This window comes from Azoarcus sp. Soil_N_20 (assembly GCF_057656155.1).
The window spans coordinates 56,191-112,893 of record NZ_JBDGKX010000008.1 but is presented as its reverse complement, the minus strand read 5'-3'; the positions used below and the strand labels follow the sequence as shown (position 1 = coordinate 112,893).

Sequence of the window (56,703 nt, the reverse complement as noted above, 5' to 3'; positions counted from 1 at the left end):
CGGCATCCTCGACAACCTGCTCGACCGGATTGCGACCTACAAGGAAAAGATCCTCGCGATCAAGAGCAAGATCAAGTCGGCGCTGTTCTACCCGATTGCGGTGGTGGTGGTCGCCACCCTGGTGGTCGCGGTGATGATGCTGTTCGTGATCCCCGAGTTCAAGAACGTGTTCACCAGCTTCGGTGCCGATCTGCCGGCGCCGACACTGATCGTGATCGCGATGTCCGACTTCTTCGTGACTTACTGGTACCTGATGTTCGGTATCGTGATCGGCACCGTAGTGGGCATCAGCTTCCTGTACAAACGCTCGCCCGCCATGCAGATCGCGGTGGACCGCGCGGTGCTGAGGCTGCCGGTGGTGGGCGACATCATCCGCAAGGCGACCGTGGCGCGCTGGGCGCGAACGCTATCGACCATGTTCGCGGCTGGCGTCCCATTGGTCGAGGCGCTCGACTCGGTGGGCGGCGCCGCGGGCAACTATGTCTATCTGACCGCGACCAAATCGATCCAGAACGAGGTCAGCAGCGGCACCAGCCTGACCGTGGCGATGCAGAACACCGATGTGTTCCCCACCATGGTGGTGCAGATGGTGTCGATCGGCGAGGAGTCCGGCCAGCTCGACGGCATGCTCTCCAAGGTCGCAGACTTCTTCGAACAGGAGGTCGACGATTCGGTCGCCGGCCTGTCCACGCTGCTCGAGCCGATCATCATGGTCTTCCTCGGCGTCGTCATCGGCGGCCTGGTCGTGGCCATGTACCTGCCGATCTTCAAGCTCGGCGCCGTCGTCTGACTTCGTTGCGGCCCGGTTTCAGCCGGGCCGCAACCACCTCGCTCACATCCCATGCACGATCTGCTGCGCGACCCGGTCGCATTCATTCCCCTCGCCACGCTGATCGGATTGTTCGTCGGCAGCTTCCTCAATGTCGTGATTCATCGCCTGCCCAAGATGATGGAACGCGAATGGATCAGCCAGGCCGCAGAATTGCGCGGCGAACCGGCACCGGCTGCCGAACGCTTCGACCTTGCGGCCCCGCGTTCGCGCTGCCCGCATTGCGGCCATCTGATCTCGGCGCTCGAGAACATTCCGGTGGTGAGCTACCTGATCCTGCGCGGGCGCTGCCGTCATTGCAGCGCACCGATCAGCCGGCGCTATCCGGTCGTCGAGGTGCTCACCGCCGCCCTGTCCGGATACGCAGCCTGGCATTTCGGATTCGGCGTCGCTGCCGCTGGCGCGCTGCTGTTCCTGTGGGCGATGATCGCGCTCGCCTTCATCGATCTGGACACCCAGCTTCTTCCCGACGACCTGACCCTGCCCCTGCTGTGGCTGGGTCTCGCCTTCAACCTGGCCGGGATCTACACCGATCTGCCTGGCGCGGTGGCAGGCGCGATGGCCGGCTATCTGGCGTTGTGGTCGGTATTCTGGCTGTTCAAGCTGGCGACCGGGAAGGAAGGCATGGGCTATGGCGACTTCAAGCTGCTCGCGGCGATCGGCGCCTGGCTCGGGTGGCAGACCCTGCCGCTGACGATTCTGCTGTCGTCACTGGTGGGCGCGACAATCGGGATCGGTCTGATCGTCTTCGCCCGCCACGGACGCAACGTGCCGATTCCGTTCGGCCCTTACCTCGCTGCAGCCGGTGTGATCGCGCTATTCTGGGGCGAAGCGATCACTCAGCGCTATCTCGGCGCATTCTGATCATATCGGCAAGGTGACCAACACCGCGCGGCGACCCCACGCGCTGATTCGAAGTGTCCCCGCGCCACTGGGCGCTTGAAATTCCGCTCCACCACCCCCATATCGCCCTCGACCGCGAACTCTGCGGGACTTTGCTTTTTCCTTATGCTGCATTGCGTTAGACTTGCGCACCTGCCTTTCCGGAGCCTGTCATGCCCATTTACGAATATCGCTGTGAAAGCTGCGGGTTCCAGAAGGAACACCTGCAAAAGATGAGTGACGCCACCCTCACCACTTGTCCCACCTGCGGTAGCGAAAGCTACATCAAGCTGCTGTCGGCCGCCGGCTTCCAGCTCAAGGGCAACGGCTGGTACGCGACCGATTTCAAGGGCGGTGGAAAGACAGCGGCGGCCCCGTCGCCCTCGGCGGACTCGGCCAGCGCAGCCCCGGCGGCCGGTTGCGGCGGCAGCTGCGCCTGTCATCCGTGACTGCACGCACCCTTCGGACCACTGAGTGAAAAAATACTTCATTACCGGCCTGCTGATCTGGATCCCGCTCGCCATCACCTTCATGGTGCTGGCCTGGATCGTGAACACGCTCGACCAGATTCTGCTGTGGCTGCCCAATGGCGCCCAGCCACGGGACCTGATCGGCTTCGATCTTCCCGGCGTCGGCGTGGTGGCGACCCTGCTGATCGTATTTGTCACCGGCCTGGTGGCCGCCAACGTACTGGGCCAGAAGGTGGTGCAGCTGTGGGAGGGGATCCTCTCGCGCATCCCGGTGGTGAAGTCGATCTACTACAGCGTGAAGCAGGTGTCCGACACGCTGTTCTCCAGCAGCGGCCAGGCCTTCCGCAAGGCGCTGCTGGTGCAGTATCCGCGCCAGGGTTCGTGGACCATCGCCTTCCTGACCGGAAAGCCGGGGGGCGATGCGGCGAATCACCTGGCCGGCGAGTATGTCAGCGTGTATGTACCGACCACGCCCAACCCGACTTCAGGCTTTTTCCTGATGATGCCCAGGGCAGATGTCATCGAGCTCGAGATGAGCGTCGACGAAGCGCTGAAATACATCATCTCGATGGGCGTCGTGGCACCGCCGGTACGCAAGCCCGTCGAGCGCCCCGCGCTGCTCAACGAATGATCCACCCCTGAATCCCGGTCGTCCCTCGGGACGGCGTCTGAATTTCCGGAAACAACACCATGCGAACTCAATACTGTGGCCAGGTAACGGCCGCCGACCTCGATCAGATCGTCACCCTGTGCGGCTGGGTGCATCGCCGGCGCGACCACGGCGGGGTGATCTTCATCGATCTGCGCGATCGCGAGGGCCTGGTCCAGGTCGTATGCGACCCGGACCGTGCCGCGATGTTCGGCATTGCCGAATCGGTACGCAACGAGTTCGTGCTGAAAATGACCGGCAAGGTGCGTCGCCGTCCGGCCGGTACCGAAAACGCGAACCTGACTTCGGGTGAAATCGAGGTGCTGTGCCACGACATCGAGGTGCTCAACGCCTCGGTCACGCCGCCGTTCCAGCTCGACGACGAAAATCTCTCCGAGACCGTGCGCCTGACCAACCGCGTGATCGACCTGCGCCGCCCACAGATGCAGAAGAATCTGATGCTGCGCTACAAGACCGCGATGGCCTTCCGCCGCTTCCTCGACAGTGCCGGTTTCATCGACATCGAGACCCCGATGCTGACCAAGAGCACACCGGAAGGCGCGCGCGACTACCTGGTGCCGTCACGCGTCCATCCGGGTCAATTCTTCGCATTGCCGCAATCGCCGCAACTGTTCAAGCAGTTGCTGATGGTCGCCGGCTTCGACCGCTATTACCAGATCACCAAGTGCTTCCGCGACGAGGACCTGCGCGCCGACCGCCAGCCCGAATTCACCCAGGTCGATATCGAGACCTCGTTCCTGACCGAGACCGAGATCACCGCGTTGATGGAAGAGATGATCCGCTTCGTGTTCAAGGAGGCGCTCGCGGTCGAACTGCCCAACCCCTTCCCGCGCATGAGCTTTGCCGAAGCCATGCGCCGCTTCGGCTCGGACAAGCCCGATCTGCGTGTCACCCTCGAACTCACCGAAGTCACCGATGCGGTCAGGGACGTCGCCTTCAAGGTATTCTCCGGCCCCGCCACTTCGGGCGGTCGCGTCGCCGCGATGCGCGTACCGGGTGGCGCCAGCCTCAGTCGCGGCGAAATCGACGAATATACAAAATTCGTCGGCATCTACGGTGCCCGCGGTCTTGCCTACATCAAGGTCAATGACGCCACACAGCCCAACGAAACCGGCCTGCAATCGCCGATCGTCAAGAACCTGCACGAATCCGCGCTGCGTACCATTCTGGAGCGCACCGGTGCGCAGTCGGGCGACCTGATCTTCTTCGGCGCCGACAAGACCAAGGTGGTCAATGACGCGCTCGGCGCGCTGCGCACCAAGCTCGGCCACGAGAAGGGGTTCGTCACCGGCGAGGCCTGGTGCCCGTTGTGGGTGGTCGACTTCCCGATGTTCGAGTACGACGACGACAGCAAGCGCTGGACGGCCTGCCATCATCCGTTCACCAGCCCCAAGGACGAGCACCTCGAACTGCTCACCACCAGCCCCGGCGAATGTCTGGCCAAGGCCTACGACCTCGCGCTCAACGGCTGGGAAATCGGCGGTGGCTCGGTGCGTATCCACCGCGCCGACGTCCAGGCCAGGGTGTTCGATGCGCTCAACATCGGCCCCGAGGAGCAGCAGCTCAAATTCGGCTTCCTGCTCGATGCGCTCAAGTACGGCGCGCCGCCGCACGGTGGCCTGGCCTTCGGCCTCGACCGCGTGGTCACCATGATGGCCGGCGCCGAGTCGATCCGCGACGTGATCGCCTTCCCCAAGACCCAGCGCGCACAATGCCTGCTGACCAACGCCCCGGGCGACGTGGACGAGAAGCAGTTGCGCGAACTCCACATCCGCCTGCGCCAGAAGGTGGAAACCCAGGTCGAGGTCGGCAAGGCCTGACCGGCTGCACCGCCGAAGACAAAAGGCCGCAATCATCGATTGCGGCCTTTTTTGCGCCCATGGCGCCGTGGCCGCGGATTTCGCCCGGCATCGATCGAACGCCATTCCGGGAGCCTGCGCCCGGCGTCCGGCCAGCCTCGGCATCGCGGCAATCGCTGACAAATGCATCAGGCGCGGACCCGGCGTACCCGCGCAGCTCGTCAATGTCGGCTTTTCTTACAGCTGCCGGGGCGAAAACCGGTCGATTGCGGACGTCCATCGCCCTGCAGATGCCACCACGCCGCATCAGGCCGCCGCCCCTGGACAACATAAGCATTGAACGTGATCAAAATCACCAAAAATCACACCAATATGTCGACGCAGATGCGTAAGATCCCGTCACGACTAGGAGCGTGTCGGATTATCTTACACAACCTCCTGCAAAAACAATAAATACGACTAAATTATCTACAAACCTCTGATCTATAAAGCGCAAGACGGGCAATCAATAACTGGCACGATTCACGCTTTACATTCCACAACTCGCCTTATTTAACTTTTGCGTTTAATTCAGTACATCCATCAAGAAAACTGAGACTCGGAGTCGTCGCCATGAAAAACACCTTGTTCCGCATCCCGGCAGCCGCGCGCATCGCGGCCATCGGCCTGTTCGCCAGTCTTGCCAGCGTCGGCGCCAATGCAGCCCTGATGACGGCCTCGAATACCATCGGGGGGGCGGCCGACGCGTCCTTCATCGACCGCACCATCACGTTCGACACTCACGCGCAGATCGCGGATGTCAATCTCACGGTAGATTGGAGCAAGTGTGGCAATGGCTTCAACCCTTCCTTCCGCTGCAGCGGAGGCAGCGATTTCCCCTATCCCGGCGAGGCCTACATGACCCTTACCGGATCGACCGGCATCGTTGTGACCCTGTTCCCCGCCAGTTACTTCAGCGGCCCGAACGGCAGCATCAATGTCTCCAACGTATTCGACGACGAAGCCGCCTCCGCCCTTCCGGGCACCATCCAGGGCGGCACCTTCAGGCCGACCGAGTTGTTGTCGGCCTTCGACGACACCGATCTGTTCGGCACCTGGACGCTGCGCATCGGCGACACCGTCGGTGCAGACCCCATCCTGTTCCGGTCCTTCACGCTGGACATCTCCACGGTGGACCAGATTGAAGCCGTGACCGCAGTGCCGGAACCCGCCACCGTCGCCCTCCTCGGGCTCGGTCTCGTAGGGATGGGAGTGCTGCGCCGGCGCACATCTGCCTGATCGGAGCCCGGGTTTCGACTACCTGACGGCGACCGCGAGGTCGCCGTTGTCATTTGGTGCTTGCGCCGAGGGGCCCGTTCAGCGCCGGAAACGCTCCTCGGCAATCGCATCGGCCACTTCATTGGTGGGCCGCTCTTCCTTGCGGGCACGCTCGAACACTTCCATCAGATTGTCATGGATGCCCTCGACGTGCTTCAGCAACGCCCTCCGGTCGAAACCGGTGCGCTCGTGGTACACATCGATGATGCCACCGGCATTGATTACATAATCGGGGGCATAGAGGATGCCGCGCTTCATCAGCTCGAGGCCATGGCGGGCTTCGGCGAGTTGATTGTTCGAGGCGCCGGCGACAATCTGTGCCTTGAGCAGCGGAATGGTCTGGTCGTTGAGGATCGCGCCGAGCGCGCACGGCGCGAACACGTCGACCTCGAGGCCGAAGATCTCGTCGGGTGCGACCACGGTGGCGCCGAGCTCCGCCCCCGCGCGGACGAGCGGCTCACGGTGGATGTCGGTAACCCACAGGCTGGCTCCGGCCGCCTTCAACTGGCGGGCAAGGTCGAAGCCGACATTGCCCACGCCTTGCACCGCGACCCGCAAGCCTTCGAGCGAGTCGCGGCCCAGCCTTTCCTTCACCGCGGCCTTGATGCCGACGAAGGTACCGTAGGCGGTGGCGGGCGACGGGTCGCCGCTACGCGTGCCGTCTTCGGTGGGCTTGTCCACGATGCCGGCCACATGGCGGGTGAATTGGGCCATGTACTTCATGTCGGCCACGCTGGTACCCGAATCTTCGGCGGCAATATAGCGGCCGTTGAGATTCTCGAGCGCGCGGGCAAAGGCGACGAGCAGCTCGGGGGTCTTGTGCGTACGCGGGTTGCCGATGATCACCGACTTGCCGCCGCCGAGCTTCAGATTGGCCATCGCCGACTTGTAGGTCATGCCGCGCGACAGGCGCAGCACGTCGCGCACCGCTTCTTCCTCGGTGGCATAAGGCCACATGCGGCAACCGCCGAGCGCAGGGCCGAGGTTCGAATTGTGGACGGCGATGATCGCCTTCAGTCCGCTCTTGTCGTCGCTGCAGAACACGACCTGTTCGTGATCGGCAAAGTCGCTCAGTGAAAATACAGCCATGACAGTCTCCTTCCTGGGTTTGGATGTGTGCCGGGCAGCGGGCTCGATCGCTCGTGGCAACCGCAACGCCGCACGACGTGGTGGTAAAAGCGGAGTGTGCCGGATCCAGCCGGGGCGGCCATGCGCGCCGGCTGAACCTCGTGCACGCTGATCTTCAGCCGGCAAGCACCGCGATCGTCTTGCGCACCTTCGCGCCGGTCGGCCCGGCCAGCGGCTGCTTGCGCCGGAACGCATCGAGCATTGCCGTCTGGCGCTTGCGCGCATTGGCCAGATAGCGCTCACGGACGTGGCCGAAGCCGCGAATCTGCTCGGGCAGCGCGGCGAGTTCTACCGCCGACTCATGATTGGACAGCGTCAGGCCGGCGAGGATCTCTTCGATCACGCGCTCGTAGTCCGCGATCAGTTCGCGGTCGAGCTTGCGGTCGTGGCTGCGGGCGAAGGGGTCGAGCATGCTGCCGCGCAGATGGCGGAACTTCGCCAGCATCCGCATCGCCTTCAGCATCCACGAACCGTAGCTCTTCTTCTGCAGCTCGCCGGTGCGCGGATCCTTGTCGGCCAGCGTCGGCGGGGCGAGATGGAAGACGAGCTTGTAGTCGCCTTCGAACTGCTCCTCGACCCGCTTGAGGAAATCGCTGTCGGTGTAGAGACGCGCCACCTCGTACTCGTCCTTGTAGGCCAGCAGCTTGTGGTAGCCGCGTGCCACCGCCTCGGTCAGCAGGTTGACCCCGGGGGCCACACGCGCCTCGGCGGCACGCACGCGCTCGACCAGCTTCGCGTAACGCTCCGCATAGGCCGCATTCTGGTAGTCGGTGAGCTGGGCCTTGCGCCGTGCAATGACTTCATCGACGCTGGTCGACAGTTTATGATGCTCCGGCGTGCCGTGCTGCGGCTTCGCCGCCGCGGCTACGGCCTGCGGGTCCACCGCTGCGCGCCGGCCCCACTGGAACGCGGCCTTGTTGGCCTCGACCGCGGCGCCGTTGATCTCGATCGCGCGCAGGATGGCCTCGCCGGTCAGCGGCACCAGGCCCTTCTGCCAGGCATAGCCGAGCATGAACAGATTGGTCGCGATCGAATCGCCGAGCAGGGCCGTGGCCAGCCGCGTGGCATCGACGAACTCGGCCCGCTCGGCACCGACCGCCTCGACGATCTGGTGCTCCATCGACCCGGCCGGGAACTGCGGATCGGGGTTGGCGCCGACGTCGCCGCTGCGCGCCTGGGCGGCAAAGCCGCGGACGAACTCGCTGGTCATGGTCTGGTCGCGATTGATCACGACGCGGGTGTGGCCGTTGCGCATCTTGGCCAGCGACTCGTCGCTCGCCGCGACCACCAGGTCGCAGCCGATCACCGCATTGGCCTCGCCGGCCGCCACACGGGCGGCAAACAGCTGTTCCGGGGTGTCGGCGATGCGCACATGCGACCATACCGCGCCGCCCTTCTGTGCCAGGCCGGCCATGTCGAGCACCGAGATGCCCTTGCCTTCGAGATGCGCGGCCATGCCCAGCAGCGCGCCGATGGTGACCACACCGGTGCCGCCGACACCGGTCACCAGGATGCCCCAGGGCGCTGCGGTGGACGGCAGCTGCGGCTGCGGCAGGGCAGCGAAGGTGTCGGTCGTGCTGCCGACCGCCTTGCCCTTGCGCAGGCTGCCGCCCTCGATGGTGACGAAGCTGGGGCAGAAGCCTTTCACACAGGAGAAATCCTTGTTGCACGAGGACTGGTCGATGGTGCGCTTGCGCCCGAACTCGGTCTCGACGGAGGCGACCGACATGCAGTTCGACTTGTCGCTGCAGTCGCCGCAACCCTCGCACACGAGATCGTTGATCACCACGCGTTTGGCCGGATCGGGGAAGGTGCCGCGCTTCCTGCGCCGGCGCTTCTCCGCGGCGCAGGTCTGGTCGTAGATCAGCGCGGTCACGCCCGGCACCGCGCGCAGTTCGCGCTGCACCGCGTCGAGTTCGTCGCGATGACGGATCGGTACCCCGTGCGGCAGATCGGACGGGCCATAGGCGCGCCCGGTGCCGTCATTCATCACGATGATGTTGTTCACGCCTTCGGCCGCGAGCTGGCGCGCGATGATCGGCACCGACAGGGTGCCGTCGTGCGGCTGGCCGCCGGTCATCGCCACCGCATCGTTGTACAGGAGCTTGTAGGTGATGTTCACCTTCGCCGCCACCGCCGCGCGGATCGCCAGGATGCCGGAGTGCATGTAGGTGCCGTCACCGAGGTTGGCGAACACATGGGGCGTGGTGGTGAACGGCGATTGGCCGACCCAGGGCACCCCCTCGCCGCCCATCTGGCAGAAAGTCTGGGTGGACTCTGGCGACAGCCAGGTGGCCATGTAGTGGCAGCCGATGCCGGCGATTGCGCGCGAGCCTTCCGGCACCTTGGTCGAGGTGTTGTGCGGGCAGCCCGAACAGTAGTGCGGCACGCGCGCGATCGACAGCCGCGGGCGGGCGAGCGCCGCCTCCTTTGCTTCAAGGAAGGCGAGCCGTGCCTTGATCCGGTCCGAGGTATGGAAGCGTGCGATGCGCGCGGCGATCGCGCGCGCCACCATCGCCGGGGTCAGCTCGCCGGCCGCCGGCAGCAGCCAGTCGGCGTGCGGCAGGCTCCACTCCCCCTTTTCGTCGAACTTGCCGATCACCCGCGGGCGGACATGTTCGTTCCAGTTGTAGAGCTCTTCCTTCAGCTGATACTCGAGGAACTGGCGTTTCTCCTCGACCACGAGGATTTCCTCCAGCCCGCAGGCGAAGCGGCGCACACCCTCGGCTTCCAGCGGCCACACCATGCCGACCTTGTACACGCGCAGCCCGATCTCGGCCGCCACGGTGTCGTCGATGCCCAGGTCCTCGAGCGCCTGGCGCACGTCGAGATAGCTCTTGCCGCTGGTGATGATGCCGAGCCGGGCATCGGGGCTGTCGATCACGGTCCTGTTGAGTCCGTTGGCGCGGCAGTAGGCCAGCGCGGCATACAGCTTGTGGTGCAGCAGGCGCTCCTCCTGCACCAGCGGCGGATCGGGCCAACGCAGGTTGAGACCGTCGGCGGGCAGCGGAAAATCGGTCGGGATCACGGTCTGCACCTTGAACGGATCGACGTCGACCGAGGCCGAGGTTTCCACCGTATCGGTCAGCGCCTTGAACGCCACCCAGCACCCCGAGTAGCGCGACAGTGCGAAGCCGTGCAGGCCGTACTCGAGGTACTCCTGGATGCCGGCCGGTGCCAGCACCGGCATCATCAGCGCCTTGAACACATGCTCGGTCTGGTGCGGCAGCGTCGAGGACTTCGCAGCATGATCGTCACCGGCGATCACCAGCACCCCGCCGTGCTTCGAACTGCCGGCCGCATTCGCATGGCGGAACACATCGCCGGTACGATCCACCCCCGGCCCCTTGCCGTACCAGATCGAGAACACGCCGTCGTACTTCGCATTGGGGTCGAGGGTGACCTGCTGCGTGCCCCACACCGCGGTTGCCGCCAGGTCTTCGTTGAGCCCGGGATGAAAGCGGATGTGCATCGGCTCGAGGAATTTCTGCGCCTTCCAGAATTCCTGGTCGACGTTGCCCAGCGGCGAGCCCCGATAGCCGGTGACGTAACCGGCGGTATTGAGTCCGGCGGCCTGATCGCGCACGCGCTGCATCATCGGCAGCCGCACCAGGGCCTGGATTCCGGTCATCCAGGCGCGGCCGGTTTCGAGGGTGTATTTGTCGTTGAGAGTGACGGCAGGCAAGGTGTTCGACATGGTGGTGTGAACGGTCGCAGGCCCGACGCTTCCGCGCTGATGGCGCGAACATCCGGCCTGCCGACGTTGTCTCCTTTGGTGGTTGGGGTTGGCGCGTCCGCAGGAACGAACGCCGAGACCGCATGGTAAGGAGACCGGGGAGGAAAGATTTTTCTCACTACGTACCAAAGCACCGGCGATAAGAAAAATTATTCCAAGCATTACTTATTACTATTCGCTGCGTTCGCATCGCTCGACCCGCGATTGCAAACACAACAAGTCGGACACCCACGGCGGGATCGCGCGCTTCGCGCATCGACGCAGACTACAATCCCGCCTCTTGGGTCCACAGCGCCATGAGCGCCGCCAAAAAAGAGGAGACTTCCGTGATTCATCCTGCTGCCCTGTGCTACCGAACGCCCATGAGCGTCGGCCCGCGTCGCCCATCCAAGCCGATCGAGGTGCGATGAGATGGCAACGACACACTTGCACGCTCAATGGTCGTCGCGGATGGGCTTCGTGCTTGCCGCCACGGGTTCCGCCGTCGGACTCGGCAATATCTGGAAGTTTCCCTACATGATCGGCCAGAGCGGCGGTGCCGCCTTCGTGCTGGTCTATCTCGCATGCATCGCGATGATCGGCCTGCCGATCCTGGTCGCGGAATGGATGATCGGTCGCCGCGGACAGAAGAACCCGATCAACACCATGGCCGAAGTCGCGGCCAGGAATGGCCGCAGCCGCAACTGGGCGGTGATCGGCTTCACCGGCGTGCTCGGCGCCTTCCTGATCCTGTCGTTTTACAGCGTGATCGGCGGCTGGGCCCTGTCCTACATGGCCGATGTCGCCAGCGGCACCTTCACCGGCATGGGCAAGGATGCGGTGGGCGAGGCCTTCACCGGCTTCCTCGCCGATGCCGGCAGCCTGCTCACCTGGCACACCGTGTTCATGCTGCTGACCGTGGGCGTGGTGGCGATGGGCGTGGCAGGCGGTCTCGAGCGCGCATCCAAACTGCTGATGCCGGCGCTGGGCGTGCTGCTGCTGGTCCTGGTGGGTTATGGTGCCACCACCGACGGCTTCGGCGCCGCGGCGGACTACCTGTTCAATCCCGACTGGAGCAAGCTCAACGGCCAGGTGGTTCTCGCCGCCCTCGGCCACGCCTTCTTCACGCTGTCACTGGGCATGGGCATCATGATGGCCTATGGCTCCTACCTCGGCCAGGACGTCAATCTGCTGGGCACCGCGCGTACCGTGGTGATCATGGACACCGTGATCGCGATCGCCGCGGGGATGGCGATCTTCCCGCTCGTGTTCGCCAACGGCCTCGATCCTGCAGCCGGTCCCGGCCTGATCTTCGTCACCCTGCCGATCGCTTTCGGCAGCATTCCGGGCGGCGCCGTGCTGGGCACGATCTTCTTCCTGCTGCTGACCTTCGCCGCGCTGACCTCGGCAATCTCGCTGCTGGAGCCGGTGGTGGAGCTGGTCGAGGAGCGCACACCGCTGAACCGGGTCGGCGCCACCGCTGTGGCGGGCGTGCTGACCTGGGCGCTGGGCATCGCCGCACTGCTGTCGTTCAATGTATGGAGCGACATGCTGATCTTCGGCCTCAACGTGTTCGACCTGCTCGACCAGCTCACCAGCAAGTTCCTGCTGCCGCTGACCGGCCTGGGGGCGATCGTGTTCGCCGCCTGGTGTCTCGATCAGGACAGCGTGCGTCGCGAACTCGGGCTGGGCGAGACCGGCTTCGGCCTGTGGAAGATCGTCACCCGCTTTGTCGCGCCGATCGGCGTGCTGGTGGTGTTCGTCAGCAACCTGTAACGGTGGTGGCGCGCACGCCGTCGCGCCGTGTCGCACGGGGGAAATCCGGACGGCCTTGCCGCATCACAGCGGCAGGGCCGTTTCGTTCTTGATCTCGCGCAGCGCCACGCTCGAATGGGTGACGTCGACCTCGGGAATCTTGAGCAGGAAGTTGTGCATGAAGGCGGACAGGGCCTCGAGGCTCGGCAGGTAGAGCTTGAGCAGGCAATCGGTCTCGCCCAGCAGTTCGTAGCACTCCACCACCTCGTCGTAACCCTTCACCACTTGTTCGAAGCGGTCGAGCACTTCCGCACTGTGCTGTTTGAGCTTGACCCGCACCCACACGCAAGTACCGAGACCGACCTTGCTGCGGTCGAGCAGCGCCACGTACCCGCGGATCAAGCCGGCCTCTTCCATCTCCTTCACCCGTCGCCAGCACGGCGAAGGCGACATGCCGACCTTGTCGGCCAGCGCCTGGGTGCTGAGCGTGGAGTCCTTCTGCAGCAGCGCGAGGATTCGGCGCTGGGTCTGGTCGAGCTTCATGTCTGCCACCCTTGCGGATACCGGTCGTTCCGCCTGTTGTTATCGACGCAGGCGGGCGTCGCAATGGCGGCGACGCGTGCGCCAGGCTCAGAGCTCGTGAATAAATCTACGGCGCGGATCGATTGCTGCGTTGCTCACTCGCTCATCGGCAAACTGAGGCCTGGCACTCGACCCGCTCGCTACGATTTCTTCACAAGCTCTCAGAGCACCTTGAGCAGTTCGACCTCGAACACCAAGGTCGCATTGGGCGGAATCACACCCCCCGCGCCGCGCGCGCCGTAGCCCAGTGCCGGCGGGATGGTCAGCTTGCGCTTGCCACCGACCTGCATGCCCTGCACGCCTTCGTCCCAGCCCTTGATCACGTGGCCGGCCCCGAGCGGGAAGTTGAAGGGGTCGTTGCGGTCCTTGCTCGAATCGAACTTGGTGCCATCGGTCAGCCAGCCGGTGTAGTGCACCGAAACCATCTGCCCCTTGGTCGCGACGTCGCCGCTGCCGGTTTCGATCTCTTCGACGATCAGGCCGCTGGCGGTGGTGGTCTGGGTCATGCGTCTCTCCTGCCTCGGGTAAAAAGCGCGATTCTACCCGCCCTGGCGGCGACGACCGGCAAACTTCTCGCGGAATTTGGACACTTTCGGCGCGACCACGTACTGGCAATAGGGTTGGTCGCTGTGATTGGCGTAGTACTCGTGATGCTCGACCTCGGCAGGCCAGAACGGCACCGCCCGTTCGACCCGGGTCACGATGCCGTGTGAGTAGACACGTGCCTCACCCAGTTCCTCGATCATCGACAACGCGGTATGCAGTTGCTCATCGCTATCGACGAAGATCACCGAACGGTACTGCGTGCCGATGTCGTTGCCCTGGCGATTGAGCGTGGTCGGATCGTGGATGACGAAAAAGATCTCGAGCAGTTCACGGTAAGTCACCCGCGCGGGATCAAATTGAAGCTTCACCACTTCTGCATGACCCGTCGTTCCCTCACACACCTGACGGTAAGTCGGTGCATCCACATGCCCCCCCGCGTACCCGGAAATAACCGAGATCACGCCTTCAACTTCGCGATACACCGCCTCCAGACACCAGAAGCAACCACCCCCGAGGATGGCGGTTTCGGTTACGGGGGTTTCGATCGTCTTCGTCATCGTTTTTCCTCATGAAGTACAGCCGGAACTGTTCCCTTGCGATGAATCCATCAAGCATCGAATTGCGTTCGCGATTCGATCGATCCACCGCTGTGACAGCGGCAAGCCGGTTTCATTCACACCGTTCGAGCCCAGCCGGCGACGATTAATGGAAAGAAAATGTGTAGTAGATGTCCATTGCATTGTCGGTGCCGCCGCGGGCGACCACCGACACTCTGCGGCCGAGCTGATAGGTCAGCTTGACCAGCGATTCTGCGCCTCCCAGGCTCTGCTCGAAGGACAGGAAGAGGTCGGTGGATATGCGCTTGCCCACACTCAGCACCTGCCCCGCCACGGTCGGTCCGCTGCTGATCCGCGAGCCGCCGCCGACCACCCGGCTGGTGGCGGTGCGCGAACTGCTGTTCAACTCGCCCTGGCCGATCGAAAAGCTGTCGAAACCGAGGCTGCGCGAAAGTTCCTCGGTCATGCCCCCGCCCGGCCCGCCGAGCAGCGCCTGCGCCGCTGGCAGCAGCATAGCGAGATCGGCGCCGCCACCCGCATCGGGCGCCCGCCCGAGCACGATCCACGACAGCTTTTCGGGATCCGGCACGGCCGGTTCGGACACCAGGCGCACCTGCGGCCGTCGTGCGCTGCCGGTAATTGCCACTCCGGCCTCGACCTCCAGCCCCTTGCGCAGGGTAACGATATTAAGCCCCGGGTTGTCGAGTTCGCCCTGGAAGTTGATCAGCCCCCGCTCGATCGCCAGGCGCTGGCCATAGCCCAGATAGGTGCCGCCCACGGTGGAGACCGATCCGACCGCATAGAGCGGCACACCGGGCGCCAGCCGTATTTCGAGGGATCCGGCCAGGCGCGTATCGACCCCCATGGCCGACAGATAGAGTGCATTGCCCAGATCGACCGCGAGCCGTCCGCCGACCCCGAAGCCGTCGGACGGCTTCACCTCCTTGCCGAGTACCACCACATCGTCCGACAGGCTGGGCGGCAGCGTGTCGTCGATCGCGAAAAAGCCCGCATCGGCACGCAAACTCGCCTCCAGGTCGAGCGTGGTCCAGGTCGAGCGCGCGGAGCCCTTGCCGGAAAGGATCAACCAGCGGTCCGCGCGCTGCAACAGGGGCAGGCGATCGGCGACGAACTCGAAGGCACCGACACCGGAGTCCAGCGCGATGTCGCCGGACGCGGTGAGCTGGCCCGGCGTCGCCGTGAGCGCGGCGAACGGCACCCGACTGTCGCGCGGCCGCACCCGGTTGGGAGAGTCGAAATGCAGGCGCGACAGGCGTACGCGGTCCCGATCGAAATCCGCCACCAGTTCGCCACCCGACAGAATCAGGCCCTGATCCACCAAGGCAAGCTGCAAGCTGCTGCCGGTGATCTGGCCGCTCGCCAGCGGATCCGCCGGCGTGCCGGAAATCGAGAAACTCCCCTCCAGACGGCCTCCGGTCTCGACGTTCTCCCGCATCAGCCGTCCGACCCAGGCAATCGACGGCATCGCCAACCGGGCGGAACCGAGCAAGGGTGCATCCGGCGCCAGCCGCCAGGCGCCACCGGGCACGCGCTCGGCCATCGCGGTGAGTGCCCCTGACAGCTCGCCGAGTTCGCTGCCACGGGCGGCCAGCGACAGCGCCAGCCGATTGTCGCGAGCCACCACACGCGACTCGAAATGCTCCAGCCCAAGTCGGGTGCTGATCTCACCGCTGATAGTCACGTCCCCGGCCTCGCGAAACAGCCTTGCCTCGCCGTCGAGCGTCTCGGTCATGCGCAAGTCCCATTCCGCCCCCAGTACCAGCGGTCCCGGGCCGCGCCTTGGCCGACCGTCGCGGCGCGTGACCAGGCCCAGCGCCAGCCCGCTGAGCGAGCCGCGCAGCACGCTGCGATCCGGGGTCCACCAGGTTTCCAGCAAGCGAATCCGCCCCTGTTCGCCGGCGCGCAGTTCTGCCGCACCAAGTCGGACCTCCTCGGCGGCGAGCTGGAGATCGACCGGCGACTGCAGGCGGACCGCAAACTGGCCGGCCGTTTCAAGACTCGCAAGCCTCCCCTGCCAGCGCGGTCCACCGGCGCCGTCCGTGTCCAGACCGCCGTCGAGCGTGAGCTGCAGACGATCGGGCTCGGCCCCGATCACGCTCAAGTCCACTCGATGGCCGTTACGCCGGCCCTCGGCAACCAGCCGGGCCGATTCGACCCAATCGTCCTTCCTGCCTGCGCCACCGAGGCCCGAAAGCCCGATCGAAAGCGTGAACGGCCCATCGACACCGGCCGCCAGCCGGCCCTCGCCATTGAGCCCCTCGATGCGCAGATCTCCCGGCAGGCGCAGCCTTTCACCGAAAAACTGCAGCGATCCCGCCGGCGCAACCCGACCGCCACTGATCTCGCCGTTCAATCCGGCACGACCCGCCAGGCCAAGACCGATCGCCGCCAATGCGGGAGCATCGACCACCAGCCGAAGGCGATCCTCCACCCGCCCCCAGTCGCCGTCGGCGCGCACTTGGTTGCCGGCGAGATCGAGCCTCACCGCGATCTCGCTGAGGCGCTCGCCGAGCAGCTTCAGCCCGCCCGTTCCCGACAGGGCCCGGCCCTCGACCTGGCTGTCGGCGAGCTTGAACTGCACCGCCATCGACGGCGTCTGCGACAGCACCCCCTGTGCGTTCAGATCCAGGTTCAGCCGCGCCCGCGGCGCCGCCGGGTGGAAATCACGCGGGTCGAGCCGTTTCAGCAGCGCGGTCAGGGTGAAGTTCGATTCCGGATCCAGCGCGGACGATTCGACCGCCAACAGCTCGCCCCGGGCCTCGAGCCGGGCTGCGCCGGCACGCAGCGTGATCGAGGCGCTCTGCCGCATCGCATCGCCATCCGCCTCGATATGTCCGCCCATCGTCTGGCGCGGCAAACGGGCATCGAGCAGGCCGGGGTCGATGGCATCGAGGTCCAGGTTCAGCCTCAGCCGGCCGAAGCCGGCGGGCAGGCCGAGCCATCCCGGCGGCGGCGGTGCCTGTTCGCCGGGGGCCACGGTGAGCGCAGTCTCCACTGCCGGCTCCCAGGCCAGCTTACCGCGAATCCTTCCGTCGCCGGGCAGGTTGATGTCGAGCGCGTCGACCCGCAGCTCCTTGTCCGACCAGCTCAACGCTCCTGTCAGGCGCTCCACCGGCAGTCCGCCGGCGTCGACGGTCGTGGGACGGCTGTTGACGAGCTGGAACGGGCCGGTGAGCGCCAGCCCGTCGGCACCGGATGCGACCAGCCTGGCCTCCAGCAGCAACGCCGCGCGCGGTGCCGAGGCGACGAACAGCGAGGGGTCGAGATCGCCCACGGCCAGCTCGAGCGCCTTCAAGGGCACCGCGGCAAATGGCGTTGCCACGATGCGGCCCGCGCCCGTCAGTCCACCACCGCTGGCCCGCAGGGCCAGATCGGGCTCGGCGAGAACGCCGCCGCCGTCGAGTTCGATCAGATAGTTCAGCGCATCGGGTTCGAGCGTCGCGGCCCCCGCGACCCGCGCAGGATCGATCTCGCCGGCCAGCGTGCCCTTGAGCGTCAGCGCGAACGGCGCCGCCGTGTCGAGGCCGCCGCTCAGACTCAGGCGACCGAACGGCAAAACCGCCGCGAGTTCGTGCACCTGATGACGCGCGTGATCGCTATCGAACACGAGCGTGCCATCACGCACCTCGAACACGCTGCCGGCGACCGACGACATCGGCTCCCCGGCAGGCAGGGAGCGGATCGTCACCAGCGCGACATCGAATCGGTGCAGGCGCAGTCCTCCCGGCAACCGCAGATGTTCCGGAAGTGCCAGTGGCGCCGGGTTCTCACCCGTCGCCCGGGTGGTGACCGTGGCCTCGCCCACCGCCAGGCGGTCGACCACGAGCAGGCCCGTCAAGACGGATGAGGGTCGCCAGTCGAGCACCAGCCCGCGCAGTTCGACCTTCAGGTTTTCTGCGTCGACACGGAGTTCGTCGATCTCCAGCGGGCCGATCAGGCGGCCGCGGACCTCGCTCACATGAACACTGCCGGCGCTGGCCGATGCGGCCAGCCGGACCAATGTGCGCAGACCGGACTCGGTTGCCAGCGCCCAGGCGAGCACGCCGCCGAGCACGAGCAGAAACGCACAGGCCAGCGCGAACAGCGTCCGCCAGCGGCGACCGGGCGCGGGGGCTGCTGGTGCGCCCGGCCCGCTCATGGCATCAGCCGAACAGGGCGCGCAGCCCTTCGCCCGGATCCGGAACACGCATGAAGGCTTCGCCGACGAGGAAGGCATTGACCCCCTGGTCCCGCATCAGACGCACATCCTCAGGCTGCAAAATGCCCGACTCGGTCACCACGATACGCTCCGCCGGAATCGCAGGCAGCAGATCGAGCGTGGTCTGCAGCGACACCTCGAAGGTACGCAGATTGCGATTGTTGATGCCGATCAGCGGGGTCTGCAGGTGCAAGGCCTGTTCGAGTTCGGCCCGATCATGGACTTCCACCAGCACCGCCATGCCGAGCGCGCCCGCGATTGCCTCCATCTCGCGCATCTGCGCCAGTTCGAGGCAGGCCGCGATCAGCAGGATTGCATCGGCACCCATCGCGCGCGCCTCGTACACCTGATAGGGATCGACCAGGAAATCCTTGCGCAGCACCGGCAGCGCACACGCCGCGCGCGCCGCCTGCAGGTATTCGGGTGCGCCCTGGAAGAACTGGCGGTCGGTCAGCACCGACAGACAGGCCGCGCCCGCCCGTTCGTAGGCCGCGGCAATCCCGGCGGGACGAAAATCCTCGCGGATCACCCCTTTCGACGGGCTGGCTTTCTTGATCTCCGAAATCACCGCGGCGCGACCGTCAGCGAGCGTGCGCCGGATCGCGCCGATGAAATCGCGCGCCGCCGGCGCCACCTCGGCCGCAGCGCGAATCGCGGCAAGCGGCGTCGCAAGCTGCGCCGCAGCGACCTCCTCGACTTTCACCGCGCAGATCTTGCGGAGAATGTCGCTCATCAGGCAGCTCCGAAACGGCGGGTGTACTGCACGAACTCGTCGAGCTTGCTGCGCGCCGCACCGCTGGCGACGACCTCGCGCGCGCGCGCAATGCCGGCGCCGATCGAATCGACCAGATTGGCGGTGTAAAGCGCCACCCCGGAATTGAATACGACGATCTCGCGCGCCGGGCCTTCGAGGTTGTCGAGCGCGCCGAGTAGAGTCCGGCGCGACTCGTCCGCATCCTCCACCCGCAGGTTGCGGCTGCCGACCATCGCCAGGCCGAAGTCCTCGGGATGAATCTCGTACTCCGTGACCTGCCCGTCTTTCAGTTCGCCCACCAGCGTGCCCGAGCCGAGGCTGACCTCGTCCATGCCGTCCAGGCCATGCACGACCAATACGTGGTTGGCGCCGAGGCGCTCCATGACCCGCGCCTGGATCCCGACCAGATCGGGATGGAACACCCCCATCAGGGTATTCGGCGCGCCGGCGGGATTGGTCAGCGGACCGAGGATGTTGAAAATCGTCCGCACCCCCATCTCGCGCCGCACGGGCGCAACGTTCTTCATCGCACTGTGGTGATTGGGCGCGAACATGAAGCCGATACCGGTCGCCGCGATGCACTCGGCCACCTGCTCCGCGCTCAGCGCCAGGTTCACCCCCAAGGCCTCGAGCACGTCGGCACTGCCGGACTTGGACGACACCCCGCGGTTGCCATGCTTGGCGACCCGCGCACCGGCTGCGGCTGCGACGAACATGGTGGCGGTGGAGATGTTGAAGGTGTGGGTGCCATCGCCACCGGTACCGACCACGTCGAGGAAATGATCGTGCGGCGGACCGACCGCCACCTTGGTGGCCAGTTCGCGCATCACGGTTGCCGCGGCGGTGATCTCGCCGATGGTCTCCTTCTTGACCCGCAGGCCGGTCAGGATGGCGGCGGTCATCACCGGCGAGATCTCGCCGGCCATGATCTGGCGCATCAGCGAGAGCATCTCGTCGAAGAAGATCTCGCGGTGTTCGATCGTACGTTGCAGCGCCTGTTGGGCAGTAATCATGATGTAGGACCTATCAGTATTCGTCAGGCTGCAGCCGGCAGGCGCTCGCTGCGATCGAGGAAATTGCGCAGCAGATCGTGCCCGCGCTCGGTGAGGATGGACTCCGGATGAAACTGAACGCCCTCCACGTCCAGCGTCTTGTGGCGTACGCCCATGATCTCGCCGTCGTCGGTCCACGCAGTGATCTCGAGGCAGTCGGGCAGACTCGCGCGCTCGATCGCAAGCGAATGATAACGGGTGCAGATCAGCGGATTGGGCAGTCCGCGGAACACGCCGACATTGTCGTGATGTACCGGCGAGGTCTTGCCGTGCATCAGCTTCTGGGCGTGCACGATGCGTCCGCCGAAGGCCGCACCGATGCTCTGGTGGCCGAGACACACCCCGAGGATGGGCAGCTTGCCGGCAAACTCGCGGATCGCCGCGACCGAGATGCCAGCCTCGGCGGGCGAGCATGGCCCGGGCGAGATCACCAGCTGCTCAGGCTCGAGCGCAGCGATCTGCTCCAGGGTGATCTCGTCGTTGCGGAACACCTTCACCCTGGCGCCGAGCTCGCCGAAGTACTGCACCAGGTTGTAGGTGAAGCTGTCGTAGTTGTCGATCATCAGCAGCATGTCGGCTCTCCTTGTCAGACCTGTGTGTCCAGGCCGCCCTCGGCCATCTCCGCCGCGCGCAGCATCGCTCTCGCCTTGCTCTGCGTTTCCTGCCATTCGGCATCGGGGTCGGAGTCGGCGACGATTCCGGCGCCTGCCTGCACATGAATCTGACCGTCCTTGAGCACCGCGGTGCGGATCGCGATCGCCAGGTCCATGTCGCCATGGAAGCCGACGTAACCCGCCGCTCCGGCGTAGATGCCGCGCTTGACCGGCTCGAGTTCGTCGATGATCTCCATCGCCCGCACCTTGGGCGCGCCCGACACCGTGCCCGCGGGGAAGGTGGCGCGCAGTACCGCCAGCGCGTTGAGCCCTTCCTTCAGCTTGCCTTCGACGTTGGACACGATGTGCATCACGTGCGAGTAGCGCTCGACGGTGAATTGCTCGGTCACCCGCACGGTGCCGGTTTCCGACACCCGGCCGGCGTCGTTGCGGCCGAGGTCGAGCAACTGCAGGTGCTCGGCACATTCCTTCTGGTCGGCGAGCAGATCCTGCTCGAGCGCCTGGTCCTCGGCCATGGTCGCACCGCGCTTGCGGGTACCGGCGATCGGGCGCACGGTGACGTTGTCGTCCTCGAGCCGGACCAGGATCTCGGGGGAGGCTCCGACCACATGGAAATCCTCGAGGTTGAAATAGAACATGTAGGGCGACGGGTTGAGCGAGCGGATCGCGCGGTAGAGCGCCATCGGATGGGCGGCAAAGGGCTTGCTCATGCGCTGCGACAGCACCACCTGCATGACATCGCCATCGACGATGTACTGTTTTGCGCGGCGTACCGCATCCTTGAATGCCTCTTCGCCAAAACTCGAGACCGCCGGCGCCGACGCCGCGCGCGACTCCGCCGGGATCTGCACCGGCTCGCGCAGGCGGACGAGCAACTCCTGCAGGCGTCTCTTCGCGCGTTTGAACGCGCCCGGCACCTCCGGTTCGGCATACACCACCAGGGTGAGTTTGCCGGTGAGGTTGTCGACGATCGCGATCTCTTCGGACAGCAGCAGCAGGATGTCGGGCGTGCCCAGGGTATCTGCCTTCTCGGTCTTCGCCAGCCTCGGCTCGATATAGCGCACCGTGTCATACCCGAAGCAGCCGACCAGGCCACCCGCAAAACGCGGCAGATGCTCGCGCGGCGGCACCTTGATCCGGTTCATGAACTCGGCGACGAAATTGAGCGGGTCACCGTAGTCGCGGCGTTCGACCAGACGGTTGCCGGTCAGCAGCAACGCCGAGCGCCCATAGACCTCGATGCGGGTCGGTGAGGCCAGGCCGATGAAGGAGTAGCGACCAAAGCGCTCGCCGCCCTGCACCGACTCGAGCAGATAGGTGTAGGGCTCGTTGGCGAGCTTGAGGTAGATCGACAGCGGGGTGTCGAGGTCGGCAAAGGTCTCGAGCGTGACCGGAATGCGGTTATAGCCCTCTGCGGCGAGGGCATTGAAGTCTTGTTCGAGCATGAGTGCTCCACATTAAGCAACTTGATTCGGACGGTGTGCAGCAGGCGGGCCGGTTTGGTGTCCCCGTACGACGGGGTGCAGCCGGCGACCCGCAAGGGGTTCGCGTATTAGTGGCCCACAGGCCAACGCCAGCCGGCCCGCCAGCAGGACTGGCGATGTCGGGCGAGGGCAGGAGCACGGGGCGAAACCCTGGATGCGAGCGTCACGATTCGGTCTGTAGTGGAGTGATCTGACGGAACGGTTGTGTTCATGCCCGGACGATATGATCCAGCGCATGGAGTGCGTTCGATAGTAGCCCATCGCATTCGATGGTGTCCACCGGCACGCCCTCGCTGTACCCGTAGGTCACCAGCAGCACCGGCATGCCGGCGTCACGGGCGGCACGCGCATCGTTCTCGGAGTCGCCGATCATCAGCGCCTCGGTCGCGCTGACGCCGAGCAGGGTGCAGGCGAGATGAAGCACCGCGGGATCGGGCTTCTTCACCGCCAGCGTGTCGCCGCTGACCACGGCGCCAAAATAGCCGGCCAGGCCCATGCGATCGAGCAGCGGCAAGGTGAAGGCTTCGGCCTTGTTGGTCACCACCGCCAGCTTCAGGCCCTGTTCGCGCATCGTGTCGAGCGTGTCGACCACGCCGGGATAGATGCGGGTGGTCTGACCATTGACCTCGCCGTAGTGGCGGCGGAACACGCCGATCGCCGCGTCGACTTCGTCCTCGGTCGCCAGCGCATTCTCCGTCATGCAACGCCGCACCAGATTGGGGATGCCTTTGCCGACAAAACTGTGGATCTCGTCCAGGGTACGCGGAGGACGACCGAGTTCGGCCAGCATGCGATTTGCCCCCGCGGCGAGGTCACCGACGGTGTCGAGCAAGGTGCCGTCGAGGTCGAACAGCACCGCGCGCGGCGCAAAACGGGGGCCACTCATGCCGCCACCTTGGCGAGTTCGGCGCGCAGGCTGCCGATGATCGAGTCGTAGCGATTGGGGTCGCTGTCCCTGCCGGCGCCGAACACCGCCGACCCGGCGACGAAGGTGTCGGCACCGGCGCGGGCGATCTCGGCGATGTTGTCGGTCTTCACCCCGCCATCGATCTCGAGCAGGATGTGACGGCCGCTCTGCGCCTCGTAGGCGTCGAGCTTCGCGCGCGCCGCGCGCAGCTTGTTCAGCGTCTCCGCAATGAACTTCTGCCCGCCGAATCCGGGGTTCACGCTCATCAGCAGAACCACATCGATCTTGTCCATGACATGGTCCAGGTAGTGCAGTGGCGTCGCCGGATTGAACACCAGCCCGGCCTGACAGCCGGAGTCGCGGATCAGGCCGAGGCTGCGGTCGATGTGCTCCGAGGCCTCGGGATGAAAGGTGATGATGTTGGCGCCGGCCTTGGCAAAGTCGGGAATGATGCGATCGACCGGCTTCACCATCAGGTGCACGTCGATCGGCGCACTGGTCACCGGCCGGATTGCTTCGCACACCAGCGGGCCGATGGTCAGGTTGGGGACGTAGTGGTTGTCCATCACGTCGAAGTGGATCCAGTCGGCGCCCGCCGCGACCACGTTGCTCACTTCGTCGCCGAGCTTGGCGAAATTGGCTGACAGCAGGCTGGGGGCAATGCGGAACATGGGCGGACTCCGGAAGGGATCGAAGGCCGGATTCTAACCGCCACAGTCCCGCCTGTCCCGGGCTACCGGAGATTCGCCGCAGCACTGACTCCTCGAATCCGGTGCGTCCGCCCTGCAGCGCCGGAAAATTACGTCGAGCGACAATGCCGCCTTCAATCACGAGCCGGTGAACGCGAACACCCCGTCTTGCTCAGCGCACGCAGACCTTGCGCACCTGCTGGAGGTCGGTGATCCCCGCCAGCACCTTCTCGATCCCGTCCTGACGCAGGGTACGCATGCCGGCCGAGAGCGCATTGCCGAGCAACTCGCTAACCCGTGCACGCTCCTGAATCAGCTGCTTGACCCGGTCGGAGCCGAGCATCAGCTCGTGCAAGCCGACCCGCCCCTTGTAGCCCTTGGTACATTCCGGGCAACCCACGGCCCGATAGAGGGTGAATCTACCCTGGGCATCGGCATAGCTGGCACGCCAGTGCGCCAGCACCTTCTCGCGCGCGCCGGCGGGATCGGCGACGAATTCGGGCGTCGAGTACATGTCAACGCAGTATTCGTCCAGCAGCAGGCCGATCTCGCCCTCGTCCGGCTGGTAGGCGATCTTGCAATGCGCGCACAGGCGCTTGGTCAGCCGCTGGGCGAGTACGCCGAGCAGGGCGTCGGCAAAGTTGAACGGATCCATGCCCATGTCCAGCAGCCGCACCACCGACTCGGGCGCACTGTTGGTGTGCAGGGTGGAAAACACCAGATGGCCGGTGAGCGAAGCCTCGATACCGACCGAAACCGTTTCCTTGTCGCGCATTTCGCCGACCATGATCACATCCGGGTCGGCGCGCAGGAAGGCTCGCATCATGACCGCGAAGTCCAGCCCGGCCTTGCGGTTGACCTGCACCTGGCGCAAACCCTTCTGGGTGATTTCGACCGGGTCCTCGGCGGTCCAGATCTTGGTCTCGGGCGTGTTGATGTAGCCGAGGATGGAATGCAGGGTCGTGGTCTTGCCCGAACCGGTCGGCCCGCACACGAAGAAGATCCCGTTGGGTTTGGCCACCGCCGTCTTGAGCGCGGTCAGATTGGCGGCGGTCAAACCGAGTTCGTCGAGCGGAATCGGCTCGCTGTGGGCGAGCACCCGCATCACCACGTCCTCGAGGCCGCCGGCCGTGGGCAGCGTGGCCACCCGCAACTCGATGTCGAGCGGAGCGTACTTGCGGAACTTGATCTTGCCGTCCTGCGGCTTGCGGCGCTCGGAAATATCCAGGTCGCACATGATCTTGATCCGGGTGACGAGCGGGTTGCGGTAGCTGGCCGGAACCTCGATGTAGGGCACCAGGCTACCGTCCTTGCGGAAGCGGATCAGGGTCTTTTCCTTGCCCGGGCGCGGTTCGATGTGGATATCGGACGCGCCCTGTCTGTATGCGTCGATGATGATCTTGTTGACCAGCTTGACCAGTTCGTTGTCGGCGGCCGCATTGACGTCGTCCGACAGCAGGCTGTCATCGCTGTCCTCATCCAGATCGGACAGCAGGTCGGACACCGAACTCATGTCCAAGGTCGGCTCGAAGAACTGATTGACCGTACGCTCGAACTCGTCGCGCGTGGTCACCCTGAACGCGAGGCGCTTCCGCGGAAAAACATTGTGCGCGATTCGCGAAGCCCGGATCTGCTCCGGGTCGATGGACATGATCACCACCCCCTCGGTGGTTTCCTCCAGCGGCAGCCAGTAACTCTGTTGTACGTAATCGCGTTTGAGGTGGCGCAGCAGATCCAGTGGCTTGACCCGGTCGGGGCGGAACGGCTCGTACGGCACGCCGTAGAAGCGGGCGGCGGCATCGCCCAGATGAGCGGGGGCGAGACCCAGATTCCCGATCAGCAAGGACTCGGTCTGAGCGCCGCTATCGCGCGCCTCACGGGTGGCATCGGCCAGTTCTTCGGCGGTGATGCGCCCATCGGCCACCAGGGCATCGAAACGCGAACGCAGTTGGGCGGGCGCATTGTCGTGACGTGAAAAGGCCACGCCGAGTGTCTGCGCCAAGCCCAGGAGGCCCTCCTCGGCAACGGCCGAGAATGCGTTCCCGGAATTGCTGTTGATAAGCTGGATCACGCCCCGTCGTTTGCCGGTTTCGGGGTCGTTGATCGCAGCCGTCAGCATTTCACGTGCGCGAAACCCGGTGGAATCGTCGACCTCATGACGAAATTCGAGGTGAGGTGATATTTCCTTCAGGGCGCCAGCATCGTAAACATCGGCAAGATTGAGCGTCTGCCCGGTCAGTGCCACATAGCCGGCTATGCTGTTTTCCGCAACGGGCAAGCGGATACTCTGTACCGACTGCAGCCCGGTCTTGACCTTGGTGACGATGGCGCTGCCCGAGTCATCGACGACATAGATCGAGAGCCTGGCCGCGTCGAACAGCACGCAGAGATCTCCCGACAGTTCGAAAATGATCTCGTCGATATTGTGAGTGGCATGAATGCGGGTGGTGATTGCCTGCAGGCCCTTGAAGAAGGCTAGCCGACGCGAGACGTCACTGACAGCGGAAGACTTGGCGCTCATGTGGGGACGTATTCGAGTGAATGTCGATCACGGCGATTCTACCGGGCGCGGGACAGGCCGGACGCTCAGAATTCGATTATTTGCCCCTGAACCAGCGGTAAAGGCTGCAGTCGGCCGGAATAGGACCCGATCTGGTCCATGATCAGCTCGCCGAGGCCGGGCTTCAGGTGACTGATGTATACCTCGGGCGAGGCCGTGAGCTCATCCAGAATGGCGACCAGCATGCTTGGACAGAGGTGGCGCGACGCCATGGCGAGACCTCGCTGCTCGTCCGGAAACGCAGTCTCGACAATCAGGTGGCGCAAGGTCGGCAACCGGTTGATCGCCGCAATCAGTTCCGGGCAGTAGGCCGTATCCCCGGAATAGAGGAGCTGTGCGTTGCCGCTGTCGAGGCAATAGGACACCGCAGGCACCGTATGGTGGGCCGGCAAGGCGGTCAGCGTCCTCGTTCCGAGCCTTACCGACTCACCCACTTTGAGCGGCTGAAAGCGCAGGAAGGGCCGGTGCCGATCCGGAATCGAGGTGAAATCCGGCCACACCAGCCAGTTGAAAATGTGCGAACGCAGGATGCGCAGGGTCTCGGGCGTGGCATAGACCGTGATCGGATATCCACGCTGATCGCCGACCGAATCGACCAGCAGCGGGATCGAGGCGATGTGATCCAGATGGGAGTGGGTAATGAAGATGTGATCAATTCGCTTCAGGGCATCGAGCTCGAGATCGCCCACGCCAGTTCCGCAATCGACGAGGATGTCGTGATCGACAAGGAACGCCGTGGTACGCGCTTTCGCACCGCCGATACCGCCGCTGCAGCCAAGCACCGTAAGCTTCATGAGGAATCGTCACCCGGGGCTTATGGCCTTACGGCGTTTCGCCCTCGTCTCCCATCGATCAATGCTGGACCTTAACACCTGACCCGAGGGCGTCATATGGCAAAAATCACGAGCGACCTGCCTTGCTCAGGGACGCAGAAAAAACTCCATCTTGACCCCGGCAATTTCGATGATGTCGTGGTCGCCCAGACGATGCGCCTGCGCATCGAGCGTTTTCCCGTTGACCAAAGGAAAGCTGGCACCCTCGACATGGGTGATGAAATAGCCGTGCGGGCGTCGCGTGATGACCGCGACCTGACGGCCAGGCTTGCCGAGCGTCGTCAGCGACTTGTTCAACTCGAGTTCGCGGCCCGCATTCGCACCGGTCAGCACCTGTATCACGCCCAGTCGATCCAGTGGCTGCTCGGCCGCAGCAGCGGCTCGTTCGAGCGCGTCGGTGGGCAGCACCTGGGTTTGGGTGGCCCCCCCGTCGGACGCCATCGGCACCGACTCCGCCGCGCTGACGGCGATATCGAAAGGCTTCAGGGCTGCGGTGTCGATCAGCTCGGAAGCCGACAGGCCGGGCTGTGAGGTGTCGGTCAGATACTTCAACCGGTACTTGCCCAGTTCGATCACGTCGTTGTTCTGCAGAACGTGCTTTTTGACCGGCTGACCATTCACATAAGTGCCGTTGGTACTGTTCTGGTCCTCCAGAAACGCGTCGTTGAGGATGCAGGTGATGACCGCATGCTGACCACTGATCGCCAGATTGTCGATCTGGATGTCGTTGTTCGGTTTGCGCCCGATGGAAACCCGCTCCTTGTTGAGCGCAACTTCCTTGAGCACCAGCCCGTCCATGCTGAGGATCAACTTCGGCATTGCCTTTACCCATCTATCAGTTAGCGCTTCTGCACGCATGGTATCCGCACAATGATGATCTCAGGCGGCAAACCACGCAACAATGACGGAAACATTGTCCCGCCCCCCACGATCGATGGCGGCATCGATCAGATGCCGGGCGACGATTGCGGGCTCCTGATCCGCGCCAAGCATCGCGGCAATCTCGGCTTCATCGAGCATGTCGGTCAGGCCATCCGAACACAGCAGAAAACGGTCCGCAGGCATCAGTTCATGGACCCCGAGGTCCGGCAACACCTCCGGCGCAACGCCCAAAGCCCGTGTCAACAGCCCGCGATAGGGCAGCCTTCGCGCCGCCTCCCGATCCAGCAGACCGCAGTCGATCTGCTCCTGCAACACCGTGTGATCATGCGTGAGCTGCTCGATACGGCCGCTTCGCAGCCGATAAAGACGGGAATCACCGACATGGGCGTGCACGATGCGTCGCGGACCGAGCAAGGCCACCACCACGGTAGCCCCCATGCCCGACAAGTCGGCATTGGCGGCGCCAACGCAGCGAATCGCGGCATTGGCCTCCTCGATGCCTTCACGCAATGCATCGACCCATTCCGTGTCATCGCCGGCAACACCGACGCCCTGCTGCAGGCGGCTCAGCACATGACTGACCGCAAGGGAGGCGGCCACGTCGCCACCGCGATAGCCTCCCATCCCATCCGCCAGCAACAACCAGCCGTGCTCTGCGTCGACCCAGAGCGCATCCTCGTTCCTGCTGCGAACGAGCCCGACATCCGACAAGCCGATGCAGTGCAGAGGCGGCCCCCGTTCGGGCATCGACTCCGACAAAAGATCGTCAGCATCCGGCATTGTCGCCACGCTCCTGCAAGCCCCGGAGAACAAGACGCCGGGAACGGTGTTTGCGTTCCATATTCTAGCGGGACGCCCATCGATCCCGCGAAAAAAAAAGCGCCGGACCCGCCGGCGCTTCCAATTTCAGCGAGCAGGCAATGCTCAGAGCATGGCCTTGAGCAGCTTGGCCATCTCGGACGGGTTGCGCGTTACCGTGAACCCGCACTCCTCCATGATCGCAAGCTTGGCGTCCGCGGTGTCAGCACCGCCGGAGATCAACGCCCCGGCGTGGCCCATGCGCTTGCCGGCCGGTGCGGTCACGCCGGCAATGAAGCCAACGATCGGCTTCTTCATGTTGGCCTTGCACCACATCGCGGCTTCGGCTTCGTCCGGACCGCCGATTTCGCCGATCATGATCACCGCGTCGGTGTCCGGATCGTCGTTGAACATGCGCATCACGTCGATGTGCTTCAGACCGTTGATCGGGTCGCCGCCGATACCAACCGCGGAGGACTGACCCAGACCGATCTCGGTCAACTGGGCAACCGCCTCGTAGGTCAGGGTGCCGGAGCGCGAGACCACGCCGATCCGGCCCTTGCGGTGGATGTGACCCGGCATGATGCCGATCTTGATTTCGTCGGGCGTGATCAGACCCGGGCAGTTGGGACCGAGCAGCAGCGTTTCCTTGCCACCGGCGGCAACCTTTGCCTTCATCCGGTTGCGCACTTCGAGCATGTCGCGCACAGGAATGCCTTCGGTAATGCAGATCGCCAGATCGAGGTCGGCTTCGACGGCCTCCCAGATCGCCGCGGCGGCACCAGCGGGCGGCACGTAGATCACCGACACGGTGGCGCCGGTTTCGGCAGCAGCTTCCTTCACCGAGGCGTAGATGGGGATGTTGAAAATGCTTTCACCCGCCTTCTTGGGATTCACGCCGGCAACGAAACAATTCTTGCCGTTGGCGTACTCCTGGCACTTCTCGGTGTGAAACTGGCCCGTCTTCCCGGTGATGCCCTGGGTGATGACTTTGGTGTCTTTATTGATCAGAATGGACATTCACACTCTCCTTACTTGACCGCAGCCACGATCTTGGTGGCGGCATCCGCCATCGTGTCGGCGGTGATGATCGGCAGACCCGACTCGGCAAGGATCTTCTTGCCGAGGTCTTCGTTGGTGCCCTTCATGCGCACCACGAGCGGGACGGAGAGATGCACTTCCTTGGCCGCAGCGACCACGCCTTCGGCGATGGTGTCGCAACGCATGATGCCACCGAAGATGTTGACCAGAATGCCCTTGACCTTGGGGTTCTTGAGCATGATCTTGAACGCTTCGGTGACCTTCTCGGTGGTGGCACCGCCGCCGACATCGAGGAAGTTGGCCGGCTCGGCGCCGAACAGCTTGATCGTGTCCATGGTCGCCATCGCCAGACCGGCGCCGTTCACCAGGCAACCGATGTCGCCATCGAGGCTGATGTAGGCGAGATCGAACTTGGAAGCCTCGATCTCGTCCGCGTCCTCTTCGTCCAGGTCGCGGAAGGCGACGATGTCCGGATGACGGTAGAGCGCATTGGAGTCGAAGTTGAACTTGGCGTCGAGCGCCTTGATGTTGCCGTTGCCTTCGAGGATCAGCGGATTGATCTCCGCCAGCGAGGCATCGGTTTCCATGTAGCAGGTGTAAAGCTGCTTGAGCGCTTCGACCGCCTTGCCGACCGAAGCGTCGGGCACGCCGATACCGCGGGCCAGCTCTTCAGCCTGCGCGTCGGTCAGACCAACGAGCGGATCGACGAAGGCCTTCAGGATTTTCTCGGGGGTGCTGTGTGCAACTTCCTCGATATCCATGCCACCCTCGGAGGAGGCCATCATGGCGACCTTCTGGGTTGCACGGTCGGTCAGGGCCGCAACATAGTATTCCTTCTTGATGTCGGCTCCTTCCTCGATCAGCAGACGACGTACCTTCTGGCCTTCGGGGCCGGTCTGGTGGGTGACGAGCTGCATGCCGAGGATATCGTTCGCATGCTGACGGACTTCGTCCATCGAGCGTGCGAGCTTGACGCCGCCACCCTTGCCGCGACCGCCGGCATGAATCTGGGCCTTGACCACCCAGATCTTGCCGCCGAGTTCTTCCGCCGCCTTGACCGCCTCATCGACGGAAAAGCAGGGGATGCCGCGCGGCGTCACGACGCCGAATTTTCTCAGTAGTTCTTTTGCCTGATACTCATGAATCTTCATGATTGCCCTTCGATCGAAGCCGTGGCGTATGGGTCGCCGCGAGCAGGTTGATGGGACGCTTCGGAGCTTCGCTCCGCGACGAACGCCGTCTCCCTCGACCGACGCCCACCGCTGCCGGCCGGACTGACTGCGTCCGACCCGTCTATTGGCACGCCACGGCAATACGTGGTAACCGCAAGAACCTCAAATTATAACTGGTTTTCCGCAATGCACAGACGCACATGCACTTGCAGTCCTATGGAAGTGGATCCGTTTTCCGGAACCATTTCGGGTAGTAGCGCTGCACTGCCGCAGAGGCGCTTTCGAGCGCATGACAACGATCGAGCTGGAAGGGCTTCTCCGTCGTATCCTCGTTATCCCGCCGAAAGGTGGCAAAGGTCTGGATCGCAGCCGTGGGCAGCGCGAGCAACAACTCGGTGAGATGAGTACACCCGCGCACATCGGCAAACATCTCTCCCACCGTCCGTCGGAACCCGCGAACCAGGTTCAGACCGACCAGCTTGTCGTAGGCAGGACCGATGGTGTCGCAGTACCCCGGGTAGGGCACATGGTCCGAACACGCCTCGGCCGCAACGATCGTGAAGCCGGCATCGAGCGTGACCCTGACGCGCATCAGATGCACCGGCACCCCCGCCGCCCGAACCCCGGATGCGATCGGATAGTCGATGTCCTTGACATCGACAAGGCTGGCGTCAAGCTCCAGCAGACCATCTTCGCGGCGAAAGCCCTCGACTTCGATACGGCGGACGTGCACGCGCTGACGCGCACAATCGGGAGGAGAGAGTGGCATTTTTTGCATACGGTATGGTATGGATTCTTCAGTTTAACCCGAATCCATCGCCCGCTCGCAGGTGTTCGTCGCCAGCCACGCGCCGCGGGGACCGCGCGAAATAGCAACTTATTCCACGCGATCGAACAACTTCGCTGGAATACATGGCAATAGTCTGATAAAAACCACGACATGATCCCATGCAGCCGCCGGACACGCGGAATATGAAAACAAGACGGACTCGGATTGCCATACTTGTTGCATCTGTGACACTGGCTGCGCCCCCTGTCGCCCTTGCCGCAGTACTTGGCGAAATCACCTCCCTTTCTGCGATCGGCTCACCGCTTCGGGTCGAGATCAATGTGCTGGACGGAAGAATCGACCGCGCCGGCGACTGCCTCAGGATCGTAGCCCCTGGGGATTCCGGCCAGGACCTTCCGGTGGTCAAAAGGGCCCGCATCAGTGCGACCGGCCGCGGCACAACGGCCAGGATCGTGATCAGTTCTTCCGAGCCCATGCTCGAGCCGGCCGTTCAACTGGCAATCGAAAACATTTGCGACACCAGGCTGCGGCGCGACTACACCTTGCTGCTCCCCTACCCGAGCGCCATGCCGCCGCTGCCGGCCACCGCGCCGGCCGCCGCTCCGGCACGCCCCCCCCGACCGGAGTCCGCGCGCAAGCCCGCACGCGGTGACCGCAGCTGGTCGACCGCGGCCGGCGAATCGCTGACGAGTCTGGCAAGCGCCCTCTACCCGAAGGACGCCGCCACCCGACGGCAATTCATCCGTGAAACGGCGCGAGCCAATCCGGACCTGTTTCCCAACTCGGCTGCTTACCGGGACCCGCTCCCCGCGGGCACCCGTATCGTCATTCCCGATCTGAGCCGAATTGCTCGCACGACCACGCCCCGGCCATCGCAAGCGCAGGCACCGGCCAGACCGGCGCCCCGGACAGCACCCGCGACGGATGCCCGGAAACAGCAGGACAGGCTGATCGTTGCACCGGAAGACCAGGCCGGCCCGCACGCGGCGTTGCCGCTATCAGAAAGGCCAGCGGGGGGCGGGGACAAGGGTTCGGGCCTCGACAGCCGTGAACAGGAGATTGCCGCTGCCATCGATCGCAGCATCGTCAACCAGATGGAGTTGCTCGCCCGCATCAAGGAGCTCGAACAGATTCAGAATCGCCTGATGGCGCAGGCAAACCAACTGGAGAGGACCGCGACATCGCCGTCCGCTGCTCCCAATACGGCGCAAGCGTCTCCGGCGGCGCCCTCCCCGCCTCCCGCCCCGGTGCAGGCAACGCCGTCAACACCCGAGAATCGGAGCAACTGGCTGCTGGTTGCCGCACTGGCGTTGCTGGCGCTCGCCATTGCCGCCGCGCTGATCCTCAGATCGCGCCGCAGCGGTTCCGAGCACTCTCCTTCAACCGCGGGTAGCGCCGGGCAGTCACCTGCCACCAGCGGCGACCCCGAAACGCTCAGCCCGCCTCAGCCGATGAGCTCGGCACACGTCGGTGGTGTCGCATCGCTCGAATGGGATCAATCGTCCGCCGCGCTCGATACGCGCTCACTGGCACCGCTGGCCGCGGAGGAAGAGGTCGAGGAGCACGATTCCGCAATCGAGCTGGCCGAGATCATGATGAGCTTTGGTCGCGTTCACGGGGCAGCCGAAACCCTGGCCGAATTTATCCGCGGCAACCCCAAGCAGGCGGTGACACCCTGGCTCAAACTCCTCGAAGTCTACCGCGCCGCCGGGCTGAGAGCCGAGTTCGACGGCCTTGCCCGACAGCTGAACAAGACCTTCAACGTCAAGGCGGTCACCTGGGACAATTTTGACGCCGCGCGGAGCGCGCCCGACTCCCTCGAGAAGATGCCTCATCTGATCGCCACCCTGCAAAACCTGTGGGGCACGCGTGAATGTCAAAGCTATCTTCATCGATTGCTGCGGGACAACCGTGACGGTACCCGCGAGGGTTTCCCGCTCAATGCGATCGACGAAATCCTGTGCCTGAGTGCGGTACTGGAGCAATTGCTCGGCCCCTACAGACCCCTTGCCGAAGCGCCCGTACCCGACGCGACCTCGACCGTTCCTCCGGGCTGAACGAGCGGCTCAGACCGGATTGGGGACGTCGAGAAAGTCGGCCACGAGTCCCAGGGTCCCCAGGTAGCGGGCCATTGCGATCGGACCATAGCGCTCGGTCGCGTGATGCCCGGCGGCAATGTAGGGCACCCCGGACTCACGCGCCAGATGGGTGGTCTGCTCGGAGATCTCGCCGGATACATACAGATCCGCACCGGCCGCGACGGCCTGCTCGAAATAGCCTTGCGCACCCCCGGTACACCAGGCGATCCGCTGCACCGGGCGGTCGGCGTTGCCCACGATCATCGGCTCACGCCCCAGGCGCTCCGCAATCCGGCGCCCCACGTCGGCCGCCGTCATGCCCGGCACATCGAGGCATCCGATCCAGCCCAGATCCTGCTCGGCGAAGCGCCCTTCCCCATGCCACCCCATCACTGCGCCCAATTGCGCGTTGTTTCCCAGCTGCGGATGGACATCGAGCGGCAGGTGATAAGCGAACAAGCTGATGTCATGGCGCAGCAAGGTCGCGAGCCGGCGCTTGCGCATACCGACGACCCGCCCGTCTTCACCTCGCCAAAAGTAACCGTGGTGCACCAGCACCGCATCATAATTACCGGTCACCGCAGCATCGAGCAGTGTCTGACTGGCGGTCACCCCGCACAGCACCCGCCCGACCTCGGCGCGACCTTCCACTTGCAGTCCGTTTGGGCAATAATCGTGCAGCCGCGCGACCTCGAGCAGCTCATCCAGATGGTGCTGCAATGCGCTCAGATGCATGCCGTATCCGTCCACTTTTGTTCAACCCGGCGACCATTCCGGCCGGAAATCGCCCTGAAATCGAGCAACATTATGCGCCGCCTGTGGCTAATCTTCGCGCAGGCCGTGACGGCAAGTGTCGCGGTCCTGTTTGTCCTCAACACGCTCAAACCTGAGTGGCTGCGCGATTCCACACCCGACGCGGTCGTTGCGATTCTCGAAGCGCCCGGTGGCACCCCCGGCCCTGCACCCGGCTCCTATGCCGAAGCCGCGCAACGTTCGATGCCGGCGGTCGTGCATATTTTCACCAGCAAGGCCATCCAGGCGCAACGCCATCCGTTGATGAACGACCCGGTCTTCCGTCATTTCTTCGGCGATCGTTTCGATAACGACGAGCAGCGACGCAGTGCAGGACTCGGGTCGGGCGTAATCGTCAGCCCTGACGGCTACGTCCTGACCAACAATCATGTCATCGAAGCCGCCGACGAAATCGAAGTCGCACTCAACGATGGCCGCAAGTTCAGCGCCCGCGTGATCGGACGCGATCCGGAAACCGATCTTGCCGTACTCCGCGTCCAGACCGATGCCCCTGTGCCCGCCATCACCTTTGCCCGGGATGACATGCTCCATGTGGGAGACGTCGTCCTGGCGATCGGCAATCCGTTCGGTGTCGGCCAGACCGTGACCATGGGCATCATATCGGCACTCGGGCGCAGCCAGCTCGGTATCAACACCTTCGAAAACTACATCCAGACCGACGCGGCCATCAACCCTGGCAACTCCGGCGGCGCGCTGGTCGACAACGCCGGCAATCTAGTCGGAATCAACACGGCAATCTATTCGCGCTCGGGAGGCTCACTCGGGATCGGCTTCGCGATCCCGGTGTCGATTGTACGCAACGTCCTCGCCCAGATTGTCGCAACCGGCGAGGTGACGCGCGGCTGGGTCGGCGTCGAAATCCGGGAGATCACGCCCGAACTCGCCACGTCGTTCGGACTGCATGGCACCGAAGGCGCGCTGATAGAAGGCGTTCTGCAGGACAGTCCGGCAGAGCGTGGCGGGGTGCGCCCGGGGGACGTGCTGATCGCAGTCGACGGCAAGTCCATCCAGGACCCCAAAGCAATGCTCGAACTGGTCGCGGCATTGCCGCCGGGCAAGACGTCGCTGTTTCGGGTGCGGCGTGCCGGCAAGGAGGTCGATTTGAGCGTTGCCGTCGGCCGCCGCCCCACCCCGCAAGCAGGGCGCTAAACCCCTTACTTGCCTTCGCGCTCGGCCGATTCGATACGATCGAGCTCCCTGTCCATCTCAAGCTCGGTCGGGGCAACATAGTCCGATGCGGGGGGTGGCTTGCTGATCATTTTCGCCAACAGGATACCGAGCTCATAGAGCAGGCACATCGGGACGGCAAGCATGAACTGGGAAATGACGTCCGGAGGCGTGATGATCGCTGCGATCACGAACGCGCCAACGATCACATAGGGTCGCGCTTCCTTGAGCTTGGCAATGCTGACGACGCCCGCCTTGACCAGCACGATCACCGCAACCGGCACTTCGAAAGTCAGCCCGAACGCAATGAACATCGACATCACGAACGACAGGTACTGTTCGATGTCTGGCGCCGGCACGATGCTCTTGGGCGCAAACTCGGCGATGAAGCTGAACACCGTTCGAAAAACGAAGAAATAACAGAACGCCATGCCGAGGAGAAACAGCAGCGAGCTGCCCGCAACCAGCGGGATCGCAAACTTGCGTTCGTGCGCATACAGCCCCGGGGCGATGAAAGCCCACGCCTGGTACAGCACCAAGGGAAGCGCCAGCACAAAAGCAACCAGCATGGTCACCTTGACCGGTACGAAGAAGGGGGTGACCACCCCGGTGGCGATCATGTGGGTCCCGGCAGGCAAGGTGTCCATCATCGGCCTGGCAAGGATGTCGTAGATGTCTCCCGCCCACGGCATCAGGCAGACAAACACGATGACCACGCCAACGATTGCGCGCAGCAGCCGGTCACGCAGCTCGATCAGGTGCGCGATGAAGGTTTCCTGCATTTCACTCATATCTTGTCCGCGGGAGTGGACCGGCGAGCCGCGGGATCGAGGCCGAGCTCAAGTTGCGGACCGTCCGAAGAGGACTCCGGAGGCGACGACACCAGTGCCGCGGACGCATTGTCTCCCGATATCGGCGCAAACGGCACCGGTTTGGCCGACGTCTGCAGAGTCGAGCCATCGGGCACGGCCGCCCGGACCTCGTCGACCGTCTTCCCGAGCCCGCTCTCCAGGTCGTTGACCTGCGTCCGCACGGAAGACTCCATGTCCTGGGCTTGCTGCTGAACCTGCTGCTGCAGTTTCTTGAGCTCGTCGAGTTGCATTTCGCGCTGGATGTCCGACTTGACGTCGGACACGTAACGCTGGAGCCGGCCGAGCAGATGGCCCGCCGTGCGCGCCACCTTGGGCAGGCGTTGAGGCCCCACCACGATCAGCAGCACGACACCGATTACCACAAGTTCCGAAAAACCGAAATCGAACATATTTCCTGACCCAAGGCGAAAACCGAGGGGCGCTCAGGCGCTCCTCGGCCGCGGCTCAACCGAATTTCAGGATGAGGACTTCTCGACCTTCTCGCGTGCTTCGCCTTCGATCGTTTGACCGCCAACAACCTTTTGCTGTGTCGACGCATCGGCGGAAGCGTCCGCTTCCTTGATGCCTTCCTTGAAGCCTTTGACTGCACCGCCCAAGTCCTGACCGATGTTGCGCAGCTTCTTGGTACCGAAAACCAGCATGACGATGACCAGCACGATCAGCCAATGCCAGATACTGAATGACCCCATACCGCTCTCCTTAACGCTTCAGCATGGGCGGCAGCGGTTGCGGTCCGCCCACAATATGAATGTGAAGATGATACACCTCCTGCAAACCCACCCGCCCGGTGTTCACAATGCTTCTGAACCCATCCGTACAGCCTTGTTCCCGGGCGATGCGTCCAGCGGCCACCATCAAGCGCCCCATCACCGCCTCGTGCTCGGCAGCGAGCTGGGCCATCGACGGAATGTGCAGCTTCGGAATCAGCACAATATGGACCGGCGCAAGTGGCTCGATGTCGTGAAAAGCCAGCACCAGTTCATCCTCGAAGACCCTGTTTGCCGGAATCTCACCCCTGATGATCCCGCAGAAAACACAGCCATTCATGATCGGACAATCAGGCAGTGCGCGATTTCTTCTCGTCGATACCCGACACGCCTTCCCGGCGGCGGAATTCGGCCAGCACATCGTCGACCGTCAATCCGAAATGGGCGAGCAGTACCATCGAGTGAAACCACAGGTCGGTGACCTCCCACACCACATGCAGCAGATCCTTATCCTTCGCCGCCATGATGGTTTCCGCCGCCTCTTCGGCAACCTTCTTGCAGATGGCGTCGGTACCCTTGGCGTACAGACTGGAAACATACGACGAGTCGGGATCTCCCACCTTGCGCTCGGTCAAGGTCGCCGCGACACGATGCAGCACTTCGATGTCGATCATTGGTAGATATCCTTGGGGTCTTTCAGAACCGGTTCGACGGCCTCCCAGCGGCCGTCGGCAAAATACTTCTGGAAAAAGCAGCTGTGGCGCCCGGTGTGGCATGCGATACCGCCAACCTGCTCGATCTTGAGCAGGACCACATCGTTGTCACAGTCGATCCGGATATCGAGCACCTTCTGCACGTGGCCGGACTCCTCGCCCTTGTGCCACAGCTTACGCCGCGAACGTGACCAGTAGATTGCCTCTCCGGTTTCTGCGGTGCGCTGCAGTGCCTCGCGGTTCATCCACGCGAACATCAGCACGTCACCGGTCGACGCTTCCTGCGCAATGACCGGGACCAGCCCGTTCTCGTCCCACTTCACGTCATTGAGCCAGCGGGTATTGACACTCAAAGCCGGACCTCGATGCCGCGCGCGCGCATCAATTCCTTCGCTTCACGCACCGTGTGCTCCCCGAAGTGGAAAATGCTCGCCGCCAGCACCGCATCGGCACGGCCGGTCGACACCCCTTCCGCCAGATGCTCGAGGCTGCCGACCCCTCCGCTGGCGATGACCGGAATCCGGACTGCATCGGAGACTGCGCGGGTCAGCCCAAGGTCGAAACCGACCCGGGTTCCATCACGATCCATGCTGGTGAGGAGGATCTCGCCTGCACCGAGCGCCTCGACCCGTTGCGCCCATTCGATTGCATCCAGTCCGGTGTTGTTGCGCCCGCCGTGGGTGAATACCTCCCACTTGCCCGGTGCGGTCTGCTTGGCGTCGATCGCGACCACGATGCACTGGCTGCCGACCTTGCTGCTGGCGTCACGCACGACCTGCGGGTTGTTCACCGCTGCGGTATTGATACTGACCTTGTCTGCGCCCGCATTCAGCAGCCGCCGTACGTCATCGACGGTACGCACCCCGCCACCCACGGTCAGGGGAATGAAAACCTGATCTGCCACCTGCTCCACCACATGCAGGATGATGTCGCGATCATCCGAACTGGCGGTGATATCGAGGAAGGTGATTTCGTCTGCACCCTGTTCGTCGTAGCGCTTGGCAACCTCGACCGGATCGCCGGCATCGCGCAGACCGACAAAATTGACTCCCTTGACCACGCGCCCGGCGCTGACATCGAGGCAAGGAATGATCCGTTTTGCGAGCATCAGGCGGCCTGGCCGTTGAGTTCGTCCGCGCGCGCCTGTCCGGCAGCAAAATCGAGCGTTCCTTCGTAGATGGCGCGGCCGGTGATCGCGCCCATCACGCCCTCGTCCTCAACCGCGCACAACGCATCGATGTCGGACAGCGTGGCCACGCCGCCGCTGGCAATCACCGGGATGCGCAGCGCCTTTGCCAAACGTACCGTGGCCTCGATATTGACGCCGGAGAGCATGCCGTCACGGCCGATATCGGTGTAGATCACCGACTCGACGCCGTAGTCCTCGAACTTCAGCGCCAGATCGACCACATCGTGACCGGTGAGCTTCGACCAGCCGTCGACCGCCACCTTGCCATCCCTGGCGTCGAGACCGACGATGATATGCCCCGGAAAAGCACTGCAGGCATCATGCAGGAAGCCGGGATTTTTCACCGCGGCGGTGCCGATGATGACGAAGCTGATCCCGTTGTCCAGATAGAGCTCGATGGTGTCGAGGTCGCGGATACCGCCGCCGAGCTGCACCGGAATGTCCTCACCGACCTCGTCGGTGATGGAGCGGATTGCAGCGCCATTCTTGGGCTTTCCGGCAAAGGCACCGTTCAGGTCAACCAGATGCAGGCGTCGCGCGCCCTGGTTGATCCAGTGCCGCGCCATGGCGGCAGGATCTTCGGAGAATACGGTGGCATCGTCCATTTCGCCCTGCTTCAGGCGAACACAATGACCGTCCTTGAGATCGATGGCAGGAATGAGCAGCATACCGGGATAGGGGCAGTAGGTGAATGGAGTGGATGGCCGCGGATCAGGGCGCCCAGCGGATGAAATTCGACAGCAGGCGCAAACCGGCCTGCGCGCTCTTCTCGGGATGGAACTGGACCGCAAAGATATTAGCCCGCGCCACCGCGCTGGTAAAGCGCAGTCCGTAGTCGGTTTCAGCGGCGATCACCGCGGGGTCGGCCGGCGCCACAAAATAGCTGTGGACAAAATAGAAGCGCTCGCCATCGGGGATCCCTTCCCACAAGGGATGCGCGCCGCCGTGGCGAACTTCGTTCCACCCCATGTGCGGCACTTTCAGGCGGCAGCCGTCCGCGCCGACCATCTGCTCGTCGCGGAAACGGACAACCTCGCCGGCGAACACCCCCAGCCCCGGGACATCACCTTCTTCGCTGTGATCGAACAGCATCTGCTGCCCGATGCAGATACCGAGAAAAGGCCGCGAGGCCGCCGCTTCGAGCACGGCCGGGCGCAAACCCCGGAGCTCGAGTTCGCGCATGCAGTCGGGCATCGCTCCCTGGCCGGGAAACACGACCCGATCGGCGGCAGCCACTACTGCCGGATCGGAGGTCACCTGCACCTGGTGCCCGGGCGCGACATGCTCGATCGCCTTGGCCACCGAACGCAGGTTACCCATGCCGTAATCAATGATGGCCACGGTGGTCATCGTGTCAGTACTCGCGTAGAAAGATTGGGGATCAGGATTCGGCGACGCGTCAGAGCGCGCCCTTGGTCGACGGAATCACGCCGGCTGCGCGCTCGTCGCGCTCGGCCGCCATGCGCAGCGCACGGGCAAAGGCCTTGAATATGGTTTCGCACTGGTGATGCGCATTGTCGCCGCGCAGGTTGTCGACATGCAGCGTGACCCCGGCGTGATTGACAAAGCCCTGGAAGAATTCGCGGACGAGGTCGACATCGAAATTGCCGATGCGCGCACGGGTGTAGGTCACGAAGTAGTGCAGACCGGGGCGACCGGAGAAATCGACCACCACACGTGACAGGGCTTCGTCGAGCGGCACATAGGCATGACCATAGCGGCGCACGCCCTTCTTGTCGCCCAACGCCTTGGCAAAGGCCTGACCGAGCGTGATGCCGACATCCTCGACGGTGTGATGATCGTCGATATGGGTGTCGCCCTCGCAGCGCACGTCGAGATCGATCAGGCCGTGGCGGACGATCTGGTCGAGCATGTGATCGAGGAAAGGCACCCCGGTATCGAGGGTGCCCTTGCCCGTGCCATCGAGATCGATGCGCACGGAAATCTTCGTTTCGAGGGTGTCGCGGCTGACGTCGGCTTGTCGCATGGACGGTACTGGGCTGCAGGTGAAGGTATCGAGGGCCATGATACCATCGCCCGACAAATTGCACCCGACCCCTCCTGCCCCGCGGAACCCCAAGCATGAGCCGTTTCTGGAGCGCCGTGACCCACGGCCTGACCCCCTATGTGCCGGGCGAGCAGCCCAAGATCGACAAGCTGGTGAAGCTGAACACCAACGAACATCCCTATGGCCCTTCGCCGCGCGCGCTCGCGGCGATCCGCGAGGCGACTTCGGACGCCTTGCGCCTCTACCCGGACCCCAATGCGGACCGGCTCAAGACGGTGCTGGCGGCGCGTCACGGTGTGGAGGCCGATCAGGTGTTCGTCGGCAACGGCTCGGACGAGGTACTCGCCCACGCCTTCCAGGGCTTGCTCAAGCACGAACGTGCGCTGTGGATGCCGGACGTCAGCTACAGCTTCTACCCGGTCTATTGCGGGCTGTACGGCGTGGCGTCGCGCGCGATTCCGCTGACCACGGACCTGTCGATCGACGCCGACGACTACCTGCCGCGCGGCGACGAACGGGCGGGCGCGATCATCTTCCCCAATCCGAACGCGCCGACCGGCCGGCTGTTGCCGCTGGCCGAGGTCGAACGCATCGTGTCCGGCAACCCGGACGCGGTGGTGCTGGTGGATGAGGCCTATGTGGATTTCGGCGGCGACAGTGCGATTTCGCTGGTCGACAAGTATCCCAACCTGCTGGTGGTGCACACTTTCTCCAAGAGCCGTTCGCTCGCGGGGCTGCGGGTGGGCTTTGCGATCGGGCACCGCGACCTGATCGAGGGCCTGGAGCGGGTCAAGAACAGCTTCAATTCCTATCCACTGGACCGGCTGGCGATTGCCGGCGCGGTGGCATCGGTGGAAGACGAGGCGTGGTTTCGGGAGAGTTGCCGCAAGGTGATCGCCACCCGCGAGGCGCTCGTTGCGCAGATGATGGAACTGGGCTTCGAGGTGCTGCCGTCGGCGGCGAACTTCATCTTCGCCCGCCATCCGCAGCGCAATGGCGCCGAACTCGCCGCCGCCTTGCGCGAGCGCGCGATCATCGTGCGCCACTTCAAGGCGCCGCGCATCGATCAGTTCCTGCGCATCACGGTCGGCACGGACGAGCAGTGCGCCATACTGGTCGGTGCGCTCAGGAACATCCTGAGCGCCTGAGCGCCGAAAGTCCTCTTCCGAGGAAGTCCAATTTCCCTGCTGGCCGGGATCTGCACCCGGCCAGCAGAGGGTGGGTGGGGTATTCGTGGCGCAGGCGAGGACTGTCCGAGCGCACGCAGCAAGCGAGTTCCGCAGCCTGCAGAACGAATACCCCGCCTGGCCCCTACGGATTAGCCGCACAAATCGTGCCGCGCCGATACCGGCTCCTTGGGTTCGTTCCCCGCATGCAGTCGGTCGCGGCCCGGGAATTCACTCTGCGGGGTGCGGAACTCGCCCTTCGGGCTCAGACGGTCCTCGCCCGCGCCGTGAATACCCGAACCACACCCGACTCGGTCCTTGCTGAATTCGTGATCGCTTGAAAGGCAGGCTCGCAGTCAGACCTTGAGTCGCATTTCTGCGGAACGCGCATGGGCCTGCAGGCCTTCGCCGTAGGCGAGAATGGAAGCCACCTTGCCCAGATGCTGGGCGCCCGCCTCCGAAATGTGCACGATGCTGGTCCGCTTCTGGAAGTCATAGACCCCCAGCGGCGACGAGAAACGTGCGCTGCGCATGGTCGGCAACACATGATTGGGGCCGGCGCAGTAATCGCCCAGCGCCTCGACCGACCAGTGACCGACGAAGATCGCACCGGCGTGACGGATGTGAGCGATCCACACTTCGGCATTGTCCATCGACAACTCCAGGTGCTCGGGCGCAATCCGGTTGGCGATCGCGCAGGCTTGCTCGATGCTCTCCACATGGATCAGCGCACCGCGGTTGGCCAGCGACTTCGCGATCGTCTCGCGGCGCGGCATGGTCGGCAGCAGCCTGTCGATCGCGTCGTGCACTGCATCGATGAACCCTGCGTCGGTGCACAACAGGATCGACTGGGCGAGTTCGTCGTGCTCGGCCTGGGCGAACAGATCCATCGCCACCCAGTCGGCATGGCCGCTACCATCGGAGATGACCAGCACTTCCGAGGGGCCGGCCACCATGTCGATGCCGACCGTACCGAACACCCGACGCTTGGCCTCGGCGACGAAGGCGTTGCCGGGGCCGACGATCTTGTCGACCTGCGGGATCGTCTGGGTGCCATAGGCAAGCGCCGCCACCGCCTGCGCACCGCCGATGGTGAACACCCGGTCGACCCCGGTGATCGCGGCGGCTGCCAGCACCAGCGGATTCTTGTCGCCATGCGGGGTCGGCACCACCATGATCAGTTCGCCGACTCCGGCCACCTTGGCCGGAACCGCGTTCATCAGCACCGAACTCGGGTAGGAGGCGCGCCCGCCCGGCACGTAGAGCCCGACGCGATCGAGCGGCGTGACCTTCTGTCCGAGGCGGGTGCCGTCGGCCTCGGCGTATTCCCACGAATCCGCCTTCTGCCTCTCGTGATAGATCCGCACCCGGTCCGCGGCGATGGTCAGTGCCTCGCGCTGCGACGATGGCAGTCCGTCCAGCGCGGCATGCAGTTCCGACTTCGGCAACTCGAGCGCCGCCATCGAACTCACGTCCAGATGATCGAAGCGCCGGGTGTACTCGATTACCGCCGCATCGCCCGTGGTGCGCACCGCACGCAGAATCTCGGTGACGGCAGTATCGATGCGTTCGTCCGCTTCGGCCTCGAAAGCGAGCAGCGCATCGAGCGTGGGCAGGAACTCTGGGTCGCGGGCGTCGAGGCGGCGGATGGCAGTCTGGCTCATGATGGTCGGCTCTGAAGATCGATTCAGGGTTTGATCGCGCCGGCAAAGGCGTCGAGCATCGGCTGGATCTGCTCGCGTTTGAGCTTGAGCGAAGCCTGATTGACGATCAGGCGCGAACTGATCGGCATGATGTCCTCGACTTCCTCGAGATTGTTGGCCTTGAGCGTGCCGCCGGTCGACACCAGGTCGACGATGGCATCGGCCAACCCCACCAGCGGCGCAAGCTCCATCGAACCGTAGAGTTTGATCAGGTCGACGTGCATGCCCTTGCCGGCGAAATGCGCCTTGGCCGCATTGATATACTTGGTCGCCACCCGGATACGGCCACCGGGGCGGATCGCGGCCTGGTAATCGAAACCCTTCCGCACCGCGACACACAGACGGCAACGGGCGATATTGAGGTCCAGCGGCTGATACAGGCCCGCACCCCCATGCTCGATCAGCACGTCCTTGCCGGCAATGCCGAGGTCGGCCGCACCGTACTGCACATAGGTCGGCGTGTCGGTGGCACGAACGATCACCAGGCGCACGTCGGGCCGATTGGTACCGATGATGAGCTTGCGCGAGGACTCCGGATTGTCGGTCGGAACGATGCCGGCGGCTGCCAGCAGCGGCAGGGTTTCCTCGAAGATGCGGCCCTTGGACAGGGCAAGGGTGATGCTGGACACGGGTCTGGCCTTGATGAGTCGGGCCGGTATTGTAACCCGGCGGGGCTTCTGTTAGCCTGCGACGCGATGGCTGAACCGCGACAGCGGCTCGGCCTTTTCTTTTTTTGTCACCCCCAAGAGATCATCATGAACCCCGAGATCATCATCTCCGCTCACGACATGGACATCCTCGAAGGTCTGCTGGCCGCACCGGCCGCACGCAGCCGCAGCGACCTGAACGGGCTGCGGGCAGAACTCGAGCGCGCCGATGTGCGCGACGACGGGAACATGCCCGGCGATGTCATCACGATGAACAGCCGGGCGCGCTTCCTGGAGGAGAACACCGGGCGCGACTACGAGCTCACGCTGGCCTACCCGCGCGACGCAAGCGCAGCGGACGGCCGCGTGTCGGTGTTCTCGCCGGCAGGTAGCGCCCTGCTCGGACTCTCCGTCGGCCAGACCATCGACTGGACCACGTCCGAAGGCAATTCGATCCGGCTCAAGGTCCTGGAAGTGACTCAGCCTACTGCAGCTGTCGCCCCGTAGCGGGCCCCGGCCGCGTCGTCCCCGCGACCGGACACGCCGCTCACGACAGGCGTCGCACGCGCGCGCCAAGCGCCGCGAGTTTTTCTTCGAGATCCTCGTAACCGCGATCGAGGTGATAGATGCGCTCGATTAGGGTCTCGCCTTCGGCCACCAGACCGGCGATCACCAGGCTGGCCGATGCGCGCAGGTCGGTCGCCATCACCGTGGCGCCCTGCAGTTGGGCCACCCCCTGAACGACGGCGGTATTGCCGTCGATGCGGATGTCCGCCCCCAGGCGCTGCAGCTCCACCGCATGCATGAAGCGGTTTTCGAAAATGGTCTCGCGGATCATCGCCACCCCGTCCGCCACGCAGTTGAGTGCCATGAACTGGGCCTGCATGTCGGTCGGAAAGGCCGGATAGGGCGAGGTGCGCAGACTCACCGCACTGAGGCGAGTCGGCGCCTTGAGCCGGATCGCCTCGCGCTCCGGGAACACTTCGCAACCAGCATCCATCAGTTTGTCGACGACGGCATCCAGATAGGCCGACGAGGTGCCGGTCAAACGCACTTCGCCGCCGGTCACTGCCGCGGCACACAGATAAGTACCAGTCTCGATGCGGTCGGGCATGATCCGATGGGTGGTGCCGTGCAGGCGATCGACGCCGCGGATGCGGATCACGTCGGTGCCGGCGCCCGAGATCTGCGCGCCCATCGCCACCAGGCAGTTGGCCAGGTCGACGATCTCGGGCTCGCGCGCGGCGTTCTCGATGATGGTTTCACCCTGCGCCAGGCAGGCGGCCATCATCAGGTTCTCGGTGCCGGTCACCGTCACCATGTCGGTGAACAGCCTTGCGCCCTGCAGACGCGGCACGCGCGCATGCACGTAGCCATGCTCGACCGTCACCTCGGCCCCCATCGCCTGCAGGCCCTTGATGTGCTGATCCACCGGGCGTGCCCCGATCGCACAGCCTCCGGGCAGGCTCACCCGGGCCTCGCCGCAGCGCGCGACCAGCGGCCCCAGCACGAGGATGGAGGCGCGCATGGTTTTCACCATCTCGTAGGGCGCGACCGGATTGTCCACCACGGCGGCATCGAGCGTCACGGTGCCGCCATCGCGCTCGACCTTGACCCCCATCTGGCCGAGCAAGGCCAGCAGGGTGCCGATATCCTTCAACTGCGGCACGTTGGTGAAGGTCACCGGCTCGGCGCTCAGCAAGGCCGCACACAGGATCGGCAGCGCGGCGTTCTTGGCCCCGGAAATGGCGACTTCGCCCGACAGGCGGTAACCGCCTTCGATCAGCAGTTTGTCCATGGCGAGCCGTTTACAGTCCGAGTTCGGTGCGCGCTTCGGCCCAGCGTGCCGGCGTGTAGGTCTGCAGTTGCAGGGCGTGGATCTCGTTGCCCATCAACTTGCCGAGCGTGGCATAGACCGCCTGGTGCTGGCGTACCTTGAGCAGCCCCTCGAAACTGGCGCTGACCACGATACCGCTGAAATGCACGCCGTCGTCGCCCTCGATCGCCACAAACTCGCAAGGCATGCCCTGCTCGATCAGGCGCTTGATTTCACTTGCTTCAAACATTTCCGCAATCCCCTCAGGCCCGCAGCTTGTAACCCCTGGCGAGCATCGCCAGAGTCAAGACCGCAAGCAAAACAAAACAGCTGGTGACAACACCGAGACTGAGCCATGGTGACACGTCCGACTGACCGAAAAACCCGTAGCGAAAGCCGTCGATCATGAAGAAGAACGGATTCACATGGGACACGTCCTGCCACACCTGCGGCAGCGAGTGAATGGAGTAGAACACACCCGAAAGCATGGTGAGCGGCATGATCAGAAAATTCTGGAAGCCCGCCAACTGGTCGAATTTGTCGGCCCAGATGCCGGCGATCACGCCGAGCGAGCCGAGGATCGCCCCGCCCATCAGAGCAAACGCCAGCACCCACAAAGGATAGGCCATCTGCAGCTCGACAAAGGGGATCGACACCAGCAGCACGCCGGCACCGACGAACAGCCCGCGCAGGATCGAGGCGATCACGTAGGCGGCGTAGAACTCGCGGTAGGACAGCGGCGGCAGCAGCACGAAGATGATGTTGCCGGTGATCTTGCTCTGGATCAGTGACGACGAGCTGTTGGCGAACGCGTTTTGCAGCAGCGACATCATCACCAGCCCGGGCACCAGGAAGGCGGTGTAGCCGATGTCGCCATACACGGTGACGTGGCGGTCGAGCACATGGGAGAAGATCAGCAGGAACAGCACCGCATTGAGCACCGGCGCCATCACGGTCTGGAAGCTGACCTTCCAGAATCGCATCACTTCCTTGTACAACAGCGTGCGAAAACCCACCCAGGGCGCCACCCCGCCCACCGGAATCTGCCCGCTCTGCTCAGACACGATTCATGACCTCGATGAACACCTTTTCCAGATCCGGTTCGCCGAGCTGCATTTCGGTCATGCCGGCACCCGCCGCGCGCAAACGCGCCAGCAGGCGCTCGACATCGTCGAAGGCGTCGAAACCGAACTCCACCCAGCCGCCATCGACCACGGCGCCCCCCAAAGCGTCAGCCACTTCGGGGCGACCGAGCTTCACCCGCAGACTGTGGGTCGCGAAGCGGCGCAACAGGTTGTCGGTGGTATCCAGCGCGACCACCCTGCCGGCCTTCAGCATGGCGATCCGGCCGCACAAGGTCTCGGCTTCTTCGAGGTAGTGCGTGGTCAGCACGATGGTGTGCCCGTCGCGGTTGAGCTTGCGCACGAACTGCCACAAGCCCTGCCGCAACTCGACGTCGACGCCGGCCGTAGGTTCGTCGAGGACGATGACCGGCGGCCGGTGCACCAGTGCCTGAGCGACGAGCACACGCCGTTTCATGCCGCCCGACAACGAACGCATGTTGGACCCGGCCTTGGCGGTGAGATCGAGGCTGGCCAGAATCTCGTCGATCCAGTCGTCGTTGCCGCGAATGCCGAAATAGCCCGACTGGATGCGCAGCAGTTCGCGCACGTTGAAGAACGGGTCGAACACCAGTTCCTGTGGAACCACCCCCAGATTGCGTCGGGCATTGCGGTAGTCGGTGACCACATCGTGCCCCATGATCTCGATCGTACCGCCGTCGGGACGCACCAGACCGGCGAGGGACGAGATCAGCGTCGTCTTGCCGGCACCGTTCGGGCCGAGCAGTCCGAAGAATTCGCCCTGACGAATGTCGAGGTCGACACCGGCGAGCGCCTGCAGCTGACCATAGCGCTTGGAAACGGATGCAATCCGGATTGCAGGAACGGTCATCGACAGGCTCAGACCGCCACCGGCAGGATTTCGTCCAGCCCATACAGGTCGGCAAGGCTGCGCAAGCCCGCCGGCAAGCCACGCACCGAAAACGAAGCACCCTGCTCCCGGGTTCGCCGCTGCCACTCCAGCAGCAGAGCCAGCGCAGCGGAGTCGGCCGTGCCGATCGCGCTCAGGTCGAGCACCCAGTCACCCGTCGGCAGTGCCCGGTCGAGAGCGGCGGCAACGGTCCGCATGGTCAACGCCCCCTCCATCCGGATCACCGGCAGATCACCCATTACTTGCCTTCCTGGGTCGCTTCAAGCGAACGGTTCTTGGCCTCGAGCGAGTCGATCAGGCCATTGACTCCACCCTTGCGAATCTCGTCACCGAAGTTGCCGCGGTAGTTGGTGACCAGGCTCACCCCTGCGACCACCACATCAAAAACCTTCCAGCCCTTGTCGGTTTTCTCCAGCGCGTAGTCGATACCGATCGACTGTGCGCTGGGCTGATGCACTTCGGTCCGGACCTGAACGGTGGTATCGGTCGGCGCCATGCGGATCGGCTTGAAATCGATGGTCTGATCCCGGTACTGGGTCAGCGCATTCGAATAAGTACGCACGAGCAGGGTGCGAAACGCCTCCACAAGCTTGCCCTGCTGCTCCGGGCTGGCGCTGCGCCAGTCGCGCCCGACGGCGAGCATGGTCATGCGGCGAAAATTGAAGTGCGGAAGCACCCGCTCCTCCACCAGTCCGAGCACCCGCGCCGTATCGCCCGCCTGGATCGCCTTGTCCTGACGCACGATGGTCAATACGTCATTGGTGACTTCCCGCACCAGGACATCGGGCGGCGCATGCGCGTCGACCGCAGCGCCCACCGGCACCGCCATCACCAACAGCAGCAAGAAACAGGACAGCACTCTCGTCATCGCTCTCACCAATTCAATTTGCGTGCGGGCTCGTATCGCCCGGCATCACCAGTTCACCCACGCCCAGCAGTTCCAGCCGTTCAACCGCACTCGCCGCGACCGTGTCGACGTCACGACCGAGTGTCGCCGCGCTTGAGTCGCTGTCGAAATCTTCGTACACCCGTGGAGGATTGCCGTCGAAAACTTTGTAACGGCGCTGCTCAAGATAGAAGTCGCGCACATAACTGTACTTGTCGAGCGTCCCCTCCTCGAGCGTCTTGTCGATCCCGAGTACACGCGATCGCGCATGAACCAGCCGCACCGCGGTCAAGGTGTTGCGGGTGGGAACATGGCTGATCCCCCACACATCGTCACCCATCAGGTCCACCGGAAAAACCGCCGCATCGCGCAGCGTGCGTGGTCCGAAGAACGGCAGCACCACATACACCCCTTCGCCCACCCCCCAGCGCCCGAGGGTCTGGCCAAGATCCTCGTCGTGCTTGGCCAGCCCCATTTCGGAGGCGATATCGAGAATGCCGGCAAAGCCGAAGACGGAGTTGACCAGAAAGCGCATCAGATCGCTCAATGCGTCGGCCCCCTTGCCCTGCAACAGGTTGTTGAACCCGATCCACGGATCCCCCACGTTGCCGAACACATTGCCGACACCGGTGCGCACCGGCGACGGCAGGACGGCCTCGTACACCTGGGCCGCGGGCTTGATCAGTGCCCTGTCCACCCCGTCGTTGAACGAGAACATCGCCCGGTTGTAGCCCTCCAGCGGATCCTCAGGATTGGACGCAGTGGTGGCGCAACCCGCGCCCATGGTCAGCACCGAGGCCGCCAGGACGAGCACGCGCATCGCCCTGCGGCCGGAACGTGGCACCTCGTGGACTGCAGGGATCTTCATCGGCAAGGACCTTATTGTTGTGCCGGCGTCTCGGCGGCCTTGTTGAACATGAACTGACCAATCAGCTTCTCGAGCACGACTGCAGACTGGGTGATCTGAATCGCATCTCCGGATTTGAGCATATCGGCATCCGCGCCCGGCTCGAGTCCGACGTACTGTTCGCCGAGCAATCCCGAAGTCAGGATGGTCGCAATGGTATCGCGGGGAAATTCGTAACGGGTATCCAGATCCAGCCGCACGACCGCACGATAACTCTGTGCATCGAAGCGGATGTCCGCCACCCGACCGACCAGCACGCCGGCACTCTTGACCGGCGCCCTGACCTTCAGTCCGCCGATATTGTCGAACGGCGCCTCCACCGAGTACAGCGCGGCATCATTGAGACCGGTGAAATTGCCCACCTTCATCGCCAGGAACACCAGTGCGGCGAAACCCAGTGCCACGAAGAAACCCACCCACAGATCGAGCGTCGTACGGCTCATCATCAGCCCCGGAACATGAAAGAAGTAAGCACAAAATCCAGCGCCAGGATGGCCAGCGCGGAACTCACCACGGTGCGGGTGATCGCCCGTGAAACACCCTCGGCGGTGGGCTGACAGTCATAGCCCTCGAACACCGCAATCAGCGATACCGCGATGCCGAACACGATCGACTTGATGACCCCGTTGACGATGTCGTAGCGCAGGTCGACCGCGGCCTCCATCTGCGACCAGAAGGCGCCGTCGTCCACGCCGATGAAGACCACACCAATCAGCCAGCCGCCGAAGATCCCCATGGCCGAGAACATCGCCGCCAACAGGGGCATCGAAACGACACCGCCCCAGAACCGCGGCGCCACGACCCGGGCAATGGGATTGACCGCCATCATGTCCATCGCCTTCAACTGCTCGGTGACCTTCATCAGACCGATCTCGGCGGTCACCGCCGAACCTGCGCGGCTCGCAAACAACAGACCTGCGACCACAGGTCCGAGTTCTCGAGTCAGGGAAAGCGCGACCAACACCCCCAGCGCATCGCTCGAACCGTAACGCTGCAGGGTCTCATAGCCCTGCAGGCCGAGCACCAGCCCGACAAACAAGCCTGACACCAGGATGATCAGCAGTGATTGCACACCGCTGAAATAGATCTCGCGGATGGTGAGATGCAGCCGCCGGAACGACTGCCCCGAATAGACCAGCACCATCAGGAAGAAACGGGAGGCGAACCCGACGCGCCACACCCCGTCGACTGTCATCGCGCCGATACGACGCAGCGCTTCGGCGATGCCGCTCATCGGGTACTCCGCTGCAGCAGGCTGGCCATGGGGGGGGCCGGGTAATGGAAATGCACCGGGCCATCGGCCTCGGCATTCACGAACTGATGCACGAACGGATCCTCCGACGCCCGGATCTCGTCCGGCGTGCCGCCTGCGACAATCCGGCCGTCGGAGACAAAATAGACATAGTCGACGATGAGCAGCGACTCATGCACGTCGTGCGTCACCATGATCGTCGTGGCCCCCAGCGCATCGTTGAGACGGCGGATGAGCTGACCGACGATGCCCAGCGATATCGGGTCCAGGCCAGCAAAAGGCTCATCGTAGAGCACCAGCATCGGGTCCAGCGCCACGGCCCGGGCCAGCGCGACACGTCTGGCCATGCCGCCCGACAGTTCGGACGGCATCAGTCCCGCCGCGCCGCGCAGACCGACCGCCTGCAGCTTCATCAGCACGAGGTCGTGAATGACGCCCGACGGCAGATCGGTGTGTTCGCGCAGCGGGAAGGCAACGTTGTCGAACACGTTCATGTCGGTAAACAGCGCACCGAACTGGAACAGCATCCCCATCCGCCGACGCAATTCGTAGAGCGCATCCCGTCCGAGCGCGGCGACATTGCGCCCTTCCACGTCGACATGCCCCGCCGAGGCGCGGATCTGCCCCCCGATCAGGCGCAACAGCGTGGTCTTGCCACAGCCGCTGCCGCCCATGATGGCGACCACCTGACCACGATGCACGGTCAGATCGATGCCGCGCAGCACCTCGCGCTCGCCAAAGGCGAAGCGGACGTCACGCAGGCTGACGAGTGGCTCTTGCGGCTGGGGAGAAGGCACGGAGGGCAATCACGAAATCGAGAAGGACCGCAGTTTAGCAGAGGACAGCCATGCAACCCCGCTCGCCTGTTGCAACGCGGCAACGGATCCCTCATCTGGCTTCGAACCGGGGCACAGAACGGCGAAGGCGCAGGTCGGCAACACGACGTGGCAATTTCGCGGCGCCTGCTTGACCTCCACGACACATCATGTAACATTCATATGGCATTAAATTTAATTCCATATGAATTCATCAAAGCTCATTGCCGCCATCGCCTGCTCGCAAATTCTGGGATGCAGCCAGATCCCGCTGCATGCGCCCGGCCCCGCCCACCTCAATGCCCCCGGCGAAAGCATGGCCAGTCCCGCTTCAGCTGACGTCGACCAGAATGCGGTCGACGAGCGGCCGTACACGCCGACATCGGTGCCCGCAGCCCCGACCTACTCGGTATCGGTGCACCAGGTCCCGGTCGAGCAACTGCTCACTGCGATCGCTCGTGATGCCCACCTCGACATCGACATTCATCCTGGCGTCAGCGGGGTCGTCACCCTGAATGCCTTTGATCAACCATTGCAACAGTTGCTGGTGCGCATCGCCCGTCAGTCCGACATCCGTTTCGAACTCGAAGGCAGGCACCTTGCAGTCATGCCCGACACCCCCTTCCTGCGCAGCTATCGGGTCGACTACGTCAACCTCAGTCGCAACATGAATGGCGCGGTCGCCACCAGCACCCAGATCGCCACCAGTTCCAGCGGTATCGACGGCAAACCCAGCGCCAGCGGCAACACTTCCCTCACCCAGATCGAGACCCAGTCGGCAAACCGGTTCTGGGAGTCGCTCGAAGTCAACATCCGCGCGATTCTCAAGGAGCACGAACGCTTCATCACGCGCCGCCGCTGCGAACACATCCGCATTGCCGAGGGCCGAAGCGCACACGACCCCACCGCGGGGATTTCCGCGCCCTGCGGCGAACCCGACCAGGCGGAGTTCGTCATGATCAATCGCGAAACCGGCGTCCTGATGGTGCGCGCAAGTGCTGCCCAGCACGAGTCGGTCGCCGAGTTCATCACCCTGGTTCAGGCATCGGCCCGCCGTCAGGTGATGATCGAGGCCACCATCGTCGAAGTCGCGCTCAACGACGGCTACAGTCAGGGCATCGACTGGACGCGACTCGGCACCCCGGGCGGCAATGTGCGCCCCCGCGGGTCCGATACCGATGCAAGTGCGCTATCTCCGACCCTTTCGTATCTGTCGGGCACACTGGACGTCCGTTTGGATCTGCTGGAGTCGTTCGGCACGGTCAAGGTCCTGTCCAGCCCCCGTCTTTCGGTGCTGAACAACCAGACGGCAATGCTCAAGGTGGTCGAGGAGGTGGTGTACTTCCTTGTCGATGCGTCGACCACCGCCTATGGCGATAGCGACCGCGAGAAGATCACCGCGACCACGACACCGCAATCGGTATCGGTCGGCATGGTCATGGCGCTCACCCCCCAGATCAGCCAGAACGGCGAGATCACGCTCAACATCCGTCCGACCATCTCGAGCATCTCCGGCTTTCGCGATGACCCCAATCCGTCGCTCGGCACGATCCCGAACCGGGTTCCGCAGATACGCACCCGCGAGATCGAGTCGGTGCTGCGGCTCGCCAGCGGCGAAATCGCCGTACTCGGGGGTTTGATGGAAGACAAGCTCGACTTCGACACCGGGCGCATCCCGTTGTTGGGCGCCATTCCCATTCTCGGCGAACTATTCACCCGGCGCGAGAACTCCACCCGCAGAACCGAGCTGGTCATATTCCTCCGTCCCCTGCTCATCGATCACCCCGGCATCGGCGGCGATCTCGCGGCCTACGGCGATCGACTCCCCGACCGGGGGTTCTTCCACAGCGCGCCACCCCCCGGGACCCGCAATTTCCCGGGCACCATGCTTATCGAACGGACGCCGGTCAGCCCATGAACCTTGCCGCAGCACCGCAGTTCGCCGTCCGCGACGTGCTCGATCGCCGGCCGATCGGTCAGGCCCTGATGGACGCCGGCCTCATCAGTCAGGATCAGCTCCGCGTCGCGCTGCTCGAGCAGAGCCGCAATGCGGCGCCGTTGGGCCGGATCCTCATCGACCTCGGCTTCATTACCGAAATCACGCTACGCGACGCCCTGTCTGCGCGGCTCGGACAACAATGCATCGACCTTGCCACCGCCGCTGTCGACGCCGCCGCGCTGACGCTCGTCCCCGAGCATCTCGCCCGCACTCACCGTGTGTTACCGCTGCACCACGACGCCGACGGGGGAACGCTCACCATTGCCTGTCCGGATGCACAGGACATCGTTGCGTTCGACGCGCTGCGCAGCCATTGCGCCAACAGGCTCGAAATCGTGGTCCGGGTCGCTGCGGAGTCGGAAGTCCGCCACGCCATCGACCAGCACTACGGATACCGGCTGTCGATCGACGACGTCCTGCAGGAGATCGAGTCCGGAGTGGCAGACTTGCGCCCGGGTACCGGTCAGCAGCACCGCAGCCAGCCAGTCGTGCGGCTGATCGACGCGCTGCTGGTCGATGCCGTCAAACAGGCCGCATCCGACATCCACTTCGAGCCGGAGGCCGGGTTTCTCCGCATCCGCTATCGCATCGACGGCCTGCTGCGCCAGATCCGCGTGCTGCACCAGAGCTACTGGCCGGCGATGGTGGTACGGATCAAGGTGATGGCCGGGCTCAACATCGCCGATACCCGCTCGCCGCAGGATGGACGCATCTCGCTGACCGTCAGCGGCCGCCCGGTGGACTTCCGCGTTTCCGCACAACCCACCCTGCATGGCGAAAACCTTGTGCTACGCATTCTCGATCGTAACAAGGGCATCGTGGCGCTGGACGGGCTCGGGTTCACCGCCGACCAGCTTGAGCGTGTACGGCAGATGATTGCGCGCCCCGAGGGCCTGATCCTGGTCACCGGTCCCACCGGCAGTGGCAAGACCACCACCCTTTACTCGATCCTGAATCAACTGAACGACGAAACGCTGAACATCATGACCCTGGAGGACCCGGTCGAATATCCGATGACGATGATCCGCCAGACCACGATCTCGGAGGCGAGCCGCATCGATTTCGCCGACGGGGTACGGGCCATGTTGCGCCAGGACCCCGACGTGATCCTGGTCGGCGAGATCCGCGATGCGGAAACGGCCGGCATGGCCGTGAGGGCGGCAATGACCGGTCATCAGGTGTACTCCACCCTGCACACCAACTCGGCGCTCGGCGCCGTTCCACGTCTGCTCGACATCGGCGTCAGCCCCGAGATCCTCGCCGGCAACCTGGTAGGCGTAATCGCACAGCGCCTGGTTCGACGGCTATGTCCCGACTGCCGCCGGCCCGATCGCCCCACCGCCGCCGAACAGCAACTCCTGGGCATTGCCGGAGCCGATGGCGACACCGTGTACGTTCATCGCCCGCGGGGCTGCCCGGCGTGTGGTCACCGCGGCTATCGGGGGCGGCTCGCCATCAGCGAAATCCTGCAGATGGACGAGACCCTCGACGACCTCGTCGCCCGCCGCGCGGGACAACGGGCACTCCTGCACGCGGCCCGCGCCCAGGGCTTCGTCAGCCTTGCGCAAGACGGTATCCGCCGGGTCCTGGACGGCAGCACATCGATGGCCGAGCTCGCCCGCGTGGTCGATCTCGGCCGCGGCAGGGATTGACCGCCATGGCGCTCCACACCTATCGCGCGATGGCGCCGGACGGGCGGGTGGTGAGCGGCGCCGCCGAGGCGTCGGGAATCGACGACCTCGAGTCCAGGCTATCCCGGCGGGGGCTGGAACTGGTCCACGGCGAGGCCGCGACCCGGGGCCAGTTGTGGTCGTGGCCCCGAACACGGGTCCCGCGTCGGGAGGTCATTCATTTCTGCTTTCATCTCGAACAGTTGCTCGCCGCCGGCATCCCCATCCTCGAGAGCCTGGCCGATCTCCGCGACGCCA

56 protein-coding genes (2 of these 56 cut by a window edge) are annotated in these 56,703 nt (G+C 64.2%); 14 read left to right on the top strand and 42 right to left on the bottom strand.

Annotation, left to right across the window (positions count from 1 at the left end; all coding sequences use genetic code 11):
- The 6 genes from AC3A35_RS16980 to AC3A35_RS16955 form a co-directional block, all read left to right on the top strand.
- Positions 1-790: the 3' portion of a type II secretion system F family protein gene (locus AC3A35_RS16980; RefSeq protein ID WP_487437375.1), read on the top strand. Its footprint begins 449 nt before the window's first position; 790 of the gene's 1,239 nt are visible here — the last part of the coding sequence; its start codon lies off the left edge, out of view; the stop codon is at positions 788-790.
- 51 nt (positions 791-841) lie between these two features.
- Positions 842-1,693 (top strand): prepilin peptidase, encoded by an 852-nt coding sequence (locus AC3A35_RS16975; RefSeq protein ID WP_487437374.1) that lies wholly within the window; start codon positions 842-844, stop codon positions 1,691-1,693.
- Between the two features lie 191 nt (positions 1,694-1,884).
- On the top strand, positions 1,885-2,160 hold the full coding sequence (locus AC3A35_RS16970) for an FmdB family zinc ribbon protein (protein WP_487437373.1): 276 nt from the start codon (positions 1,885-1,887) through the stop codon (positions 2,158-2,160).
- Between the two features lie 25 nt (positions 2,161-2,185).
- A complete protein-coding gene (locus AC3A35_RS16965; protein WP_487437372.1) occupies positions 2,186-2,812 on the top strand; it encodes a DUF502 domain-containing protein in 627 nt (208 codons plus the stop codon).
- Positions 2,813-2,871: 59 nt separating this feature from the next.
- Positions 2,872-4,671: an aspartate--tRNA ligase gene (gene aspS, locus AC3A35_RS16960; RefSeq protein WP_487437371.1), complete on the top strand. Its 1,800-nt coding sequence runs from the start codon at positions 2,872-2,874 to the stop codon at positions 4,669-4,671.
- 591 nt (positions 4,672-5,262) lie between these two features.
- Positions 5,263-5,928 carry a PEP-CTERM sorting domain-containing protein gene (locus tag AC3A35_RS16955; RefSeq protein ID WP_487437370.1) on the top strand — a complete coding sequence of 222 codons (666 nt, stop codon included), beginning with the start codon at positions 5,263-5,265 and terminating at the stop codon, positions 5,926-5,928.
- 78 nt (positions 5,929-6,006) lie between these two features.
- Here the strand turns inward: AC3A35_RS16955 and AC3A35_RS16950 are convergent, their stop codons facing one another.
- Positions 6,007-7,056 (bottom strand): Glu/Leu/Phe/Val dehydrogenase dimerization domain-containing protein, encoded by a 1,050-nt coding sequence (locus AC3A35_RS16950; RefSeq protein WP_487437369.1) that lies wholly within the window; start codon positions 7,054-7,056, stop codon positions 6,007-6,009.
- 154 nt (positions 7,057-7,210) lie between these two features.
- Positions 7,211-10,792, bottom strand: a complete 3,582-nt coding sequence (locus AC3A35_RS16945) for an indolepyruvate ferredoxin oxidoreductase family protein (RefSeq protein WP_487437368.1) — start codon at positions 10,790-10,792, stop codon at positions 7,211-7,213.
- Positions 10,793-11,242: 450 nt separating this feature from the next.
- On the opposite strand from AC3A35_RS16945, the gene AC3A35_RS16940 reads away from it, so the two are divergent.
- Positions 11,243-12,586 carry a sodium-dependent transporter gene (locus tag AC3A35_RS16940; protein WP_487437367.1) on the top strand — a complete coding sequence of 448 codons (1,344 nt, stop codon included), beginning with the start codon at positions 11,243-11,245 and terminating at the stop codon, positions 12,584-12,586.
- Positions 12,587-12,649: 63 nt separating this feature from the next.
- Here the strand turns inward: AC3A35_RS16940 and AC3A35_RS16935 are convergent, their stop codons facing one another.
- The 17 genes from AC3A35_RS16935 to AC3A35_RS16855 form a co-directional block, all read right to left on the bottom strand.
- Positions 12,650-13,108, bottom strand: coding sequence for an Lrp/AsnC family transcriptional regulator (locus AC3A35_RS16935; protein WP_487437366.1), 459 nt, complete (start codon positions 13,106-13,108; stop codon positions 12,650-12,652).
- Between the two features lie 200 nt (positions 13,109-13,308).
- Positions 13,309-13,653, bottom strand: a complete 345-nt coding sequence (locus tag AC3A35_RS16930) for an FKBP-type peptidyl-prolyl cis-trans isomerase (protein WP_487437365.1) — start codon at positions 13,651-13,653, stop codon at positions 13,309-13,311.
- 33 nt (positions 13,654-13,686) lie between these two features.
- On the bottom strand, positions 13,687-14,250 hold the full coding sequence (gene msrA / locus AC3A35_RS16925) for a peptide-methionine (S)-S-oxide reductase MsrA (RefSeq protein WP_487437364.1): 564 nt from the start codon (positions 14,248-14,250) through the stop codon (positions 13,687-13,689).
- A gap of 145 nt (positions 14,251-14,395) precedes the next feature.
- Positions 14,396-18,409, bottom strand: a complete 4,014-nt coding sequence (locus AC3A35_RS16920) for a translocation/assembly module TamB domain-containing protein (protein WP_487437363.1) — start codon at positions 18,407-18,409, stop codon at positions 14,396-14,398.
- A gap of 4 nt (positions 18,410-18,413) precedes the next feature.
- Positions 18,414-19,202 (bottom strand): indole-3-glycerol phosphate synthase TrpC, encoded by a 789-nt coding sequence (trpC, locus tag AC3A35_RS16915; RefSeq protein WP_487437362.1) that lies wholly within the window; start codon positions 19,200-19,202, stop codon positions 18,414-18,416.
- Positions 19,202-20,239, bottom strand: coding sequence for an anthranilate phosphoribosyltransferase (gene trpD / locus AC3A35_RS16910; protein ID WP_487437490.1), 1,038 nt, complete (start codon positions 20,237-20,239; stop codon positions 19,202-19,204). The genes trpC and trpD overlap by 1 nt, the downstream gene beginning before the upstream one ends.
- 20 nt (positions 20,240-20,259) lie before the next feature.
- Positions 20,260-20,847: an aminodeoxychorismate/anthranilate synthase component II gene (locus AC3A35_RS16905; RefSeq protein ID WP_487437361.1), complete on the bottom strand. Its 588-nt coding sequence runs from the start codon at positions 20,845-20,847 to the stop codon at positions 20,260-20,262.
- A gap of 14 nt (positions 20,848-20,861) precedes the next feature.
- On the bottom strand, positions 20,862-22,334 hold the full coding sequence (trpE, locus tag AC3A35_RS16900) for an anthranilate synthase component I (RefSeq protein WP_487437360.1): 1,473 nt from the start codon (positions 22,332-22,334) through the stop codon (positions 20,862-20,864).
- Between the two features lie 247 nt (positions 22,335-22,581).
- Positions 22,582-23,259: a phosphoglycolate phosphatase gene (locus AC3A35_RS16895; RefSeq protein WP_487437359.1), complete on the bottom strand. Its 678-nt coding sequence runs from the start codon at positions 23,257-23,259 to the stop codon at positions 22,582-22,584.
- On the bottom strand, positions 23,256-23,951 hold the full coding sequence (rpe, locus tag AC3A35_RS16890; RefSeq protein WP_487437358.1) for a ribulose-phosphate 3-epimerase: 696 nt from the start codon (positions 23,949-23,951) through the stop codon (positions 23,256-23,258). The genes AC3A35_RS16895 and rpe overlap by 4 nt, the downstream gene beginning before the upstream one ends.
- Before the next feature lie 190 nt (positions 23,952-24,141).
- Positions 24,142-26,490, bottom strand: coding sequence for an ATPase, T2SS/T4P/T4SS family (locus tag AC3A35_RS16885; RefSeq protein ID WP_487437357.1), 2,349 nt, complete (start codon positions 26,488-26,490; stop codon positions 24,142-24,144).
- A 65-nt stretch (positions 26,491-26,555) separates the two neighbouring features.
- Positions 26,556-27,323, bottom strand: coding sequence for a 3',5'-cyclic-nucleotide phosphodiesterase (locus AC3A35_RS16880; RefSeq protein ID WP_487437356.1), 768 nt, complete (start codon positions 27,321-27,323; stop codon positions 26,556-26,558).
- Positions 27,324-27,449: 126 nt separating this feature from the next.
- Complete coding sequence (locus AC3A35_RS16875; protein WP_487437489.1) at positions 27,450-28,181, bottom strand: FHA domain-containing protein; 732 nt, start codon at positions 28,179-28,181, stop codon at positions 27,450-27,452.
- A gap of 60 nt (positions 28,182-28,241) precedes the next feature.
- Entirely contained in the window at positions 28,242-29,024 is a 783-nt protein-coding gene (locus AC3A35_RS16870; RefSeq protein WP_487437355.1) for a PP2C family protein-serine/threonine phosphatase, read from the bottom strand.
- Between the two features lie 144 nt (positions 29,025-29,168).
- A complete protein-coding gene (sucD, locus tag AC3A35_RS16865; protein WP_487437354.1) occupies positions 29,169-30,062 on the bottom strand; it encodes a succinate--CoA ligase subunit alpha in 894 nt (297 codons plus the stop codon).
- 11 nt (positions 30,063-30,073) lie between these two features.
- A complete protein-coding gene (gene sucC, locus AC3A35_RS16860) occupies positions 30,074-31,234 on the bottom strand; it encodes an ADP-forming succinate--CoA ligase subunit beta (protein WP_487437353.1) in 1,161 nt (386 codons plus the stop codon).
- A gap of 235 nt (positions 31,235-31,469) precedes the next feature.
- A complete protein-coding gene (locus tag AC3A35_RS16855) occupies positions 31,470-32,024 on the bottom strand; it encodes a DUF2889 domain-containing protein (RefSeq protein ID WP_487437352.1) in 555 nt (184 codons plus the stop codon).
- A 179-nt stretch (positions 32,025-32,203) separates the two neighbouring features.
- Between AC3A35_RS16855 and AC3A35_RS16850 the strand changes: the two genes are divergently transcribed.
- Positions 32,204-34,102, top strand: a complete 1,899-nt coding sequence (locus tag AC3A35_RS16850; RefSeq protein ID WP_487437351.1) for a type IV pilus assembly protein FimV — start codon at positions 32,204-32,206, stop codon at positions 34,100-34,102.
- Positions 34,103-34,111: 9 nt separating this feature from the next.
- On the opposite strand, the gene AC3A35_RS16845 is transcribed toward AC3A35_RS16850, so the two are convergent.
- Complete coding sequence (locus tag AC3A35_RS16845; RefSeq protein ID WP_487437350.1) at positions 34,112-34,858, bottom strand: Nif3-like dinuclear metal center hexameric protein; 747 nt, start codon at positions 34,856-34,858, stop codon at positions 34,112-34,114.
- Positions 34,859-34,930: 72 nt separating this feature from the next.
- Between AC3A35_RS16845 and AC3A35_RS16840 the strand changes: the two genes are divergently transcribed.
- Complete coding sequence (locus AC3A35_RS16840; RefSeq protein ID WP_487437488.1) at positions 34,931-36,085, top strand: Do family serine endopeptidase; 1,155 nt, start codon at positions 34,931-34,933, stop codon at positions 36,083-36,085.
- 5 nt (positions 36,086-36,090) lie between these two features.
- On the opposite strand, the gene tatC is transcribed toward AC3A35_RS16840, so the two are convergent.
- The 10 genes from tatC to hisB form a co-directional block, all read right to left on the bottom strand.
- Positions 36,091-36,894: a twin-arginine translocase subunit TatC gene (gene tatC / locus AC3A35_RS16835; protein ID WP_487437349.1), complete on the bottom strand. Its 804-nt coding sequence runs from the start codon at positions 36,892-36,894 to the stop codon at positions 36,091-36,093.
- Positions 36,891-37,364 (bottom strand): Sec-independent protein translocase protein TatB, encoded by a 474-nt coding sequence (gene tatB / locus AC3A35_RS16830; RefSeq protein ID WP_487437348.1) that lies wholly within the window; start codon positions 37,362-37,364, stop codon positions 36,891-36,893. Before tatB ends, tatC begins: the two co-directional genes overlap by 4 nt.
- A gap of 66 nt (positions 37,365-37,430) precedes the next feature.
- Entirely contained in the window at positions 37,431-37,664 is a 234-nt protein-coding gene (gene tatA / locus AC3A35_RS16825) for a Sec-independent protein translocase subunit TatA (RefSeq protein ID WP_487437347.1), read from the bottom strand.
- Positions 37,665-37,674: 10 nt separating this feature from the next.
- Positions 37,675-38,022, bottom strand: coding sequence for a histidine triad nucleotide-binding protein (locus tag AC3A35_RS16820; RefSeq protein ID WP_487437346.1), 348 nt, complete (start codon positions 38,020-38,022; stop codon positions 37,675-37,677).
- Between the two features lie 10 nt (positions 38,023-38,032).
- Positions 38,033-38,356 carry a phosphoribosyl-ATP diphosphatase gene (locus AC3A35_RS16815; protein ID WP_487437345.1) on the bottom strand — a complete coding sequence of 108 codons (324 nt, stop codon included), beginning with the start codon at positions 38,354-38,356 and terminating at the stop codon, positions 38,033-38,035.
- Positions 38,353-38,748: a phosphoribosyl-AMP cyclohydrolase gene (gene hisI / locus AC3A35_RS16810; RefSeq protein WP_487437344.1), complete on the bottom strand. Its 396-nt coding sequence runs from the start codon at positions 38,746-38,748 to the stop codon at positions 38,353-38,355. The genes AC3A35_RS16815 and hisI overlap by 4 nt, the downstream gene beginning before the upstream one ends.
- A complete protein-coding gene (hisF, locus tag AC3A35_RS16805; protein ID WP_487437343.1) occupies positions 38,745-39,503 on the bottom strand; it encodes an imidazole glycerol phosphate synthase subunit HisF in 759 nt (252 codons plus the stop codon). The genes hisI and hisF overlap by 4 nt, the downstream gene beginning before the upstream one ends.
- The gene (gene hisA, locus AC3A35_RS16800) at positions 39,503-40,252 is read right to left on the bottom strand and encodes a 1-(5-phosphoribosyl)-5-[(5-phosphoribosylamino)methylideneamino]imidazole-4-carboxamide isomerase (RefSeq protein WP_487437342.1); all 750 of its coding nucleotides are present in this window, start codon (positions 40,250-40,252) and stop codon (positions 39,503-39,505) included. Before hisA ends, hisF begins: the two co-directional genes overlap by 1 nt.
- A 43-nt stretch (positions 40,253-40,295) precedes the next feature.
- Positions 40,296-40,934 carry an imidazole glycerol phosphate synthase subunit HisH gene (gene hisH / locus AC3A35_RS16795; protein ID WP_487437341.1) on the bottom strand — a complete coding sequence of 213 codons (639 nt, stop codon included), beginning with the start codon at positions 40,932-40,934 and terminating at the stop codon, positions 40,296-40,298.
- 49 nt (positions 40,935-40,983) lie between these two features.
- The gene (gene hisB, locus AC3A35_RS16790) at positions 40,984-41,571 is read right to left on the bottom strand and encodes an imidazoleglycerol-phosphate dehydratase HisB (protein WP_487437340.1); all 588 of its coding nucleotides are present in this window, start codon (positions 41,569-41,571) and stop codon (positions 40,984-40,986) included.
- 95 nt (positions 41,572-41,666) lie between these two features.
- Between hisB and hisC the strand changes: the two genes are divergently transcribed.
- Entirely contained in the window at positions 41,667-42,740 is a 1,074-nt protein-coding gene (gene hisC, locus AC3A35_RS16785; protein ID WP_487437339.1) for a histidinol-phosphate transaminase, read from the top strand.
- Between the two features lie 374 nt (positions 42,741-43,114).
- Here the strand turns inward: hisC and hisD are convergent, their stop codons facing one another.
- Positions 43,115-44,422: a histidinol dehydrogenase gene (gene hisD / locus AC3A35_RS16780; protein WP_487437338.1), complete on the bottom strand. Its 1,308-nt coding sequence runs from the start codon at positions 44,420-44,422 to the stop codon at positions 43,115-43,117.
- 23 nt (positions 44,423-44,445) lie between these two features.
- Positions 44,446-45,090: an ATP phosphoribosyltransferase gene (hisG, locus tag AC3A35_RS16775; RefSeq protein ID WP_487437337.1), complete on the bottom strand. Its 645-nt coding sequence runs from the start codon at positions 45,088-45,090 to the stop codon at positions 44,446-44,448.
- A 126-nt stretch (positions 45,091-45,216) separates the two neighbouring features.
- Between hisG and rnk the strand changes: the two genes are divergently transcribed.
- Positions 45,217-45,615 (top strand): nucleoside diphosphate kinase regulator, encoded by a 399-nt coding sequence (gene rnk / locus AC3A35_RS16770; protein ID WP_487437336.1) that lies wholly within the window; start codon positions 45,217-45,219, stop codon positions 45,613-45,615.
- Positions 45,616-45,655: 40 nt separating this feature from the next.
- On the opposite strand, the gene murA is transcribed toward rnk, so the two are convergent.
- Genes murA through AC3A35_RS16720 form a run of 10 tightly spaced genes read right to left on the bottom strand, consistent with a single transcriptional unit; the run spans position 45,656 to position 52,767 of the window.
- A complete protein-coding gene (gene murA, locus AC3A35_RS16765) occupies positions 45,656-46,906 on the bottom strand; it encodes a UDP-N-acetylglucosamine 1-carboxyvinyltransferase (RefSeq protein WP_487437335.1) in 1,251 nt (416 codons plus the stop codon).
- A 10-nt stretch (positions 46,907-46,916) separates the two neighbouring features.
- A complete protein-coding gene (locus tag AC3A35_RS16760) occupies positions 46,917-47,174 on the bottom strand; it encodes a BolA family protein (RefSeq protein ID WP_487437334.1) in 258 nt (85 codons plus the stop codon).
- Between the two features lie 13 nt (positions 47,175-47,187).
- Positions 47,188-47,988, bottom strand: a complete 801-nt coding sequence (locus AC3A35_RS16755) for an ABC transporter permease (RefSeq protein ID WP_487437333.1) — start codon at positions 47,986-47,988, stop codon at positions 47,188-47,190.
- Positions 47,981-48,877 carry an ABC transporter ATP-binding protein gene (locus AC3A35_RS16750; protein ID WP_487437332.1) on the bottom strand — a complete coding sequence of 299 codons (897 nt, stop codon included), beginning with the start codon at positions 48,875-48,877 and terminating at the stop codon, positions 47,981-47,983. Before AC3A35_RS16750 ends, AC3A35_RS16755 begins: the two co-directional genes overlap by 8 nt.
- Before the next feature lie 8 nt (positions 48,878-48,885).
- A complete protein-coding gene (locus tag AC3A35_RS16745; protein WP_487437331.1) occupies positions 48,886-49,155 on the bottom strand; it encodes an STAS domain-containing protein in 270 nt (89 codons plus the stop codon).
- Complete coding sequence (locus tag AC3A35_RS16740) at positions 49,155-49,784, bottom strand: MlaC/ttg2D family ABC transporter substrate-binding protein (RefSeq protein WP_487437330.1); 630 nt, start codon at positions 49,782-49,784, stop codon at positions 49,155-49,157. Before AC3A35_RS16740 ends, AC3A35_RS16745 begins: the two co-directional genes overlap by 1 nt.
- 13 nt (positions 49,785-49,797) lie before the next feature.
- Complete coding sequence (locus AC3A35_RS16735; RefSeq protein WP_487437329.1) at positions 49,798-50,670, bottom strand: MlaA family lipoprotein; 873 nt, start codon at positions 50,668-50,670, stop codon at positions 49,798-49,800.
- A gap of 11 nt (positions 50,671-50,681) precedes the next feature.
- Positions 50,682-51,152 carry an outer membrane lipid asymmetry maintenance protein MlaD gene (gene mlaD, locus AC3A35_RS16730; RefSeq protein ID WP_487437328.1) on the bottom strand — a complete coding sequence of 157 codons (471 nt, stop codon included), beginning with the start codon at positions 51,150-51,152 and terminating at the stop codon, positions 50,682-50,684.
- Positions 51,153-51,154: 2 nt separating this feature from the next.
- Complete coding sequence (gene mlaE / locus AC3A35_RS16725) at positions 51,155-51,943, bottom strand: lipid asymmetry maintenance ABC transporter permease subunit MlaE (protein WP_487437327.1); 789 nt, start codon at positions 51,941-51,943, stop codon at positions 51,155-51,157.
- Entirely contained in the window at positions 51,940-52,767 is an 828-nt protein-coding gene (locus AC3A35_RS16720) for an ABC transporter ATP-binding protein (RefSeq protein WP_487437326.1), read from the bottom strand. The genes mlaE and AC3A35_RS16720 overlap by 4 nt, the downstream gene beginning before the upstream one ends.
- A gap of 214 nt (positions 52,768-52,981) precedes the next feature.
- Between AC3A35_RS16720 and AC3A35_RS16715 the strand changes: the two genes are divergently transcribed.
- The 3 genes in view from AC3A35_RS16715 to AC3A35_RS16705 are tightly spaced (at most 5 nt apart) and all read left to right on the top strand, a layout consistent with a single transcriptional unit that may run on beyond the window.
- Positions 52,982-54,694, top strand: coding sequence for a secretin N-terminal domain-containing protein (locus AC3A35_RS16715; protein WP_487437325.1), 1,713 nt, complete (start codon positions 52,982-52,984; stop codon positions 54,692-54,694).
- Positions 54,691-56,427 (top strand): GspE/PulE family protein, encoded by a 1,737-nt coding sequence (locus AC3A35_RS16710; protein WP_487437324.1) that lies wholly within the window; start codon positions 54,691-54,693, stop codon positions 56,425-56,427. Before AC3A35_RS16715 ends, AC3A35_RS16710 begins: the two co-directional genes overlap by 4 nt.
- A gap of 5 nt (positions 56,428-56,432) precedes the next feature.
- Positions 56,433-56,703: the 5' end (the start) of a type II secretion system F family protein gene (locus AC3A35_RS16705; protein ID WP_487437323.1), read on the top strand. Its footprint extends 938 nt past the window's final position; only the first 271 of its 1,209 coding nucleotides appear in the window; its start codon is at positions 56,433-56,435; its stop codon lies beyond the right edge, outside the window.

Coding starts and splice junctions, on each gene's coding strand:
- AC3A35_RS16975 (WP_487437374.1), top strand. CDS start 842: ATGCACGATCTGCTGCGCGACCCGGTCGCATTCATTCCCCTCGCCACG.
- AC3A35_RS16970 (WP_487437373.1), top strand. CDS start 1,885: ATGCCCATTTACGAATATCGCTGTGAAAGCTGCGGGTTCCAGAAGGAA.
- aspS (WP_487437371.1), top strand. CDS start 2,872: ATGCGAACTCAATACTGTGGCCAGGTAACGGCCGCCGACCTCGATCAG.
- AC3A35_RS16955 (WP_487437370.1), top strand. CDS start 5,263: ATGAAAAACACCTTGTTCCGCATCCCGGCAGCCGCGCGCATCGCGGCC.
- AC3A35_RS16950 (WP_487437369.1), bottom strand. CDS start 7,056: ATGGCTGTATTTTCACTGAGCGACTTTGCCGATCACGAACAGGTCGTG.
- AC3A35_RS16945 (WP_487437368.1), bottom strand. CDS start 10,792: ATGTCGAACACCTTGCCTGCCGTCACTCTCAACGACAAATACACCCTC.
- AC3A35_RS16940 (WP_487437367.1), top strand. CDS start 11,243: ATGGCAACGACACACTTGCACGCTCAATGGTCGTCGCGGATGGGCTTC.
- AC3A35_RS16935 (WP_487437366.1), bottom strand. CDS start 13,108: ATGAAGCTCGACCAGACCCAGCGCCGAATCCTCGCGCTGCTGCAGAAG.
- AC3A35_RS16930 (WP_487437365.1), bottom strand. CDS start 13,653: ATGACCCAGACCACCACCGCCAGCGGCCTGATCGTCGAAGAGATCGAA.
- msrA (WP_487437364.1), bottom strand. CDS start 14,250: ATGACGAAGACGATCGAAACCCCCGTAACCGAAACCGCCATCCTCGGG.
- AC3A35_RS16920 (WP_487437363.1), bottom strand. CDS start 18,409: ATGAGCGGGCCGGGCGCACCAGCAGCCCCCGCGCCCGGTCGCCGCTGG.
- trpC (WP_487437362.1), bottom strand. CDS start 19,202: ATGAGCGACATTCTCCGCAAGATCTGCGCGGTGAAAGTCGAGGAGGTC.
- AC3A35_RS16905 (WP_487437361.1), bottom strand. CDS start 20,847: ATGCTGCTGATGATCGACAACTACGACAGCTTCACCTACAACCTGGTG.
- trpE (WP_487437360.1), bottom strand. CDS start 22,334: ATGCTCGAACAAGACTTCAATGCCCTCGCCGCAGAGGGCTATAACCGC.
- AC3A35_RS16895 (WP_487437359.1), bottom strand. CDS start 23,259: ATGAGTGGCCCCCGTTTTGCGCCGCGCGCGGTGCTGTTCGACCTCGAC.
- rpe (WP_487437358.1), bottom strand. CDS start 23,951: ATGTTCCGCATTGCCCCCAGCCTGCTGTCAGCCAATTTCGCCAAGCTC.
- AC3A35_RS16885 (WP_487437357.1), bottom strand. CDS start 26,490: ATGAGCGCCAAGTCTTCCGCTGTCAGTGACGTCTCGCGTCGGCTAGCC.
- AC3A35_RS16880 (WP_487437356.1), bottom strand. CDS start 27,323: ATGAAGCTTACGGTGCTTGGCTGCAGCGGCGGTATCGGCGGTGCGAAA.
- AC3A35_RS16875 (WP_487437489.1), bottom strand. CDS start 28,181: ATGCCGAAGTTGATCCTCAGCATGGACGGGCTGGTGCTCAAGGAAGTT.
- AC3A35_RS16870 (WP_487437355.1), bottom strand. CDS start 29,024: ATGCCGGATGCTGACGATCTTTTGTCGGAGTCGATGCCCGAACGGGGG.
- sucD (WP_487437354.1), bottom strand. CDS start 30,062: ATGTCCATTCTGATCAATAAAGACACCAAAGTCATCACCCAGGGCATC.
- sucC (WP_487437353.1), bottom strand. CDS start 31,234: ATGAAGATTCATGAGTATCAGGCAAAAGAACTACTGAGAAAATTCGGC.
- AC3A35_RS16855 (WP_487437352.1), bottom strand. CDS start 32,024: ATGCCACTCTCTCCTCCCGATTGTGCGCGTCAGCGCGTGCACGTCCGC.
- AC3A35_RS16850 (WP_487437351.1), top strand. CDS start 32,204: ATGCAGCCGCCGGACACGCGGAATATGAAAACAAGACGGACTCGGATT.
- AC3A35_RS16845 (WP_487437350.1), bottom strand. CDS start 34,858: ATGCATCTGAGCGCATTGCAGCACCATCTGGATGAGCTGCTCGAGGTC.
- AC3A35_RS16840 (WP_487437488.1), top strand. CDS start 34,931: ATGCGCCGCCTGTGGCTAATCTTCGCGCAGGCCGTGACGGCAAGTGTC.
- tatC (WP_487437349.1), bottom strand. CDS start 36,894: ATGAGTGAAATGCAGGAAACCTTCATCGCGCACCTGATCGAGCTGCGT.
- tatB (WP_487437348.1), bottom strand. CDS start 37,364: ATGTTCGATTTCGGTTTTTCGGAACTTGTGGTAATCGGTGTCGTGCTG.
- tatA (WP_487437347.1), bottom strand. CDS start 37,664: ATGGGGTCATTCAGTATCTGGCATTGGCTGATCGTGCTGGTCATCGTC.
- AC3A35_RS16820 (WP_487437346.1), bottom strand. CDS start 38,022: ATGAATGGCTGTGTTTTCTGCGGGATCATCAGGGGTGAGATTCCGGCA.
- AC3A35_RS16815 (WP_487437345.1), bottom strand. CDS start 38,356: ATGATCGACATCGAAGTGCTGCATCGTGTCGCGGCGACCTTGACCGAG.
- hisF (WP_487437343.1), bottom strand. CDS start 39,503: ATGCTCGCAAAACGGATCATTCCTTGCCTCGATGTCAGCGCCGGGCGC.
- hisA (WP_487437342.1), bottom strand. CDS start 40,252: ATGCTGCTCATTCCTGCCATCGATCTCAAGGACGGTCATTGTGTTCGC.
- hisH (WP_487437341.1), bottom strand. CDS start 40,934: ATGACCACCGTGGCCATCATTGATTACGGCATGGGTAACCTGCGTTCG.
- hisB (WP_487437340.1), bottom strand. CDS start 41,571: ATGCGACAAGCCGACGTCAGCCGCGACACCCTCGAAACGAAGATTTCC.
- hisC (WP_487437339.1), top strand. CDS start 41,667: ATGAGCCGTTTCTGGAGCGCCGTGACCCACGGCCTGACCCCCTATGTG.
- hisD (WP_487437338.1), bottom strand. CDS start 44,422: ATGAGCCAGACTGCCATCCGCCGCCTCGACGCCCGCGACCCAGAGTTC.
- rnk (WP_487437336.1), top strand. CDS start 45,217: ATGAACCCCGAGATCATCATCTCCGCTCACGACATGGACATCCTCGAA.
- murA (WP_487437335.1), bottom strand. CDS start 46,906: ATGGACAAACTGCTGATCGAAGGCGGTTACCGCCTGTCGGGCGAAGTC.
- AC3A35_RS16760 (WP_487437334.1), bottom strand. CDS start 47,174: ATGTTTGAAGCAAGTGAAATCAAGCGCCTGATCGAGCAGGGCATGCCT.
- AC3A35_RS16750 (WP_487437332.1), bottom strand. CDS start 48,877: ATGACCGTTCCTGCAATCCGGATTGCATCCGTTTCCAAGCGCTATGGT.
- AC3A35_RS16745 (WP_487437331.1), bottom strand. CDS start 49,155: ATGGGTGATCTGCCGGTGATCCGGATGGAGGGGGCGTTGACCATGCGG.
- AC3A35_RS16740 (WP_487437330.1), bottom strand. CDS start 49,784: ATGACGAGAGTGCTGTCCTGTTTCTTGCTGCTGTTGGTGATGGCGGTG.
- AC3A35_RS16735 (WP_487437329.1), bottom strand. CDS start 50,670: ATGAAGATCCCTGCAGTCCACGAGGTGCCACGTTCCGGCCGCAGGGCG.
- mlaD (WP_487437328.1), bottom strand. CDS start 51,152: ATGAGCCGTACGACGCTCGATCTGTGGGTGGGTTTCTTCGTGGCACTG.
- mlaE (WP_487437327.1), bottom strand. CDS start 51,943: ATGAGCGGCATCGCCGAAGCGCTGCGTCGTATCGGCGCGATGACAGTC.
- AC3A35_RS16715 (WP_487437325.1), top strand. CDS start 52,982: ATGAATTCATCAAAGCTCATTGCCGCCATCGCCTGCTCGCAAATTCTG.
- AC3A35_RS16710 (WP_487437324.1), top strand. CDS start 54,691: ATGAACCTTGCCGCAGCACCGCAGTTCGCCGTCCGCGACGTGCTCGAT.